Below are 50,646 nucleotides of genomic sequence, written 5' to 3' on the forward strand. Positions count from 1 at the left end.
ATCAAGGAGCAGCTCGAGGCGGCCGACCGGGCGGAGACCGGGCCCCAGCCGCCGCGGCCGGTGCTGATGGCGGTCTCGCGGAACGGGCTGCCCGCCGCGGAGGAGTTCGTCGACGAGCCGGTGCGCCGGCTCACCCGGGAGGAACTGCTCGAGCAGGCCGGCATCGACGCGGTCGCGCTCGCCGAGCTGGAGCAGTACGGCCTGGTCCGGCCCGGTCCCGCGGGCTTCTACGACTCGGACTCCGTCGAGGTGGCCAGGATGGCCAGGGCGCTGGGCGAGTACGGCATCGAGCCGCGGCACCTGCGTGCCTACCGCGCCTCCGCGGACCGCGAGGTGGGGCTGCTCGAGCAGGTCGTGGCGCCGATGTTCCACCAGCACGGCGAGGAGGCCCGGGGTCGGGCGGAGGAGGCCACGCGGGAGCTGGCCGCGCTCTCGGTCGGTCTGCACACCCTGCTCGTGAAGGCTGGGTTGCGCCGGATGTCCGGCCGGTGACGACAGAGTGTCGACGGGTCCGTTACGTGCTGTTTTCGCATCGTGACGTGGATCGCTATCGGATAACACAAGCATCGGAAGCAGAAGGCGGGTAGCGTCGAGGCCAGCGATGAGCGATCCTCGAAGCATGGGTGTCCTCATCGAGCGAGCGGAGGGAGGCGATCCCGATGAGCGAGATGCGCGTCGTGGGCGTGCGGGTGGAGTTGCCCGCAAACCAACCGATCTTGCTGCTGCGCGAGACGGATGGTGAGCGTTACCTCCCGATCTGGATCGGCTCGGTGGAGGCCACCGCGATCGCCCTGGAGCAACAGGGCGTCCGGCCGGCCCGGCCGTTGACCCACGATCTGCTCAAGGACGTGATCGGTGCGCTCGGGCGCGAGCTCGAGCAGGTCCGGATCACCGACCTGCGGGAGGGCACCTTCTTCGCGGAGCTCGTGTTCGACGGCGATGTCCGGGTCTCGGCCCGGCCCAGTGACTCGGTGGCGCTCGCCCTGCGCATCGGGGTGCCGATCCATGCCGAGGACTCGGTCCTGCAGGAGGCCGGGCTGATCATCCCGGACGAGCAGGAGGACGAGGTCGAGAAGTTCCGCGAGTTCCTCGACTCGGTCTCGCCCGAGGACTTCCGCGGCGCCGACACCTAGCCGCTCGCTCGGTGCCGCTCGCTCGGTGCCGCTCGCTCGGTCCGACCCGGGGCGCAGCCTCGACCTCACGTAGAGGTTTGGACCGGTTGCCCGCGCGTCGCGTTGACCGTCAACCCCGCCGGACCTACCGTCGAACCTGAGCGAATTGCGAGGGTGTCGTTCACTCGGACCCCTCGCGGTGACTCGCGGGTGGTTGGAGAGCGGAGGCAGGCGTGGTCGAGGAAGGTCCCGTCGAGGCTGTCACCGGTGAGCAGGGAGAGCTGTTCCCTGACGAGTCGGCGCCCGACGAGCTTGTCGGCTACCGCGGTCCGGCCGCGTGCCAGATCGCCGGTATCACGTATCGCCAGCTGGACTACTGGGCCCGAACCGGACTGGTTGCCCCGACCATCCGCAGCGCGCACGGTTCCGGCTCGCAACGGTTGTACTCGTTCAAGGACATCCTGGTGCTCAAGGTGGTCAAGCGGCTGCTGGACACCGGGGTCTCGCTGCAGAACATCCGCGTCGCCGTCGACCACCTGCGCCGTCGGGGCGTGCGCGACCTGGCCAGGATCACCCTGTTCAGCGACGGCACGACGGTCTATGAATGCACCTCACCCGAGGAGATCGTCGACCTGCTCCAGGGCGGGCAGGGCGTGTTCGGGATCGCGGTGTCGGGTGCGATGCAGGAGATCAACGGCACCATTCACGAGTTCCCCGCCGAGCGCGCCGACGGCGCCGTGGTCGAGCCGGTCGCCGAGGACGAGCTCACCGCGCGCCGCAAGGCGCGCAACGCCGGGTAAGCTCACGCGCGTAGTCGTAGATCCCACGCGGGAGAGTCCGAGCGGCCGGTGCGGGTCGGCTCGGCGCCGAAGGAGCAAATCCTCCCCGGAACCTCTCAGGCACCCGAACCGCGCGGGCGAGACGCCTCTGGAAAGCGGGTGGCCGGTCCGCCCCGCCGAAGGTGCAAGTCCACCACGCGTGGACGAAGCTCTCAGGCGCACGCCGTAGCGTGCGGGGACAGAGGGGGAGGCGGTCGGACGACGGTTCGGCCTGCCCACCTTCCTCCCGGAGGCGACGTTGACCCAAGCCCGCATCCCGCTCGCCGCCCTCGAGGACGGCACCCAGTTCGCCGACCGGCACATCGGTCCGCGTGCGGACGAGGTGGCCCGGATGCTCGACGTGATCGGTGTCGGCTCGCTGGAGGAGCTGGCCGACCAGGCGGTCCCCGCCTCGATCCGGGACTCCGGGCAGGACGACGGGGCCGACGACTCCGGGGAGACCGAGCTGCCGCCGGCCGTGCCGGAGCACGTCTCGCTGGCCGAGCTGCGTGAGCTCGCCGGCCGCAACGAGCTGCACACCCAGATGATCGGCCTGGGCTACTACGGCACGCTCACCCCCGCGGTGATCCGCCGCAACGTGCTGGAGAGCCCGGCCTGGTACACCGCGTACACGCCCTACCAGCCGGAGATCTCCCAGGGCCGGCTCGAGGCGTTGCTGAACTTCCAGACGATGGTGGCCGACCTGACCGGCATGGAGCTGGCCAACGCCTCCATGCTCGACGAGTCGACGGCCGCGGCCGAGGCGATGACGCTCCTGCGCCGCGCCGGCCGGGCCCCGTCGGCCCGTTTCCTGGTCGACGCCGACACCTTCCCCCAGACGATCGCCGTGATCGAGACCCGGGCCGAGCCGCTGGGTATCGAGGTGGAGGTCGTGGACCTCACCGCAGGCCTGCCCGAGGGCGACTTCTTCGGCCTGCTGCTGTCCCAGCCGGCGGCCTCCGGCGCGGTCCGGGACGACTCCGCCCTGGTCGAGGCCGCGCACGAGCGCGGGGCGCAGGTCGTCGTCGCGGCCGACATCCTCTCGCTGACCCTGCTCCGGCCGCCGGGGGAGATCGGCGCTGACGTGGTGGTCGGCAGCACCCAGCGCTTCGGCGTCCCGATGGGCTTCGGCGGCCCGCACGCCGGCTACCTCGCCGTGCGCAAGGGCCTGGAGCGGCAGCTGCCGGGGCGCCTGGTCGGGGTGAGCGTGGACGCCGACGGCAACCGCGCCTACCGGCTCGCGCTGCAGACCCGCGAGCAGCACATCCGCCGGGAGAAGGCCACCAGCAACATCTGCACGGCACAGGTGCTGCTCGCCATCGTGGCCTCGATGTACGCGGTGTACCACGGGCCCGAGGGGCTCCGCTCGATCGCGACCAGGACGCACCGGATGGCCGCGGTCCTGGCCGCCGGCCTGCGCGCAGGTGGGGTCGAGGTCGTGCACGACACCTTCTTCGACACGCTCACCCTGCGCCTCCCGGGTCGGGCCGCCGAGGTCGTGGCGAGCGCGCGGGACCGGGGCATCAACATCCGCCACGTCTCGGCGGACCTGGTGTCGGTCGCCTGCGACGAGACCACCACCCGGACCCACCTGAAGAAGCTGTGGGCGGCGTTCGGGGTGAGCGGCGCCGACGTCGACGCGCTGGACGCCGAGACCGCCGACGCCTACCCGGCGGAGCTGGCCCGGACCTCGGCCTACCTGACCCACCCGGTGTTCTCCACCCACCGTTCGGAGACCTCGCTGCTGCGGTACCTGCGCGCGCTCTCGGACAAGGACGTGGCGCTGGACCGGAGCATGATCCCGCTGGGCTCCTGCACGATGAAGCTGAACGCGACGGCGGAGATGGAGCCGATCACCTGGCCGGCCTTCGCCGAGCTGCACCCGTTCGCCCCCGCCTCGGACGCGGCCGGGTTGCTGCGCGTGGTGGCCGACCTGGAGGGCTGGCTGGCCCGGCTGACCGGCTACGACGCGGTGAGCCTGCAGCCCAACGCCGGCAGCCAGGGCGAGTTCGCCGGTCTGCTCGCGATCCGGGCCTACCACCGCAGCCGCGGCGAGAGCGCCCGCGACGTGTGCCTGATCCCGGCCAGCGCGCACGGCACGAACGCGGCCAGCGCCGCGATGGCCGGTATGCGCGTGGTCGTGGTCCGCTGCGACGACGAGGGGAACATCGACCTGGACCACCTGCGGTCCACCGTCGACCAGCACCGGGCCGACCTGGCCTGCATCATGATCACCTACCCCTCGACGCACGGCGTGTACGAGGACACCGTGCGCGAGGTGTGCGCCGCGGTGCACGACGCGGGCGGCCAGGTCTACGTGGACGGGGCGAACCTCAACGCGCTGATCGGCCTGGCCCGCTTCGGCAGGTTCGGCGCGGACGTCTCGCACCTCAACCTGCACAAGACGTTCTGCATCCCGCACGGCGGCGGCGGTCCCGGGGTCGGTCCGATCGGCGTGCGCGAGCACCTGGCGCCGTTCCTGCCCAACCACCCGCTGCAGCCGGCCGCCGGCCCGGCGACCGGGGTGGGCCCGATCAGCGCCGCACCGTGGGGGAGCGCCTCGATTCTGCCGATCTCCTGGGCCTACGTGCGGATGATGGGCTTCGAGGGCCTGCGCCGCGCGACGATGACCGCGGTGGCCGCCGCGAACTACGTCGCCGCCCGCCTCACCGGGCACTACCCGGTGCTCTACACCGGCGCGCACGGCCGGGTCGCGCACGAGTGCATTCTGGACCTGCGGGGCATCACGAAGGCCAGCGGCATCACGGTGGACGACGTGGCCAAGCGGCTGGCCGACTACGGCCTGCACGCGCCGACGATGTCGTTCCCGGTGGCCGGCACGCTGATGGTGGAGCCGACCGAGAGCGAGGACCTCGCCGAGCTCGACCGCTTCTGCGACGCCATGATCGCCATCCGGCGCGAGATCGAGCGGGTGGCGGCGGGGGACTGGCCGGCCGAGGACAACCCGCTGCGCAACGCCCCGCACACCGCCGAGTCGATCGCCGGCAAGTGGGACCACCCCTACAGCCGCGAGGAGGCCGCCTACCCGACCGGCTCCACCGGCCCGAAGCTGTGGCCGCCGGTCCGCCGCATCGACGGCGCCAAGGGCGACCGCAATCTGGTCTGCTCCTGCCCGCCGATCGAGGCCTACCAGTCCTGAACCCGGCCGGTGGCGACGACCGCCTCGGCCAGGAGCTCGTCGCACAAAGAGATCAACCGGGCCCGCAGCGGGGCCGCTCGGGCCGTGAACGCCGCCTGCCGGCGCGCGTACTCGGCCCGGCCCCGTGCGGTCTCGATCTCCACCGGCTCGTACCCGAGCGCGCTCAGGTCGTAGGGGCTCGCGCACATGTCCAGCACCCGGATGTCGTGCGCGAGCTCGAAGCAGTCGGCCACCAGGTCGGACGGGGCGAACGGGTCGAGCTTGTAGGCCCACTTGTAGAGGTCCATCCCGGCGTGCAGGCAGCCCGGCTGTTCCTGGGCGAGCTGGTCGGGGCGGGACAGCTGTACCTCGTTGAGCGGGCGTGCGGCGGGGGTGAAGAATCGGAACGCGTCGAAGTGGGTACAGCGCACCGGCAGCGACTCCACCACCCGGTCGGTCCCCGCCGCGCCCAGCCGCAGCGGCCACGACTCGTGCCGCATGGCCGAGGTGCGGTAGACCATGGCCCACTCGTGCAGTCCGAAGCACCCGAACCGCGGCGTCCGCTCGGCCGTCGCCGCGAGCAGCGAGCGCACGAACCGGACCGCCGCGCCGCGTGACTCGGGCAGCGGGCCCAGCGCGACTCCGCCGGACACCGTGCGGTAGGCGGGCCAGCGCAGGTACTCCCGTGCCGCCGGGCCGGTCAGCACCACGCCCGGGCCCGGGTGCCAGCGCAGCAGCCGGGAGGGCCGGTAGGAGTAGTAGGTGAACAGGAAGTCCAGCACCGGGTGCGCGACGCCGCCGGCCCGCCGTTCCCGGACCGGGTCGGTCCACGCCCGGACCCGGGCCTGGTGCGCGGCCCGCCGGGACTCCCACGAGGTCACGTGGACGGGTCCCGGTGCGTGCCGTCGCGGACGGTGCCGACGTACTCCTCGACCAGGTCCTCCAGTGCGACGATCCCGAGCACGGTCCGGTCCGCCGACACCGCCTTGGCGACGTGGCTGCGTGCCCGGCGCAGCGCCGCCAGGGCCTCGTCCAGCCGCGAGTCCGCCGGGACCTCCGGCAGCCCGCGCACCCGGTGGTAGGGGACCGGGGTGGCGGGGTCGGCGTCCGCCTGGTCCAGCACGTCCTTGACGTGCAGGTACCCGTTGAGCCGACCGTCGGGCATCCGTACCGGGTACCGGGAGAACCCGGTCCGGGCGACGGCGGCCTCGATGTCGCCGACCGTGGGCGGGTGTGGCACGGTCTCGACCCGCTCCAGCGGCACCAGCACCTCGGCGACGGTGCGCTCGGCCGAGGACAGCGTCTGGGTGAGCCGGCGGTGCTCGGCCTGGTCCAGCAGCCCTTCTCGGCGCGAGTCGGCGATGAGGTCGGCCAGCTCCTCGGGCGTGGTCGCGCTCTCGATCTCGTCCCTGGGCTGGACCTTCAACAGCCGCAGCACGCCGTTGGCGGCGAGGTTCAGCAGCGTGATCACCGGCCGGATCATCTTCACCCAGCCCACCAGTGCCGGGGTCAGCCAGACCGCGGTGCGCTCGGGCGCGGCGATTGCGATGTTCTTGGTGACCATCTCGCCGAGCACGATGTGCAGGATCGACACCACCACCAGCGCGACGGCGAACGCGATCGCGTGCAGCACCGCGGCCGGCAGACCCAGCGGGTGCAGCGCCAGCTCGAGGTAGTGCTCCACGGTCGGCTCGCCCAGCGCGCCGAGCCCGATCGTGCACAGGGTGATGCCGAGCTGTGCCCCGGCCATCATCAGCGAGGTGTGTTCGGCCGCGCGGATGACCGTCCGCGCCCGGTCCACCCCGCGCTCGGCCATCGCCTCCAGCCGGTCCCGGCGGGCGCTGACCAGTGCGAACTCCGCTCCCACGAAGAAGGCGTTGGCGGCGAGCAGGAAGACCGCGACCGTCAGGCCGACTCCGCCGGTCATGCCGACACCACCGCCTCGGGGATCCTGGCCACGCGCAGCTCGGCGACGCGGTGGCGGTCCATTCGCATCACGGTGATCCGCCAGCCGTCGACCTTCACCTCGTCGTTGACCTCGGGGATGCGGCCGAGCCGGGTGAGCACGAGGCCGGCGAGCGTCTCGTAGACGCCGGGCGGCATCCGGAACCCGGTGGCGTCGGCCAGCTCGTCGTCCCGCAGCAGCCCCGAGACCATCCAGCTGTCCCGGCCGAGCGGGCGGACCGGGTTGATCTCCCCCCGGTCGTGCTCATCGCGCACGTCGCCGACGATCTCCTCCACCAGGTCCTCGAGCGTCACCAGGCCCGCGGTGCCGCCGTACTCGTCGACGACCACCGCGAGCTGCAGGCCCGAGCTGCGCAGCCGGTCCAGCAGGGTATCGCCGTCGAGGCTCTCCGGCACTGTCTGCACCGGCCGCACCAGCGAGCTCACCCTGGTCGTGGCCCGGCGGGCGGCCGGCACGTTGAACGCCTGCTTGACGTGCACCACCCCGCGGACGTCGTCCAGGTCGCCGTCGTGCACCGGGAACCGGGAGAACCCGGTGCGCCGGGCCAGCTCGACCAGGTCGAGCACGGTGGCGTCGGTGGGCAGCGACTGCACCTGGACCCGCGGGGTCATCAGCTCCTCGGCGGTCCGCTCGCCGAACCGCAGCGACCGGTTCAGCAGGGTCGCCGTGCCCTTGTCGAGGGTGCCGTGCTCCGCGCTGCTGCGGACCAGCGAGCCCAGCTCCTGCGGCGAGCGCGCCGAGGCCAGCTCGTCGGCCGGCTCCACGCCCAGCCGGCGGACCAACCAGTTCGCCCAGGCGTTGAGCAACGCGATGAACCAGCGCAGGACCGAGGAGAACCGGATCTGGGCGCCGGCCACGGCGCGGGCGGTGGGCAGCGGGCGGGCGATCGCGAGGTTCTTCGGCACCAGCTCGCCGAACAGCATCGAGATCACGTTGGCCAGCAGCAGCGCGACGGCCAGCGAGATCGGCAGCGCCGCCGCCTCCGGCACCGACAGCGCCGAGAGCAGGGGCGCGATCCAGCCGGCGATGATCGGCTCGGCGATGTAGCCCATGACCAGCGTGGTGATCGTGATGCCCACCTGCGCGCCGGAGAGCTGGAACGACAGCGTCTGGTGCGCGTGGTCCACCTGCTTCGCGCGGGTGTCGCCGACCTGGCGCACGTGGCTCGCCACCTGGCTGCGCTCGAGCGCGGTCAGGGAGAACTCGGCCGCGACGAAGATCGCCGTTCCGAACGTCAGCGCGGCGACGGCGAGCACGCCGAGCACGTCGAGGAGGACACCGGTCATCGCGCACCGTCCGGGCACGTCGCCCACTGGCCGCCGGGCTCGCCGCCCGGCCCGGTACTACAGCCGCCCAAGAAGGGTCACTCCTCGCAGGTCAGGTCCGTCTCCGCTGCTGATGAGTCTAGATTCCGGCGCCGGTGGGCTCTCGGCCGAGCATGGCGACGAGGCGGGTCTGGGGGTCGGCGTCGTCGGCCACGGGCACCGGGTCGGCGAACATACCGCTGCCCTGCCAGGCCTGCGCCTGGGGCTCGACGAACCCGAGCAGGGCGGTGGCGAGCTCGTCACCTATCCCGGGGTCGCTGCCCAGCGCGCGAGCGAGGTCCCAGCCGTGCACGGCGAGGTCCACGGTCATCTGCCAGCAGTACTCCCGGGCGGCGGTGTCGCCGAAGCTCAGGCGCACCGTCCGGTCCAGCGCGCCGGGCTCGACCCAGGCGGCCCGGGCGGCGGCGGCCGCCGCCTCCCAGGTGCCGATCGGGTCGTCGTTGAGGATGTCGCCGTCGAACTTGTCCCCGACCTCCGCCATGGTCTTGCCGGCCAGCAGCTCGGGCACCCAGAGCTGCTCGCCGACGACGTGGTTCACCAGATCCTTGACTGTCCAGTCCGTGCACGGCGACGGGGAGTCCCAGTCGCTGATGCCGACCTTGTGCACTGCTCGGTCGAACACGTCCATGGCGCGGCCGTGGGCATCGAGAAGATCCATGTCTCCAGGATGCGCCTAGCTCCTCGGGCGCGCGCGGCGCACGGACGACTCGACCAGGTCCAGCACCGGCTCAAGGTCGTCGGCCGGCAGGCCCATTGCCAGGTGCGACACCAGGCCCTCGAGGACCAGCTCGAGGTAGGAGGTGAGCACCGTCACGTCGATGTCGTCGCGCAGGTTGCCGGCCTCGCGCTGGCGCAGCAGGCGTTGGCGGGTGGCGAGGGTGAGCCGTTCCGACCGTTCGGCCCAGCGCGCCCGGAACTCGGGGTCGGTGCGCAGCCGGCGGGACAGCTCCAGCCGGCTGCCGAGCCAGTCGGCGCCGTTCGGCGCGGCCAGCAGGTCGCGCATGACCTGCACCAGACCCTCGCGGGCCACGACGTCGGCCATCCGGTGCGCGTCGTCCTCGGCGAGCGCGAGGAACAGCGACTCCTTGTCCCGGAAGTGGTGGAAGATCGCCCCGCGGGACAGGCCAGTCGCCTCCTCCAGCCTGCGCACGGTGGCGCCCTCGTAGCCGTAGCGGGCGAAGCAGACCCGCGCGCCGTCCAGGATCTGGTGACGGCGCGCGTCGAGGTGGTCCTTGCTGACCCGTGGCATCCGGTGATCGTCCCAGCAGCGCCCGCACCCTGGCAATCCGTACGTACGTACTGTGATCCAGTCCGCGGCTGCCGTCCTCGTCGTCGGTGGTTGTCGGTGCGTTTGTGTAGCGTCGATTTTGACCTCGAGAGGAGGCACAGACATGAACGCTTTGTCCCAAACGTCCTGCAACCCGCGGATTGTCGAGTCCGCACGCCGGCGGCTGGGGGACCGTGTGGAGGCGGAGGCCTACGTCGCCTCGGTCTGCTTCAAGCACGGTCCGCCGCGGTTGGTCGGTGTCGAGCTGGAGTGGGTCGTCCACCATGAGGACGATCCGCGGCGGCCACTCGACAGGCACAGCCTGACCGCCGCACTGGGGCCCTACGCGCCCCGCACGTTGAACGAGGACAGTCCCGCACTCCCGCTTCCGGCCGGCTCGCCGTTGACGCTCGAACCCGGCGGCCAGGTCGAGATCTCCGCCCTTCCCCAAACCTCGCTCGGTCGGCTGTTCGACGTCGTCACCGCCGACCTGACCTTCCTCCGCGACCTGCTCGCCGCCGGTGGCCTCGTGCTCGGCGACCGGGCTGCCGACCGGCACCGTCCGCCCCGCAGGCTGCTGGACACCCCGCGCTACGCGGCCATGGAGCAGGTGTTCGAGCCGATCGGCCCACACGGGCTCACGATGATGTGCGCGACCGCCGGACTCCAGGTGTGCCTGGACGCGGGTGAGCCGGACGCGGCGGCCGACCGGTTCACCGCGGTCTGCGCGCTCGGCCCGGTGCTCGTGGCGGCCTTCGCCAACTCCCCGGGCGAGGGGTGGGCCTCCTCGCGCCTGCGCTCGGTGCTCGCCACCGACCCGCCGCGCTCGGCGCCGTCGCCGATCGTGGCCGACCCGGTGGGCCGCTGGGCGCGCCGGGTGGTCGACACCCCCGTGCTGTGCGTGCGGGGCCCGGGTGCGCGCTGGGCCACCCCGCGCGACATGACCTTCGCCGACTGGCTGGCCGGTGCCTGGCCCGAGCCACCGACCACCGACGACCTCGACTACCACCTGAGCACGATGTTCCCGCCCGTGCGGCCGCACGGCTACCTCGAGGTGCGCTACCTCGACGCGCAGCGCGGCGACTCCTGGTTGACCCCCGTCGCGCTGCTCACCGCGCTGCTGGCCAGCCCCGACACGGTCGACGCCGTGCTCGACGCCTGCCTGCCGGTCGGCGACCGCTGGCTCACCGCCGCCAGGCAGGGGCTGGCCGACCCCGACCTCGCCAGGGCGGCCGCGACGGTGTTCGACCTGGGCGCCCGCGCCCTGCCCCGGACGGGCCTCGGTCACGACCTGACCGCCTCCGTCCTCGCCGACCTCGACCGCGTACAGCGGAGGAGCACGCCATGACCACTGCGAACACGGAAACAGCCGGCATCGAGCAGCTGCGGACCAGGGTCGCCGAACAGCTGGAGCGGGCCAGGGCCCGCAGCATCGCGCTGACCGACGCGGTCGACGACGACGACCTGGTGCGTCAGCACTCGAAGCTGATGTCGCCGCTCGTGTGGGACCTCGCGCACGTCGGCAACCAGGAGGAGCTCTGGCTGGTGCGCGACGTCGGCGGCCGCGAGCCGGTGCGCTGCGACATCGACAACCTCTACGACGCGTTCCAGCACGCCCGCGCCGACCGCCCGGCGCTGCCGCTGCTCCCACCCGCCGAGGCCCGCCGGTACGTGCGCGAGGTCCGCGACAAGGTGCTCGACGTGCTGGAGCGCAGCCCGCTCGAGGGTCGGCGGCTGGAGGCCGGCGGGTTCGCCTTCGGCATGATCGTCCAGCACGAGCAGCAGCACGACGAGACGATGCTGGCCACCCACCAGCTGCGTGCGGGCGCACCCGTGCTGCACGCCCCGCCGCCACCACCGGGGCGGCCCCTGCCCGCGGCCGAGGTGCTGATCCCCGCCGCCTCGTTCGCCATGGGCACCTCGATCGACGCCTGGGCGCTGGACAACGAGCGCCCCGCCCACGAGGTGTTCGTCGACGCGTTCTTCATCGACACCGCGCCGGTCACCAACGCCGCCTACGCCGCGTTCATCGAGGCCGGCGGCTACGACGACCCGCGCTGGTGGTCCGAGCGCGGGTGGGCCTACCGCCAGCACGCCAACCTGTCCGCGCCGCGGTTCTGGCTGCGTGCGGCGGACGGGTGGCTGCGCAGGCGGTTCGGCGTGGTGGAGCCGATCCCCCCGGACGAGCCGGTGGTGCACGTCTGCTTCCACGAGGCACAGGCCTACGCCGCCTGGGCGGGGCGGCGGCTGCCGACCGAGCCGGAGTGGGAGAAGGCGGCCCGCTTCGACCCGGCCACCGGCCGCTCCCGGCGCTACCCGTGGGGCGACGAGGACCCCGGGCCCGAGCACGCGAACCTCGGTCAGCGGCACCTCTCGCCCGCGCCGGTCGGCGCCTACCCGGCCGGCGCCTCCCCGGCGGGGGTGCACCAGCTCGTCGGCGACGTCTGGGAGTGGCTGGACAGCGACTTCCACGGCTACCCGGGGTTCGAGCCGTTCCCCTACCGCGAGTACTCGGAGGCCTTCTTCGGCGGCGACTACAAGATGCTCCGCGGCGGCTCGTTCGGCACCGACCCGGTGGCCGGCCGGGCGACGTTCCGCAACTGGGACCACCCGATCCGCCGGCAGATCTTCGCCGGGTTCCGGTGTGCGCGCGACGCCTCGCCGGAGGAGCTCGCCTAGCGTGTGCCGACACCTCGCGTACCTGGGTCCACCGGTCCGGCTGTCCGAGCTGCTGCTGGCGCCCGAGCACTCGCTGCTGCGGCAGTCCTGGGCGCCGCGGGACATGCGCGGCGGGGGCACGGTCAACGCCGACGGCTTCGGCGTCGGCTGGTACACCGACGCCTCGCCCGAACCGGCGCTGATCCGCCGCGCCGTCCCGCTGTGGACCGACACCGCGCTGCCGAGGCTGGCCGCCGAGGTGTCCTCGCGAGCGGTGCTGGCCGCGGTCCGCTCGGCCACCGTCGGCATGCCGGTGGTGGAGACCGCGGCCGCACCGTTCGCCTCCGGCCGCTGGCTGTTCAGCCACAACGGGGTCGTGCGGGGGTGGCCGTCCTCGGTGGCCGGCCTGGCCGCCACGGTGCCGGTGGAGTCGCTGCTGACGATGGACGCGCCGACCGACGCCGCGCTGCTGTGGACGGTGCTGCGCCACCGCCTCGGCGCGGGGGACAAGCCGGCCGACGCGCTCACCTCGCTGGTGACCGACGTCGCCGCGGCCGCCCCGGGGTCCCGGCTGAACCTGCTGCTGACCGACGGCGAGGTCGTGGTCGGCACGGCGTGGACCCACTCCCTGTGGGTCCGTCCTCCCACGGCCACGACCGGCCTCGTCGTCGCCTCGGAACCGTTCGACGCCAACCCCCTCTGGCAGGAGATCCCTGACCGCCACCTGGTCGTCGCGACGTCGTCGACGGTGGACATCACCGAGATCGGAGCACGATGAGCGAGGTCGACCTGACCGTTCACCTGACCCCCGACGACGTCGTGCGCGCCCTGCGTTCGGACGTCCGGGCGGGCCTGACCGAGACGCCGAAGTCGTTACCTCCCAAGTGGTTCTACGACGCTCGGGGGAGCGAGCTGTTCGAGCGGATCACCCGGCTGCCCGAGTACTACCCGACCAGGGCCGAGAGCGAGATCCTCCAGGCGCGGGCGGCGGAGGTCGCCGGGGTGACCGGCGCGCGCACGCTGGTCGAGCTGGGTTCCGGCTCCTCGGAGAAGACGCGGTTCCTGCTCGACGCCCTGCGGGACGCGGGCACCCTGCGCGAGATCGTGGCCCTCGACGTGTCCGAGAGCGCTCTGCGGGCGGCCGCCGAGACGCTGGTCTCGGTCTACGACCCGGTCGACGTGCACGCCGTGGTGGGCGACTTCACCCAGCACCTGTCGCTGCTGCCCGGTGGCGCGCCCCGGCTGGTCGCCTTCCTGGGTGGCACGCTCGGCAACCTCGTTCCCGCCGACCGCGCCAAGTTCCTCGCCGCCGTACGCGAGACCGTCGACGACGGCGAGTGGCTGCTGCTGGGAACCGACCTGGTCAAGGACCCGGAGACGCTGGTCCGTGCCTACGACGACGCCGCGGGGGTGACCGCGGAGTTCAACCGCAACGTGTTGCAGGTGCTCAACCGTGAGCTCTCCGCCGACTTCGATCCGGCCGCCTTCGAGCACGTGGCCAGGTGGGACGACGAGGCGGAGTGGATCGAGATGCGGCTGCGGGCCACCCGGCCGATGCGGGTCCGGGTGCCGGTGATCGGTCTGACGGCGACCTTCGTCGAGGGGGAGGAGATGCGTACCGAGGTGTCGACCAAGTTCCGCCGGGAGCGCGTGGCCGTCGAGCTCGGCGACGCCGGGTTCGAGCCGGTGCGGTGGTGGACCGACAGCGCGTCCCGGTTCGGCGTCTCGCTGTCCCGGGCCACCTCGTGAGCAGCACCTACTTCCGGACCTGACCGGGCGCAGTAGCCGGTTGCGCCGTCCTACCGATATCGCGGACTATCACCTCGTGTGAGTCTTCGGTTCTGCGCCGTGATCACGCGACGCTCCGGGTAGGGAGAAGGGTTGTTCCGTGTCTGAGAGATCCACGCGGTCCGCGGGCCGTGTTGCCACACTGCTGTTGGCGCTGGTCACAGGGGTGACAGGGCTGATCGTCCCGGCCGCGCCGGCCGCCGCGGCGCCGGCCGGGCGGGCGCCGGCCCCCATTGCCTGGGGGCAGTGCGCGGCCGCCGACCTCACCGGCGTGCCCGAGGCCGAGCGGCCGCAGTTCAGCTGCGGTCACTACGCCGTTCCGCTCGACCACGACCGGCCGGGGCGGGGCACGATCAACATCGCGCTCATGCGCCGGGCGGCCAACAACCCGGACGCGAAGATCGGTTCGCTGTTCCTGAACCCCGGCGGGCCAGGTGGCCCCGGCTACACGATGCCCCGCTCGGGCCGCAACATCTTCGAGCCCGAGGTGCTCGACCGGTTCGACCTGATCGGCTTCGACCCGCGCGGGGTCGCCCGGAGCACGCCGCTGCGCTGCTTCGCGACCGAGGAGGACGCCGACGAGGTGTTCGGGCGAATGCACCCGCTGCCGGTCACCCCGGGGGAGGAGAGCACGACCCTCAAGGCCTACAAGGACTACGGCCGGTTCTGCGGCCGGTTCGCCGGTCCGCTGCTCGAGCACATGTCCACCAAGGACGTCGCCCGCGACCTCGACCTGCTGCGGGCCGCGGTCGGTGACCGGAAGCTGAGCTACGTCGGCTTCTCCTACGGCACCCTGCTCGGCGCCACCTACGTGAACATGTTCCCGAACAAGGCCCGGGCGATCATCCTGGACGGCAACGTCGACCCGACGCTGCGCCTGCGCGACGGCCTCGAGTACGACCGCCAGCGCACCGGCGGCTTCGAGCTGGCCCTCAACGCCTACCTCCAGCGCTGCGACGAGGACCCCGACTGCGCGTTCGGCCCGAACGCCCGCGCGAAGTTCACCCGGCTGCACGACCATCTCCGCGAGGCCGGCCCCGTCACCCTGCCGGACGGCACCGTGGTCACCGAGGCCGACGTGATCGGCTCGACCGCCAGCGTGCTCTACAACCCGGTCCAGTTCGGCCCGTTCGCCGAGGCGCTCCAGGAGGTCTACGAGGTCGCCTTCCCGTCGACGTCCGCGCGCCGCGCCGCACCCACCGTGGACGTGGCCGCCCTGTTCGCCGAGCCGAGGCGATCCGCCGACATCCACCCCGACGCCCCCTACGTCAGCGACGACTCGTACGCGGCGGTGAACTGCTCGGACAAGCCGTTCGACATCCGGCCGTCGGACGTGCCCCGGGTGGCCGACCGCTGGGAGCGCCAGATGCCCGACTTTGGTCGCTACCTGGCCTGGAACGACCCCGCCGTCTGCCCCGTGTGGCCGGTGCGCGACCCCGACCCGTACCGCGGCCCCTGGAACCGCCGCACCGAGACCCCGGTCCTGGTGTTCGGCAACTACTACGACCCCGCGACCCAGTACGAGTTCTCCAGGCGCATGTCCCGCCAGCTCGGAAACGCCCGCCTGGTCAGCGTGGACGCCTTCGGCCACTGCATCCTCGGCGACAGCTCCTGCACCGACCGCATAGCCGCCGACTACCTCGTGGACCTGGAGGTCCCCCGCCCGGGCACCGTCTGCCAGCCCGACGTCCAACCGTTCCCGACCCCGGTGGAGTCCCGGAACTGACCGAGCTGGAGAACGTGACCAGCTGCCGGCCGGCTTTCACTGCCGGCCGGCAGCTGGTCGCCGCCGGGTGTGCGATTCCTCAGGTGCAACGAGGGATGTTCTTCGGGCAATCCGCCACGCGGGAGAGGTGAGTGCTCGTATCGTCGGAGGCGGGCAGCGAGCGGGTTCTTCTTCCCGGAGGGGCGGCGATGAGTGATCCCCTGGCCGACGCCGTGCGGATGGTCGACGACTGGGAGCGGGACGCCAACGAGAAGGCGGCCCGCTTCCAGACGATGGCGGAGCGGGTCGAGCAGATCACGATCACCGAGTCGGTGGCCGACGGAGCGGTCAGCGTGACCGTCGGCCACAACGGCATCCCGACGGATGTCGCGATGACCGACGGGGTGCGGCAGATGGCGCCGCACGACATCGCGGCGAACGTGATGGCCGCGATGCGTAAGGCGCAGTCCCGGTACCCGGAGAGGCTGGCCGAGATCGTGACCGAGACCGTGGGCGAGGACGACCCGGCGGCGCGGCACATCGTGGCCACCGCCGAGCGGAACTTCCCCGCGCCCCCGCCCGATGACGAGCCGCCGCCCGCCGCCGAGCGCCTGAGCTTCACCGACTCCGACGAGGACGAGCCGCTACCCCCACCCCGCCCGGCCCGGCCCGGCGACAACGACCGAGACGACGGCGACGACTTCGGCGACGACACGATCTACGGCAGGTGACACCCGTTGACCACCGACGGTTTCGAGGTCCTGACCGGCGAGCTGGACGCCCACGCCGGGCAGGTCGACGCGCTCACCGACCGCCTCCGCGGCGCGGTCGACGCGGCCGACACGGTGACCATGAACAACGACGCCTACGGCGTGGTCTGCCAGCCGTTCGCGATGATGCTCCAGCCGTTCGAGGAGCTCGGCGTACGCACGTTGCGCCAGGCCGCCGACACCCTCGCCGACACCGCCGGCAGCGTGCGCGACACGGCACGCTCCTACACCGGCACCGACTCCGCCGAGGCGACGGTGTTCACCCAGACCGAGCAGCGGCTTTAGAACGCGTCGTCACGCGTGTTTCCGCACCACGCCCGGCGCTTCCGACCGCCGAGGAAACGCGTCGCGATCCCGGGGGACTCACCGGCTGACCGAGACGCCTGAACTCAGGGAGGCACGAGCACGAGGCGCCGCGTCGGCTCTAGACCGGGACGACCGCCTGGATCTCCTCCACAACGCTGGGCGGGAACCACACCGCCAAATTCAGAGCCTCCGCCATCCGTCGCAACACGGCCCGCGCCAGGTCGGCACGGTCACCCTCCACGAGCGACAGCGCCGTCCGGACCAGGTGGCCCGGCGGGGGAAGGTCGTCCTCGTCGCCATGGCGGACGAGGTCGGCCAGCAGAGCGTCGACGGTGCTCAGCGCCTCGGCCTCCCGCCCGAGCCGTAGCAGCGCGACCGCCCGGATCTCCGCCAGCCGCGACACCCGCCAGCGCAGGTCCCCGCTGAGGAAGAACCCCTCGTCCACCCTCGACGCGAACCGCAGCGCCTCCTCGTCCTGCCCGGCCAGCACGGCCGCGTCAGCGAGGTGCATGAGGATCCAGTCCGGCCGCTCCACCACGGACAGGACCCGCTTGCCCTCCTCGATCGCCTGGGGGAGCCGCTCCGGAGCCTGCTGGGCGAGCATCGCCAGCGCCACAGCCCTCGCCTCGGGGTCCTCGTCCCCGGGCAACGCGGCGAGCGCCCTGTCGAGCAGGGCGGCCCGCTGTTCGCCGAACGCCAGCCCGGCGCTCTCGTTGATCAGCTCTCGCGGCGAGTTCACCGGCGTTCCCTACATGTTGTGGTCGATACCTCGTGCCCTGGCCTCGTAGCGCTTCGCGATGCGCAGCAGGGCCTCGCGCACCTCCGGCAACAGGTCCCGGTTCCGGGCCTCCTCCCGCAGGCCGCGTGCGGCGGCACGATATCCCGCACCGTGCTGCCCCGTGCTCGTGGCGCCTTCCTCGGTGCGCGCGGCGTTGCGGTGCTCCCGGGCGGCCGCGCTGGCGTACGCGTCCGGGCTCACCCAGTGCTCGTCGTGGGACGGGTCGATGCCGACCCGCCTGCCGTCCGGCCTGATCTCGCCGCACCGGCACGGCCCCCGCCTGGCCTGGCTCGCCGCCAAGCCGAGGGGATCGGACCAGGTGAGCGGGTTGGGCACGTAGGCGTCCGGGTTCGGCGCCGGCAGCAGGCCGAGCGGGTCGCCGCTGTAGTACCGGCCGACCTCGGCGTCGTAGTACCGGTGGTGGTTGTAGTCGAGCCCGGTCTCCTGGTCGTGGTACTGACCGGGGAAGCGCAACGGCGTGTAGGCGCGCTGCCGGAGGCCTTCGAGCGCCTGGCCCCACACGGTCGTCTGCCGGCGCCAGACCAGTTCTCCGGCGTCGTCGACGAGCTCGGTCGGGGTACCCACGAGATCGGTGACGATCGAGTAGAACCGCTCGTCGACCCAGCGCTGTGGCGCGTCCCGGGCGATCACCCGCTCGGTCTGGGTGAGCACGGCGCCGGTCCGGGGGTGGTGGACCCAGGTGGTGGCCCGCCCCCCGCTGTGCGCCTGCTCCACCAGGTGCTCACCTGCCCAGGTGAAGTCGGTGCGCTCGGCGGCCCGGCCGTCGGGCGCCAGGCGTTGCTTCGCGATGCGCCTGCCCAGCGCGTCGTACCGGTAGCGCCAGCTCGTGCCGTCCGGGGTCACCACCCCGACAAGGCGATCCTCGACGTCCCAGCTGTAGCGCCAGATGTCGGGTTTGGTCGACAGCCGTTTCCGCTGCCGCATGACCACGCGGCCCTGCGCGTCGTACTGGTAGCGCACGTTTCCGGCGCGCACCAGCCGGGACCCGGCGTACTCGCGCGGCCCCTGCGCCTCGGCCGTCCCGCCCTGCCAGGCCGCCGCGGCGATCTCGCCGACCCGGTCGTAGGCGTACCGCTCGTTGCCCGTGGGACCGTCCACCGCGGTGATCCGGCCCACCGGGTCCAGCTCGAACCGGCGCGTGCCGTCGAGCTGGTCCTGGATGGCGATCAGGTCACCGTCCACCCGGTACCGGTAGGCGCGGCGCTGGACGACCCGGGCGGCCGGTCCGCCTGCCACGGCCTGGGACACCAGGCGGTCGCAGACGTCCCACGCCTGGGTGAGGGCCGTGCCGGTGTTCATCGACCGCTCCACCTCGCGCCCCCGCGCGTCGTGGCCGAACGACATGACCCGTCCCGCGGTCCGCAGGGTCGCCGGCCGTGCCTCGGCGTCGAACGACCACGTCATCGTCGAGCCGGTCGGGGTCACCCGGGAGACCCGCCGGCCGAGCAGGTCGTAGGCCGAGCGCACGGTCCTGCCGTTCACGGTCTCGGCGACGACCCGGCCCAGCCGGTCCCGCTCGAACACGACGGTCGCGTCCGCGTTGCGCGCGGCCGTGATCCGCCCGAGCGGGTCGAACTCGTAGCTGGCGATGGTGGCCCCCTCGGACCGCCGCTCGACGATGTTGCCGAGCACGTCGCGAACGAGCTCGATCCGCGTGCCCGCCCCGTTGACCGTCGCGATCACCTCGCCCGCGGCGTTGAGCTCGTAGCGCCTCGTCCGGCCGCCGAAGTCGGTTTCCTCGACCAGCCGGCCGACCGCGTCGTAGCCGTAGCGCCAGACCTCGCCGCGGGCGTTGGTGACCGCGACCAGGTTCATCTCGGTGTCGTAGGCGAAGTCCAGTCGCGAGCCGTCCGGTCCGACCTCCGAGCGGGGGAAGTCGAAGTGCGTCGTCTCGATCGTCGTGACGTTGCCCAGGACGTCGACGTGCCGCACCAGGCTGCTCTCGCCGTCGTAGAACCACCGCTCGGTCGCGCCGTCGGCCTGCGTGTGCGACATCATCAGGCCCTCGACCGTCCAGGTGAACCGCTCGGTCGCGTCGGTCGCGCCGGTGATCTCGACGACCCGACCGAACTGGTCCCGCCGGTAGCGGGTGATGGCGCCCACGGCATCGGTGACGGCCACGATGAGGCCGGCCGCGTCGTGCTCCAGCCGCTGGATGCCGCCCTCAGCGTCGGTGATGGTGACTGGCCGGCCGCGGTCGTCGATCTGGTAGACCGTCGTCGCGCCGAGCGGATCGGTGGCCTGTACGAGGTTTCCGCGCGTGTCGTAGGTCTGCAGCCACACCGCGCCGTCGGGGTCGACGATCCGGACGGGCAGCCCCAGCTCGTTGTACTCGGCGGTCGCGTGGCTCCCGTCGGGGCGGACGATCCGAACGAGGTTCCCCGCCGCGTCGCGCTCGTAGCGCGTCGTGCGGCCCAGCGGGTCGGTCTGGGAGGCCAGCCGGTCGTAGCGGTCCCACTCGCGCCGGGTCTCCTCGCCGCCCGGGCCGACCTCCCGCACGACCTGCAACAGGTCGTTGAAGTAGTAGGTCCGCGCGGTGCCGCGGGAGTCGGTGAAGACCGTCGAGCCGGTGTCGTAGACCCAGGAGCAGGCCATGGCGCCGCCCGAACCGTTGGTCCGGACACACCGGCCCCACTGGTCGTACTCGTACTCGTACCACTCGCCGTTGCGGTCCTCCCACCGGACGATCCGGCCCGAGTCGTCGTAGGTGAACCGGTGTGCCTTGTCCGAGGAGTTGACCACCTCGACCAGCCGCCGGCGCTCGTCGTACCGGTAGCGCATGAGCGTGACCGGTTGCGCGCCCCGCAGCCACAGCCGCCGCACCAGCATGTCCTCGGTGTCCACGCCGATGTCGTATCCGCCGGAGTGCCGGATCCCGGTGACCGCGCCCTGGTCGTCGTAGGAGAACGTGATCTCGTTGCCGTTGCGGTCGGCCAGCCGGGTGAGGGGGAGCAACTCGCCCGGTCCGGCGAAGGACAGGGTCCGCCCGCGTTCGGGCTGCTCGACCGTGTAGCCCTCCGGGGTCCGGCGCAGCGCCCAGCGCGCCCCGAACTCGGCGAACACCGCGGTGCCGTCCGCGGGCGGCACCGGGTAAACCAGCCGCGCCCCGTCCGCGTCGGCGAAGTACACGCCCTGGTCGTCCACCTCGATCCGCTGGTCGAGGGTGGAGGACCAGGAACGACCGAAGAACCGGCCGACGCGGTAGGAGGAGTAGTGGGTCCGCTGCAGGAGCAGCGGGAGCGTGCCCTTCAGGTCGACGTCGAACTGTTCCAGGTACATCTGGCCGGTGGCCAGGTCGATCGGCTCACCCGAGCCGGGGGTGCACTCGGTGTCGCGGGCGTCGGTCTTGGGGTTGCCGGCGTTGTCCCGCATTCCCGGGCTGTCCCCGCCGCCGGGCTTACCGCCGCCTGGCCGGCCACCGGCCGCCCCGCTCGGGGTCGTGCCGCCCGCTGCGTCGGCGTCCGACGTGGACGACGGGCTGGTGCCGTCCGAGCCGCGGGTCGTGGGAGCGTCGGGGGAGGAGCCGCCGCGCGCGGCGGAGGGGCTGGTGCCGCCGGGTGCGTCGGCCTTCCTCAGCTTCGCGAGCTTGGCGATGATCTCGTCCAGCTTGTCGAGGATCTTCCGGATGCGGGGGCCGACGTTCCCGATGGTCTTGACCAGCTTGCGCACGACGTCGGCGACCTTGGCCACGGTCTTGGAGATCGCGGCGGTGGCCTGGGCCACGATCACCGGCGTGGCCAGGCCGAGCGTGGCGGCCGCCTCCAGCGCCCAGGCGATCAGCCGCCCCACCAGGTCGGCCACGAGGTCCCGGATGAACTCGCGGACGAACGCCACGACCTCACCCATGATCATCACACCGGCGGAGATCCCGTCGGCGAGCACGCCCGCCCCGGCCAGGGCGTCCGCGCTCTCGGTGGCGTGGGTCCGGTAGGCCTCGCCGGCCTGCCCGCTCCACCCCGCCGTGCCCGACCGCGCCTCGCGCAGGTAGTCCTGGGACACCGCGGCGACCTCGGCGGCGACGTTGGCCCAGGTCTGCGAGAACGACTGGATCACCGGCGGGTCCCCGGCGAACCAGTCCAGCGCCTCCTTCAGCGGCCGGACGTGCTCGATGAGCCAGGAGACCCCGTAGGAGGCAAGCGTGCCAAGGGGGTCGATCACCAGCGAGAGCACTTCCAGGCCGACGCCGACCGCCGACAGGCCGGCCTCCACCCAGTCCCCGTCGCTCACCCCCTGCGCGAGGCCCTGCGCGGACTCGGCGATCCCGATCCCGGTGACGGCCGTCGTCGTGTCCTGTGACTGCGCGACGAGCGGATTTCCCTCGGACATCGCCATTCCCCCTGCCGACGTCGCCTCGTCCCCGGCGGGGCGACATGTCCTCCAGCTCACACGGTAGAACCGTTGGACGGGGGAAGCGACCCTCTCGTTCCGCACCGACGACCAGCGGTGGGAACAGCGAACGGGCGGCCGGCGAGATCGCCGACCGCCCGTTTCCTACGTGCGAGCTACCGCTGGATCATCTTGCGCAGGACGTACTGCATGATGCCGCCGTTGCGGTAGTAGTCCGCCTCACCCGGGGTGTCGATGCGGACCACCGCGTCGAACTCGACCGTCGAGCCGTCCTCGCGGGTGGCGGTCACCGCGACCGTGCGCGGGGTGTCGCCGTCGTAGAGGGCGGTGATGCCGGAGATGTCGAAGGTCTCCGTGCCGTTCAGGCCCAGCGACGACGCGGTCTCCCCGGCCGGGAACTGCAGGGGCAGCACGCCCATCCCGATCAGGTTCGAGCGGTGGATGCGCTCGAACGACTCCGCCACCACCGCGCGCACCCCGAGCAGCGACGTGCCCTTCGCCGCCCAGTCGCGGGAGGAGCCGGAGCCGTACTCCTTGCCGGCCAGGACGACCAGGGGCACGCCCTCCTCCGCGTAGTGCACGGCCGCGTCGTAGATCGTCGTCTGCTCGCCGCCGGACAGGAAGTCGCGGGTGAAGCCGCCCTGGACGCCGTCGAGCAGGAGGTTGCGCAGGCGGATGTTGGCGAACGTGCCCCGGATCATCACCTCGTGGTTGCCGCGCCGCGAGCCGTAGGAGTTGAAGTCCTTGCGCTCCACGCCGTGCTCGGTGAGGTAGCGGCCGGCCGGCGAGTCCTGCTTGATCGCGCCGGCGGGGGAGATGTGGTCGGTCGTGACCGAGTCGCCCAGCAGCGCGAGCACCCGGGCGCCGGCGATGTCCTCCACCGGGCTGGGCTCCGCGGCCATGCCCTCGAAGTACGGGGGCTTGCGCACGTAGGTGGACGACGCGTCCCACTCGAACGTGTTGCCGGTGGGCGTCGGCAGCGACCGCCAGCGGTCGTCGCCGGCGAAGACGTCGGCGTAGTCGGTGGTGAACATCTCCGAGGAGATCGCCGAGGCCACCACGTCCTGGATCTCCTGCGGGCTGGGCCAGATGTCGGACAGGTACACCGGCTCGCCGTCGGTGCCCGTGCCCAGCGGCTCGGTCGTGATGTCCTTGTCCATCGAGCCGGCCAGCGCGTAGGCGACCACCAGCGGCGGGGACGCCAGGTAGTTCATCTTGATGTCCGGGTTGATCCGGCCCTCGAAGTTGCGGTTGCCCGACAGCACCGACACCACCGCGAGGTCGGCGTCGTTCACCGCCGCCGAGATCTCCTCCTGCAGCGGGCCGGAGTTGCCGATGCAGGTCGTGCAGCCGTAGCCGACCAGGTGGAAGCCCAGCTTCTCCAGGTACGGCAGCAGACCGGCGCGCTCGTAGTAGTCCATGACCACCTTCGAGCCGGGCGCGAGCGTGGTCTTCACCCAGGGCTTGCGGGAGAGCCCCTTCTCCACGGCCTTCTTCGCCAGCAGCGCGGCGCCGATCATCACCGAGGGGTTGGACGTGTTGGTGCACGAGGTGATCGCCGCGATCGCGACCGCGCCGTGGTCGAGCTCGAACGACGCGCCGTCGACGGTCACCCTGGTCGGGTTGCTCGGCCGGTCGCCGGCGCCCTCGGCGGCGGACAGGGCGTGCGCCGGCGCGCCGGCACCGTTGTCCTTGGTGTCGTGGCTCGGTGCGTCGCTCGCCGGGAACGACTCGGCGGCGGCCTCGTCGACGGGGGAGTCCGCCCCGAACGGCTTCTCCTGCTGCGGCACGCCGGCCTTACGGTCCTCGCCGCCGGTCACGCCGTGGCCGACGTAGTCGGCGAGCGAACCGCGGAACGCCGGCTTGGCATCGGTCAGCGCGATCCGGTCCTGCGGGCGCTTCGGGCCGGCGATCGACGGGACGACGGTGCCCAGGTCGAGCGAGAGCGTCTCCGAGTACGCCGGCTCCGACTCGGGGTCGTGCCACAGGCCCTGCTCCTTGGCATACGCCTCGACCAGCGCCACCTGCTCGGCCGAGCGGCCGGTGAACCGCAGGTACTCGACGGTCTCCCCGTCGATCGGGAAGATCGCACAGGTCGAGCCGAACTCGGGGCTCATGTTGCCGATCGTGGCGCGGTTGGCCAGCGGCACCGCGGACACGCCCACGCCGTAGAACTCGACGAACTTGCCGACCACGCCGTGCTGGCGGAGCATCTCGGTGATCGTCAGAACCAGGTCGGTCGCCGTCGCGCCGGGCGGCAGCTCGCCGTCCAGCTTGAACCCGACGACGCGGGGGATGAGCATCGACACCGGCTGGCCGAGCATGGCCGCCTCGGCCTCGATCCCGCCGACGCCCCAGCCGAGCACGCCGAGCCCGTTGACCATGGTCGTGTGTGAGTCGGTGCCGACGAGGGTGTCCGGGTAGGCCTGGCCGCCCCTGGTCATCACCACGCGGGCGAGGTGCTCGATGTTCACCTGGTGCACGATGCCGGTGCCCGGCGGCACCACCTTGAACTCGTCGAACGCCGACTGGCCCCAGCGCAGGAACTGGTAGCGCTCCTTGTTGCGCTCGTACTCGAGGTCGACGTTGCGCTCGAAGGCGTCCGGGCGGCCGAAGACGTCCGCGATCACCGAGTGGTCGATCACGAGCTCGGCCGGCGCCAGCGGGTTGACCTTGGCCGGGTCACCGCCGAGCTCGGTCACCGCCTCGCGCATCGTGGCGAGGTCGACCACGCACGGCACGCCGGTGAAGTCCTGCATGACGACGCGGCCGGGGGTGAACTGGATCTCGGTGGACGGCTCGGCCGACGGGTCCCACCCGGCGAGCGCGCGAACGTGGTCGGCGGTGATGTTGGCGCCGTCCTCGGTGCGGAGCAGGTTCTCCAGCAGGATCTTCAGGCTGTAGGGGAGGCGTTCGGAACCGGTGACGGCGTCAAGCCGGAACACCTCGTGCCTGGTGTCACCGACGGAAAGCGACTGGCGGGCGCCGAAGCTGTCCCTGCTCGTGGGTGCTGTCACATCCAACTCCATCCGACCTGTGGTGTGTGGTGTTCGGGAACGACCTGTCTCGACGCAAACAGTACGCTTGTCCTGTATTCGACGCCAAGGAGGGTCGTCCTCATGCTGCACCACGTCCAGATCGCCGCCCCGGCCGGCAGCGAAGATCGTCTACGCGCGTTCTACACCGGTGTGCTCGGGTGGGCCGAGCTGTCGAAACCGCCCCTGCTGGCCCCTCGCGGCGGATGTTGGTTCCGCGTGCCGGGCCGCGGCGGTCCGGACGCCGAGCTGCACGTCGGCGTGGAGGAGGACTTCCGGCCGGCGCGCAAGGCACATCCCGCCTTCGTCGTCGACGTGGACGCCACCGCCGCAGCGGTGGAGCGGGCCGGCCACCCCGTCCGCTGGGCCGACCCGGCCGAGATCCCCGGCCGCCGGCGCTTCCACACCGACGACCCCTGCGGCAACCGGCTGGAGTTCCTCGAGGGCTGAGTCGTCAGGAGCCCGGCGGGACCTGCCCGAACGCGATCTCGTTCCCCTCGGGGTCGACGTAGGTGATCTTCCGTACGCCGTTCCCGTAGGTCTCCCGGTTCTCCGGCTCCACCCCGCGTTCGGCCACCCCGGCCACCCGGCTGTCGAGGTCGTCGACCATCAGCGTGAGCAGGGCGTGGCCGGCGTGCTCCGGGCGCCGGACCACGTAGACCAGGCAGTGCTCGGCGAGCGCCCAGACCGCTTCGGTGTCGTGCGGGAAGAAGGCCGGCGGGGTGCCGAACAGCCGTTCGTACCACTCCAGCGCCGCCGCGAAGTCGTCCACCGCGACGCCCGCGAACAGGTCGAGGGTCATGGCGCAGGGTAGCGCCGAGGCCCGCACACGACTGTGGCCCGGCTCCCTGCGGGGGAGCCGGGCCACGGTGGTGCCTGACGGTCTAGCCGGTCACCGACCCTGGGTGACCAGCGCGATGACGTCCTCCGGGGTCAGGTCGCTCATCGCGGACAGGCCCAGCTCGGTGTAGGTCCGCAGCGGGCTGACGTACCACTTGCCGTCGAACTCGGTCACGACGACGCCGGTGTTCTTCAGCATCCCGGTCGCGAGGTGGGTCAGCGCCTGCTGCATCTCCGGGCTCATGCCGGTGCCGCCGATCTCCTTGCCCACGTCCTCCGCGCAGAGCGGCTGGTTCTCACCCTGGACCTCGGCCACGTAGCAGTCGCCGTCACGGCGGATCTTGACGGTCTCGCCCTCCACGGTGACCTCGAGCTCGGCGAGCATGACCTTCTTGCCGCCGCTCTCCGCGTCGGTGACCTCGGTCTCCAGGGTGGAGATCTCCACTCCCGCGGCCGGGGTCGTCCCGCCCATCTCCTCCAGCAGCGCCGGGCCCGCGTCGTGCAGTGCGCCCATCTCGTCCGGCGGGAGCAGCTCGATGACCCGCTCGACGTCGGAGTTGATCGAGGCCTGCACAAACTCCTTGACCGCGCCCTCGGCGTCGTCGGTGCCGTTGTTCGGGATCGACGTCGACGGCCACTTCTTGCCGGCGCTGGTCAGCGCGTAGTCGGCGACCGTGTAGAAGAGGCTCGGGTACCACTCGCCGTCGACGTTGACCGTGGCGATCCGGATCGGCTGGCCGGTCTCCTTGACGATGTCGGCGACGTCGACCTGCTCGTTGGTCGACTCGTTCACGGCCACGCCCTCGGGGAACGCCGCGTCCAGGAACTCCTGGGTGAAGGGCATCTCCCTGAGGTCGGCCCGCACGCCCACGGTGCCGCCGATGAGCTTGGTGATGGTCAGGTGGTCGTTGACCTTCTCCGCGCCCTTCTCGTCGTACTTGAGGTTCTTCGCCTCGATCGACGCACCGTGCAGCTTGTTCGGGTCGGCGTCGTCCTTGTAGACGTTCAGCTCCTTGAGCCGCTGGGTCGACCTGGCGTTGAACTCGACCATCAGCGCGGACTCGGCGGGGGTCAGGCTCTCCAGCACGCCGAGCACGTCACCCTGGCTCAGGCTGTTGACCAGGTTGGTCGCCGCCTCGGTCGGGTTCGCCTGCCCGGCCTGGTCGTCGCCGCCCCGGTTCAGGAAGAAGACGGTGCCCGCGACGCCGAGCGCGATGACCAGCACCGTGGCGATCGCCGCGATGACCGGGCCCTTGCGCTTGCGGGGTGCCTGCGGGCCGCCAGGCCCGTAGCCCGGCTGGCCGTAGGCCTGGTAGGCCGGCTGTACCGGCTGCGGGCCGGTCGGGTGGCCCGGCTGAGGCTGGTAACCAGCCTGCTGCGGGTAGTCCCCCTGCTGGTAACCGCCCTGCTGTGGGTAACCCTGCTGGGGGTAACCCTGTTGGGGGTAACCCTGCTGGGGCTGGGCGGGGAACGGCCCGCTGCCCGGCTGGTTCGGATCGTTCGGCTGCCACGGGCCGCCTGAACCTGGATAGCTCACGGTTCCCCTCCTGCGTTCCCGGTCACACCCCTTGTGTCGACCGGCGAAGACGTCCAAGCACCGGTTACGACGCGCGAGACCGTGGTGCTGGTTCCGCAGATTATCGCCCGGAGCGCAGGGATCGTTGCGCCACCCGCAGCCCGCCACGCCGTAACTTTCCGTATCTCCCCCAGTGCTCGTTCGGCTGAATGTGGTGGAAGAGGACCCTGTTTCTCCTGTGACAACTGGTACCAAAGAAAACGCAGTACACAGTGGCGGCGAGAGCGGTGGGTCGTGGGCGCAGGCCTGGTGAGCGGTCGGGGACGGCGGTGGGTGGCCACCGTCGCGGCGGTGCTGCTCGTGCTGGCCCTGGGCGCGGAGCAGGCCGGCGCCGTGCCGCCGCCCCCGCCCAACCCGAGCGACGACGAGCTCGGCACCACCCGGGCCGCCGCCAACGCGCGGGCGGCCAGGGTCGGGCGGTTGACCAACCAGGTGGCCCAGGCCGAGGCCCGCCTGATCGCGCTGCAGGCCGACGTCGAGCTCAAGATGGAGGAGGCCAACAAGGCGTTGGTCGACCTGCGGGCCGCGCAGGACGAGGCGGCCAGAGCCAGGGCCGAGGCCACCGCGGCGAGGACGGCGGCGGACGGCGCCTCCGCCGAGATCGACGACGCACGCGAGGCACTCGACGAGTTCGCGGCGAGCAGCTACAAGCAGGGCAGCACGGTCGGCTCGCTGTCGGCCTACCTCGGCGCCACCTCGCCGCGTGACCTGCTCGACCGCGCCCAGCTGCTCAACATCGTCGGCGACAGCCAGCTCGACGCCCTCGACGACCTCGAGGTGGCGCGCACGGACAAGGCCAACAAGGACTCGGCGGCACGCGCCGCGCTCGCGCTGGCCGCCGACCGGGAGGCGGCGGCCGGGCGGGCCAAGGTGGCCGCCGACGCCGCGACGGCCACCGCCCGGCGCGCCCAGCGGGACCAGGTCGCCCAGACCAGGGTGATCCAGGCGCAGAAGACCCGCGCCGAACGGGAGCTCGCGGCCGCTCGCGCCCAGGTCAGCGGCCTGGAGAGCCAGCGGCAGCGCTACCGGGACTGGCTCGCCGCCAAGCAGCGCGAGGACGCGGCCAACGCCGCGAGCGCCGCCTCCGGTGGAGGTGGCGGCGGCTCGGCCGCCGTCTCGGTGCGCGGCGGGGTGCGCACGGTGATCTCCCGCGCGCTGTCCCAGCTCGGCGTGCAGTACGCCTGGGGCGGCGGCAACGCCTTCGGCCCCACCCGCGGGATCCGGGACGGCGGTGTCGCGGACCTCTACGGCGACTACGCGAAGGTCGGCTTCGACTGCTCCGGCCTGATGATCTACGCCTTCGCCGGCGCCGGCTTCCACCTCCCGCACTACAGCGGCTACCAGGCGCAGGCGGGGCCGCGGTACCCGCTGAGCCAGCGCCGCCCCGGCGACATGCTGTTCTGGGCGACCGGCGGGCGCATCCACCATGTGGCGCTCTACCTCGGCGACGGCCAGATGGTCGAGGCCCCGTACTCCGGTTCGCGGGTCAGGGTCGCCCCCGTCCGCTACGGCGGCATCGTCCCCTACGTGACCCGCCTGCTCTGAGGGCCGCTCCCGAACGGGTGAGCCGGAGCATGTGGACGGTCGGCGCCGGGGCGAGCTTCACATCCGTCACACCGATTGTCGGGTTGCCTTGACTCGTGGGAGAAGTGACGCTTCACGAGGAGGTTGGTCTGTGACCGAGCCGGCGGAGTCGGTGAACGGGAACGAGCCCAGTACGCCCGCACGCGACGCCCAGCTGCTCGAGCGCACCGTGTTCGAGGTCAAGCGGGTCATCGTCGGCCAGGACCGGCTCGTCGAGCGGATGCTGGTCGGCCTGCTCTCCAGGGGGCACCTGCTCCTGGAGGGCGTGCCCGGCGTGGCCAAGACCCTCGCCGTCGAGACCTTCGCCAGGGTCGTCGGCGGGTCGTTCACCCGCGTGCAGTTCACCCCCGACCTCGTCCCCGCCGACATCCTCGGCACCCGGATCTACCGGCAGGGCAGCGAGAAGTTCGACGTCGAGCTGGGGCCGGTGGTGGCCAACTTCGTCCTCGCCGACGAGATCAACCGGGCCCCGGCCAAGGTCCAGTCGGCCATGCTCGAGGTGATGGCCGAGCGCCACGTCTCGATCGGCGGCCAGACCTTCCCGATGCCCGACCCGTTCCTCGTGCTGGCCACCCAGAACCCCATCGAGAACGAGGGCGTCTACCCGCTGCCCGAGGCGCAGCGCGACCGCTTCCTGTTCAAGATCGTCGTCGACTACCCGACGGCGGAGGAGGAGCGGGAGATCGTCTACCGGATGGGTGTGGCCCCTCCCGTGCCCCAGCAGGTGCTCACTCCGGCGGAGCTGGTCCGCCTCCAGGACGTCGCCTCCCGGGTCTTCGTCCACCACGCGCTCGTCGACTACACCGTGCGGGTGGTGCTCGCCACCCGCACGCCGCTGGAGCACGGGCTGGGCGACGTCGCGGGTTGGGTCGCCTACGGCGCCTCGCCGCGGGCGAGCCTGGGCATCGTGGCCTCCGCCCGTGCCCTCGCGCTGATCCGCGGCCGCGACTACGTGCTGCCCCAGGACGTGGTGGACGTGGTCCCCGACGTGCTGCGCCACCGCCTCGTGCTCTCCTACGACGCGCTCGCCGACGGCGTGCCGCTCGACCACATCGTCTCCCGCGTGTTGCAGACCGTGCCGCTGCCGCAGGTCACCGCCCGGCCCCAGTCGGGTGGTGTGCAGCCGCCGCCGGTCGGAGTGGCCGGCATGTCGTGAGGGACAAGCAGCAGGGCACAGCCGAGCGCCCTGGCTGGGCGCCGCCGATCATGCAGGGCGACCGGATGGAGCACGGCCTGCGGCTGCTCGAGCTCGACGTGCGCCGCCGGCTGGACGGGCTGCTCCAGGGCAACCACCTCGGTCTGGTACCCGGCCCCGGCACCGAGCCCGGCGAGGCCAGGACCTACCAGCCCGGCGACGACGTGCGCCGGATGGACTGGGCGGTGACCGCGCGGACGACCGTGCCGCACATCCGCGAGACCGTCGCCGACCGCGAGCTGGAGACCTGGGTCGTCGTCGACCTGTCCGGCAGCCTGTTCTTCGGCACCGCCGCCTGCGAGAAGCGGGACCTCGCGATCGCGGCGACCGCCGCCGTCGCCCACCTCACCGGGGGCGGCGGGAACCGGATCGGCGCGATCATCGCCACCGGGGAGCGGACGGTCCGGGTCCCGGCCCGGGGCGGGCTCGCCCATGCCCGCGGCCTGGTCCGCAAGATCGCCGAGACCCCCCGCGCGCCCGAGGGGGTGCGGGGCGACCTGGCCGACGCCATCGAGCAGCTGCGCCGCCCGCCGCGCCGGCGGGGGCTGGCCGTGGTGGTCTCGGACTTCCTCGGCGACCTCGCCTGGCAGCGGCCGCTGCGCGCGTTGTCGGCCCGGCACGACCTGATCGCCGTCGAGGTGCTCGACCCCCGCGACGTCGATCTCCCCGACATCGGCACGGTGGTCCTGGCCGATCCCGAGTCCGGGCGCCAGCGGGAGGTGCACGCCTCGCCGCTGCTGCGCCGGGAGTTCGCCGCGGCGGCCGCCGAGCACCGGGCCAAGGTCGCGGCGGCGGTGCGCCGGAGCGGGGGAGGGCACCTGGTCCTGCGTACCGACTCCGACTGGATCGCCGACACGGTCCGGTTCGTCGTCGCCAGGAAGCGTCGATGGTCCGGGGGAGGGGTGGCCTGATGTTCGACCTGACCTTTCACGACTTCGCCGCACCGTGGTGGTTCCTGCTGCTGGTCGTCGTCGCGGCGATCGTGGCCGGCTACGTGGTCGTGCAGCGGATGCGCCACCGGCGCACGATGCGCTTCACCAACCTGGAGCTGCTGGAGCGGGTGGTGCCCAAGCGGCAGGGCTGGATCCGGCACGTCCCGGCGGTCGTACTGGTGATCGCGTTGATGCTGCTGACGACGGCGATGGCCGGGCCGACCGCCGAGCAGCGGGTGCCCCGCAACCGGGCCACGGTGATGCTGGTCATCGACGTGTCGCTGTCGATGGAGGCGACCGACGTCAAGCCGACCCGGCTGCGGGCGGCCCAGGACGCCGCCAAGGACTTCGTCACCGGCCTCACCCCCGGGATCAACCTCGGCCTGATCGCGTTCGCCGGTACCGCGACCGTGCTGGTCTCGCCGACGACCGACCGCGACAGCGTGGCGAACGCGATCAACAACCTTCGTCTGGCCGAGTCCACCGCGACCGGTGAGGCGATCTTCGCCGCATTGCAGGCCATCGACGGGTTCGCCCAGGTGATCAGCGGGGTGGAGGGCGCGCCGCCGGCCCGGATCGTGCTGATGACCGATGGCAAGCAGACGATCCCGACCGACGACGGCAACGCCCCGCGCGGGGCGTTCACGGCGGCCAGGGCGGCCGCCGAGGCCGAGGTCCCGGTGTCCACGATCTCGTTCGGCACCGAGAACGGCCAGGTGACCATCGACGGCAAGACCCAGCCGGTGCCGGTCGACGACGCCTCCATGCGGGAGATCGCGCGGCTGTCCGGGGGCGAGTTCTACCGGGCGGCCACCGCCGACCAGCTGCACAGGGTGTACGACACGCTCGGTGAGCAGATCGGGTATGAAACCAAAGACGCCGACGCAAGCAGACCCTGGCTGATGCTCGGGACGCTGGCAGCGCTGGCGGCCGCCGGGAGCGCCCTGCTGATCGGCCAACGCCTCCCCTGAGGGTCCCCCGACTGCCTGTCGTCCGCATACGTCCTGGTCCCGCCGCTGTGAGAGCTGGACGCAACCTAAACGACCCCACCAGCGCGCCAACGGATAATCTTGCGTTCGCAAGTATCGGCCGTATGAGGAGTTGGGTGTGGGACGTTCAGTGCTGGTGACGGGGGGTAACCGGGGGATCGGGCTCTCGATCGCCCAGGCCTTCGCCGCACAAGGAGACCAGGTCGCGGTGACCTACCGCGGCAAGCCGCCGCCGGAGGGGCTGTTCGGCGTGCGCTGCGACGTGACCGACGTCGGTCAGATCGACGCCGCGTTCAAGGAGGTGGAGGAGCACCAGGGCGCGGTGGAGGTCCTGGTCGCCAATGCCGGTATCACAGACGACACGCTGCTCATGAGGATGACCGAGGAGCAGTTCACGAGCGTCGTGGACACGAACCTGACGGGCTCCTACCGGGTCGCGAAGCGTGCCTGCCGGGGGATGCTCAAGGCGCGGTGGGGCCGGATGATCTTCATCTCGTCCATCGTCGGCCACACCGGCGGTCCGGGGCAGATCAACTACGCGGCCAGCAAGGCCGGGCTGATCGGCGTCGCCCGCTCGATCGTGCGCGAGATGGGCAACCGCAACATCACGGCGAACGTCGTGGCTCCCGGCTTCGTGAGCACCGACATGACCGACGCCGTCTCCGACGAGCGGCGCGAGGTCATCCTCAACCAGGTCCCGGCCGGCCGCTACGGCCGCACCGAGGAGATCGCCGCCGCGGTCACCTTCCTCGCCTCCGACCTGGCCGGCTACATCACCGGAGCGGTGCTGCCGGTGGACGGCGGGTTGGGGATGGGTCACTGAGCGAACCTGACAGGATGGGCGGCGCATCGCCAGGCACACAGGAGGGACGCACGTGACCGGTCTGCTCGAGGGCAAACGCCTGCTCATCACCGGGGTGATCACCGACGCCTCCATCGCGTTCCACGCGGCGAAGGTCGCCCAGGAACAGGGGGCGACCGTCGTGCTCACCGGCTTCGGCCGGCTGAGCCTGGTGGAGCGCATCGCCAACCGGCTGCCCCAGCCCGCTCCGGTCATCGAGCTGGACGTGCAGAACAACGAGCAGCTCGACTCGCTCGCCGACCGCGTCCGCGAGCACGTCGACGGCCTCGACGGCGTGCTGCACGCGATCGGGTTCGCCCCGCAGAGCTGCCTCGGCGCGCCGTTCCTCGACGCGCCCCGCGAGGACGTCTCGGTGGCGGTCGAGGTGTCGGCTTACTCGTTCAAGTCGCTAACGGTGGCCGCGCTGCCGCTGCTCTCCTCCGGTGCCTCGGTCGTCGGCATGGACTTCGACGCCCGGGTGGCCTGGCCGGCCTACAACTGGATGGGAGTGGCGAAGGCGGCGCTGGAGTCGGTGAACCGGTACCTCGCGCGGGAGCTCGGCCCGCGGGGGATCCGGGTGAACCTGGTCTCGGCCGGACCGGTCAAGACGATGGCCGCCAAGTCCATCCCCGGCTTCGGTGAGCTGGAGGGCGGCTGGGACGAGCGCGCTCCGCTGGGCTGGAACGCCGAGGACGCCACGCCGGTCGCCAGGTCGATCTGTGCCGTGCTGTCCGACTGGCTGCCCGCCACGACCGGATCCATGATCATGGTCGACGGCGGCGTACACGCGTTGGGGCTCTAGTGGACGCCCTGCTCTGGTTGTCCTTCGGCGGGCCGGAGAGCCCCGAGGACGTACGTCCGTTCCTGGAGAACGTGACCCGCGGCCGGGGTGTCCCGCCCGAACGGCTGGACGAGGTCGAGCACCACTACCAGTCCTTCGGCGGGGTGTCGCCGATCAACCGCCTCAACCGGGCGGCCATCCAGGCCACCGAGGACGCGCTGGGGCGGCAGGGCATCGACCTGCCGGTGTACTTCGGCAACCGCAACTGGCACCCGATGGTCGAGGACACGCTGGCGCAGATGGCGGCCGACGGGGTGCGCCGGGCGCTGGTGTTTCCCACCAGCGCCTACGGCGGCTACTCGGCCTGCCGGCAGTACGACGAGGACATCGAGCGCGCGCGGGCGGCTGTCGGCGACGGGGCGCCGGACCTGGTGAAGCTGCGGCATTTCTTCGACCACCCGTTGTTCGTCGGCGCGTTCGCCGACGCGGTGCGCGCCGCCGCGCGCGACCTCGCGGACTACCGGCTGGTGTTCACCGCCCACTCGGTGCCGGTCTCGGCCGATCTCGCCTCCGGGCCGCCCGCGGAGGGCGGGGGGCGCTACTCCGGCCAGGTTGCCGAGGCGTCCCGGCTGGTCGCCGAGTCGGTGGGGGTGCGGGAGTACGACGTGGTCTGGCAGTCCCGGTCGGGCCCGCCCCAGGTGCCCTGGCTCGAGCCGGACATCGTCGACCACCTCGACATCCTCGCCGGCAAGGGTGTGCCGGCCGTCGTGGTGTGCCCGGTGGGCTTCGTCAGCGACCACCTCGAGGTGGTCTGGGACCTGGACACCGAGGCCGCCGAGCGGGCGGCGAAGCTGGGCATGGGCTTCGCCCGGGCCGCCTGCCCCAGCGGCGACCCGCGGTTCGCCGACCTGGTCGTCGAGCTGGTCTCCGAGCACCTGTCCGGCGTGCCGGCCCGCAGGCTCTCCGACTTCCCCGCCGCCGGCTGCACCGTCAACGGCGCCCCCTGCGCCACCCTCTGCTGCGAACCGGCCCGTCAGCGCCCCAGGTAGGCCTCGCCGCGCGGGGACAGCCGGTACCCGACCTCGAGGCTCAGCGTCAGGCCGAGGTTCTTGAGCTTGCGGACGTCGGCCTTGAACGGCAGGGTCTCGCGGCCGAGCTCCTCGGCGAGGTCGGCCGCGCGCACGGCCGGGCGGCGCGCGACGATCTCCAGGGTCTGCCGGGTCCAGGGCGCGGCGGCGGCCCGGTCCAGCCGGTCCAGCCGCCGGGTGATCTCCTCGACCTCGGCCACGGACAGGTCGGCGGCCGAGGCCAGCTCCTCGCGCGGGTCGGGCTGGTCACAGGGATGCAGGCGCAGCAGGTAGACCGGGTCCTCGGCCGACCCGTGCAGGTCCGCGACGGCCTCCGCCACCGACGGGTACCCGGCGGCCCGAGCGTCGGCGAGGGTGATCTCGGCCGGTGCCACCACCTCGACCGAGTCGACCACGATCCGCCCGGCAGAGGTCCGGTAGACGTTGCCCGCGCTGACCTGCCGGCGGCGCCACCGCCGGAACATCACGGTGATCGGGCCGTCGCGGATGCCCTGCCGCACCCGCTTCTCGATCAGCACGGTGGCTCGGACACGTCTGGCTCGGACCCGTCTGGCTCAGACGCGCCCGGCGTGGTCGGCGAGTGCGCGAACCGCGTCCGCCACGGCGGCGCACCTGGCCGTCCGCACGGCGTGGAACAGCGGGCGCAGTGCCTCGGCCCGCTTGTGCGCGGCCGAGGCGGACAGCGCGCCGCCCGGCTCGTCCTCCATCGCCAGCTCCAGGATCGCCGCGACCTCTGCGGCGCGCTGCAACACCCGCAGTGCCCGCTGCGGCATCCCGGCCGGCCAGCTGCTCTTGGTCCGCTCGGCGATCCTGGCCTGCAGTTCCTCGCGCACGCCGGCCCGCTTCTTGGCCACGCCGAGCTCGATCAGGATGCCGGCGGCGACCCGCATGGCGCCGGTCAGCTCGTGCTCGGCCTCGCCGAGCGGCACGGTCACCGGCGGGATGGGCTGCGGCACCTCGAACACGGTCCAGCGCAGGATCCCGCTGTCGGTCCGCCCGACGTGCTCGGGCACGATGCCGAGCCCGTCGAACACGACGGCCTCGCCCGCTTTCAGCGCCTCGGTGCCGAACTGGCTCGGCCCGCCGAGGCCGCGCACGTCACCGGGAACCGGCATCACGAGCTGCGCACCGTTGACGCCGGCCCGTCGCAGTGCCGCCAGCAGGGTGGCGTGGCCGGTGCCGGCCTCGCCGCGTTCGGGAATCTCGAGCGAGGTCGCCAGCCGCTCGTCCGCGGCGACCACCTCGTGCGCCTCGGCCCAGTCCCGCAGGGCGTCGAGCACATCGTCGGCGGCAGCGGCGCCGCTCAACCACGCCGAGGACCACACCGCCATTGTCGCGCTGGGGGATGACACGGGCAGAAGATTACGCGACCACGGACGCCACCCGCTCTCCGGTGGGGTGATCTACCTCCGGTTCTCCGGCCCCAGCTGACGGCCGAGCAGCTCCCGGAACCGGTCCAGCTCGGCGGCCTCGCCGAAGGCGCGCAGCGGCACCGGGAACAGCGCGCTCGACCCGCCGGTGCGCAGCACGAAGCAGCGGCGGGTCTCCAGCCACCCGGACAGCGTCGCCCAGCGCAGGTCGCTGAAGGCCGTCCCGTCGACGGTCATCATCCGCAGCGATTGCTCGTCGGCGGTCGCGGTGACGGTCGCCGAGGCGACCGGGTTGCGGTGGAACGAGGAGTACACCCCGAGCAGCGGCATCGCCGCGATGACCGCCGCGCAGATCAGGCCGAAGATCGCGGGCACCGGCTCGCCGAGCACCAGCAGCACGACCCCGAACGCGGCGAGCACCACCGCGAACCACGGCGACCAGCGGTACAGCGGGGTCACCGCGCGCAGCGCGTCGCTCCAGTCCGCCGCCCGCGGGTCCCACCGCAGCTCGAGCCGCTCCTCGACCATCCCCACCCCGCTCCTCGTCCCCACCAGTCGCCGCGTGCCGACCCTACGGCCCTGGAGCCGCTCCACGTCGACCGCCGGTCAGATCTTGCGTAGCGTCGAGAAGGTGACAGGACCTGAGAACCTCCCGCGGACGGCGGGGGAGCTGCGCGCGGCCGGCCACGTCCCGCGCGGCGTCAAGACCGAGATACGCGAGAACCTGCTCGCGGCGCTGCGCGAGGGGCGCAACCCGTGGCCCGGCATCGTCGGCTTCGACCGGACCGTGCTGCCCCAGCTGGAGCGGGCGTTGCTGGCCGGGCACGACGTGGTGCTGCTGGGCGAGCGGGGCCAGGGCAAGACCAGGCTGCTGCGCACGATCACCGGCCTGCTGGACGAGTGGACCCCGGTCATCGAGGGCGCCGAGCTGGGCGAGCACCCGCTGGACCCGATCACCCCCGAGTCCCGCCGCCGGGCCGCGGAGCTGGGCGAGGACCTGCCGGTGGCCTGGCGGCACCGCTCCGAGCGGTACGCGGAGAAGCTGGCGACCCCGGACACCTCCGTCGGCGACCTGATCGGCGACGTCGACCCGGTGAAGGTGGCGCAGGGCCGCACGCTGGGCGACCCGGAGACGATCCACTTCGGACTCGTCCCCCGGGCGCACCGGGGCATTGTCGCGGTCAACGAACTGCCCGACCTGGCCGAGCGGATCCAGGTGGCGCTGCTGAACGTGATGGAGGAGCGGGACATCCAGGTCCGCGGCTACACGCTGCGCCTGCCGCTGGACGTGCTGCTGGTGGCCACGTCCAACCCCGAGGACTACACCAACCGCGGGCGGATCATCACCCCGCTCAAGGACCGGTTCGGCGCCGAGGTGGTCACCCACTACCCGCTCACGGTGGCCGCCGAGGTCGACGTGATCAAGCAGGAGGCCGAGCTGCTCGCCGAGGTGGGCGAGCCGCTGCTGGAGGTCATCGCCCGGTTCGTCCGCAACCTGCGCGAGTCCTCGGCGATCGACCAGCGCTCCGGGGTGTCCGCGCGCTTCGCCGTGGCCGCCGCGGAGACGGTGTCGGCGGCCGCGCTGCGGCGTTCCGCCCTGATCGGCGAGGAGCCGGCGATCGCGCGGCCGATCGACCTGGAGGCCGTGCCCTCGGTGCTGCGCGGCAAGCTGGAGTTCGAGTCCGGCGAGGAGGGCCGGGAGATCGAGCACCTGGTGCACCTGCTGCGCCGGGCGGTGGCCGAGACCGCCAAGGACAAGTTCGCCGGCCTGGACCTGCGCCCGCTGGTGGACGCGGTCGTGGACGGCCACCTGGTGGCCACCGGCGAGCGGGTGCCGGGCAGCGAGGTGCTCGCCGCGCTGCCGGAGCTGCCGGTGCTGCACGAGGTCGCCGCGCGGCTCGACGTCACGCCGACCGACCCGCCCGGGCGGATCGCGGCGGCCGTGGAGCTGGCCCTGGAGTCGCTCTACCTGCGGCGGCGGCTGGCCAAGGACTCCAGCGAGGGCCCCGACGGGACCACGGTGTACGGCCCGTGAGCAGGTTCAGCTACGGCCCGTGGCACGACGGGCCGGATCCGCTCGCTCCGCCGGTCGACCTGCGCGAGGCCCTCGACGCGATCGGCCGGGACGTGATGGACGGCCGTTCGCCCCGGTCGGCTCTGGAGGAGCTGCTGCGCCGCGGCACGGCCAACACCTCCGGCCTCGACGAGCTCAGCCGCAGGCTGTGGCAGCGCCGGTCGCAGCTCCAGCGCCGCCACAACCTGGACGGCACGCTGCAACGGGTGCGGGAGCTGCTGGACGAGGCGCTGCGGGCGGAGAAGGCGGAGCTGTTCCCCGACCCCGACGACGACGCCCGGTTCCGCGAGGCGCAGCTCGACGCGCTGCCCTCGGGGACCGCGGCGGCCGTCCGCGAGCTGGCCGAGTACGACTGGCGGTCCGAGCAGGCCCGCGAGTCCTACCGGCAGATCCAGGACCTGCTCGGCCAGGAGCTGATGGAGTCGCGGTTCCAGGGCATGAAGGACGCCCTGCAGAACATGCGGCCCGAGGACACCGAGCGGATCCGCGCGATGATGGCGGACCTGAACGACCTGCTGCTCTCGCACCTGCGCGGCGAGGACACCAGCGCGAAGTTCGCCCAGTTCATGCGCAGGCACGGCGACTTCTTCCCGGAGAACCCGCGCAACACCGAGGAGCTGGTCGACGCGCTGGCCCAGCGCGCGGCGGCGGCCCAGCGGATGATGAACTCGATGTCGGAGCGGCAGCGGGCGGAGCTGGCCGAGCTGATGGGCAACGCCTTCGGCGACCCGAAGCTGGTCGAGCAGATCGCCTCGCTGGACGCGAACCTGCGCGCGCTGCGGCCGGGGGAGGACTGGACCGGCTCGGCCCGCTTCCGCGGCAACCAGCCGATGGGTCTGGGCGAGGGTGCGCAGGCCATGGCGGACCTCGCCGAGATCGACGCACTGGCCGAGCAGCTCGCCCAGTCCTACCCGGGCGCGCGGCTGGAGGACATCGACCTCGAGGCGCTGGAGCGCCAGCTGGACGAGGACGCCTCGGTCGACGCGCGTCGTCTGTCCGAACTGGAACGTGAGCTGCGCGAGCAGGGCCTGCTCGAACGGGCGCCGGACGGCTCGCTGCGCCTCTCGCCCAAGGCCCTGCGCCGCCTCGGCCAGACCGCGCTCAAGGACGTGGTCAACGCCGCCCGCCGCCAGGGCCGCCGCGACTCCCGGGTGACCGGTGCCGCCGGCGAGCCGACCGGCGCGACCCGCCCCTGGCAGTTCGGCGACACCGAGCCGTGGGACGTGCCGCGGACGGTCCGCAACGCCGTCCTGCGCGGCGCCGCGACCGGCCCGGTGTCCCTCGACGTGGTGGACGTGGAGGTCACCGAGACCGAGCAGCGCGCCAGGGCCGCGGTGGCGCTGTGCGTGGACACATCGTGGTCGATGGTGCAGGACGGCCGCTGGGTGCCGATGAAGCGCACGGCGCTGGCCCTGCACCAGCTGGTCAGCACCCGCTTCCGCACCGACGCGCTCCAGCTGGTCACCTTCGGCCGCCATGCGAAGACCGTGGAGCTGGGCGAGCTGGTGGGGCTGGAGGGTGTGTGGGAGCAGGGCACGAACCTGCACCACGCCCTGCTGCTGGCCGGCCGCCACCTACGCCGCCACCCCGACGCCCACCCGGTGGTGCTCGTGGTCACCGACGGCGAGCCCACCGCCCACCTGGAACGCGACGGCGAGGCACGGTTCAGCTACCCGCCCCAGCCGGCGACGCTGCGCAAGACGGTGGCCGAGGTGGACGCCCTGGCAAAGCTGGGCGCGTCGGTCTCGGTGTTCATGCTCGGCGAGGACCCGAAACTGGAGGAGTTCGTCAAGCTGATCGCCCGCCGCAGCGGCGGCCGCGTCGTCAACCCCGACCTCGACGGCCTCGGCGCCGCCGTGGTCGGCGACTACCTGCACCGGCGCCAGAGTCGCTGAGGCGTCGCGGGGAACTCGGTTGCCGGTGTGGTGGGCCGTTCCTACGGTATGGCCATGATCCAGGTTCGACGGCTGACGCCGGACGAGTGGCGGCTGTGGCGGGAGATCCGCCTGGCCGCGCTCGCCGACGCGCCATACGCCTACGGCTCCACACTGGAACACGAGCAGGCGTTCGACGAGTCGGTGTGGCGGGAACGCCTGTCCGCCGCGGGGTCCATGACGGCTGTCGCGCTCGACGGGACCGAGCCGGCCGGTGCCATGGCCGTGTTCACCCCGGCGGGCGCGGCGGTGCCCATGCTCGTCGCGGCGTGGGTGCACCCGGCGCATCGCGGCCGCGGGGTGGGCGACGCGTTGGTGAGCGATGTGCTCGCCTGGGTGCGGGAGACCGGCCGGGACCGGATCGAGCTGCGGGTCGCGGACGGCAACGAGCCGGCCCGCCGCCTGTTCACCCGGCACGGTTTCGTCCCCACCGGCGACCGCGAGCGGCTGGAGAGCGACCCGAGCGTGCTCACCGAGCGCCTCGCCTGGACCGCGGAAACCGACGGTGAGCCGCGGACGAGGGAGAGCGAGGTCGAGCGGGTGCCCCGGAGCTGACCGGGGCACCCGCCGAAACACCTAGGACGTGATGTCCTTGGTCCGGAACCGCCGGGCGGCCAGCAGCCCGAACACCGCCCCGTACATCACCGCCGAGAACGCGCCGGCGGCCATGTTGGACCAGTCGATGTCGGTCGAGATCAGGTCGGACCAGGCGATGGCGTAGTGGGTGGGCAGGTAGTTGCGCAGCCCCTCCAACGCGGTGATCTGGTCCAGGATCTGCGACAGGATCATCACCAGCACCGTCCCGCCGACGGCCCCGAGCGGCGCGTCCGTCGACACCGTGAGGAACAGCGCCACCCCGGCCACCCAGATCAGGTGGATCGCCAGGTAGATCACGGTGAACAGCAGCGCCAGCATCGCCTGGTCGAACGAGATGGCGTCGCCGGTGGGGCTCACCGCCTCGCCCGCGCCGTAGAAGATCACGCCCACCAGCAGCGCCATCGCCGGCAGCAGGATGATCGCCAGCAGCGACAGCAGTGCCGACGCCACAGCCTTCTGGCGCATCAGCCGGTGGCGGGGGATCGGCATCGCCAACAGGTACTTCAGGCTCGACCAGGACGCCTCGCTGGCGATCGTGTCGCCGAAGAACAGCGCCACCACCATCGGCAGTGCGAAGCTGGTCACCGCGAACAGCACGAACACCACGAAGTTCGACCCGCTCGCCGTCGCCAGGTCCACGAACCCGCCCGACCGCTGCCCGTCGCCGTCGCTGCCGAACTCGAACGCCACCCACAGGATCCACGGCAGCAGCAGCAGGAACCCGAACACGAACTGCACCCGCCGGCGCCGCAGCTGGCGCGTCAGCTCCACCCGCAGCCCCAGCGTCCGCCGCGCCTTGTACCCGACGACCGACCCGTCCGGGGCGACCTCGCTGTGCTCGTGCGCCGCCACCTCGGTGAGCTGATCCAGCGCCGCCGGATCGGTATGTACGGTGCTCACGCCATCGTCCGAGCCGCTCATGACCGGGACTCCTCTCCGACGAGCTGTAGGAAGGCGTCCTCGAGCCGCCGGCGTGGGCCGGCCTGCTCGACGGCCACCCCGGCCCGGACCAGGGTCGCCAGCGCCTCGGCGCGGGGCATGCCGTTGAGGTCCGCGTGCACCAGCGGGCCCTCCACGACCACGCCCTCGACACCCTCCGCGTCACGCAGCACCTCGGCGGCGTCGGTGGGACGGTCGACCCGGAACGTCGCCTCGCTGGCGCCGCCGACGATCGCCTCCACCGGACCCGAAGCCACGAGCCGGCCCTGGTGCATCACCACCACGTGGTCACAGGTCTGCTCGACCTCGGCCAGCAGGTGCGAGGACACCAGCACGGTGCGCCCGGCCGCCGCGTAGCGCCGCAGCACCTCGCGCATCTGGTGGATCTGAGGCGGGTCCAGCCCGTTGGTCGGCTCGTCGAGGACGAGCAGGTCCGGCAGTCCGAGCATGGCCTGCGCGATCGCGAGCCGCTGGCGCATTCCCTGGCTGTAGGTCTTCACCCGCCGGTCGACGGCTCCGCCGAGACCGGCGATCTCCAACGCCTCGGTGAAGTGCGCCCGGTCGGCCGGACGTCCGGTCGCCGCCCAGTACAGCTCCAGGTTCGCTCGCCCGGACAGGTGCGGCAGGAACCCGGCGCCCTCGACGAACGAGCCGATCCGAGACAGCACCGGCGCGCCGGAGTGCACCCGGTGGCCGAACACCCGCATCGAGCCGCCGGTCGGCGTGATCAGGCCCATCAGCATGCGCAGGGTCGTGGTCTTGCCGGCGCCGTTCGGGCCGAGCAGCCCGAGCACCTGTCCCGGCTCGACCCGGAAGGAGAGGTCGTCGACGGCCTTCACGCCGCCCGGGTAGGACTTCGACAGGTTCTCGATCACCAGCGGCACGTCGTCCAGCGCCGGGTCGTGGTCGTCGGCCCGGCGGCGGCGCAGCGCGCCCCAGATCGCGGCCAGCACGCACACGCCGAGCACGATCGCGATCCCGACCAGCGGGCCGCTCGGGAGGCCGCCGCCGGAACGGGTGCCCGCGACGACCGGCACCGCCAGCGCCCCGTCCTCCACCAGCGAGACCCGGTAGGCCGCGGCCTCGGTGGGGGTGGCGTAGGCCTGGTCGGTCGTGCTGACCACCAGCTCCACCCGACGGTCGGTCTCGATCGGACGCACGATCGCCGGCAGCGTCACCGTGACCTCGACCGGACTTCCGTCGGCCGGGAGCGTCGGGACGCGCAGCGGCGAGACCGCCGAGCCGGGCAGCAGCCGCGACCCGTCCTGGCCGACGTCGTAGAGCTTCGCGAACAGCACCGCGCCGTCGGGAGCCGGCACGCCGGGCAGCGAGGACACCCGCAGCCGCACGGTGGCGGCCCCGGCGATCAGCAGCTGGTTGGTCAGCGGCCGGCTGGAGAACCGTGCCGCCTGCCCCGGGAGGTCGATCGCCACCCGCCCGGCGAGCCGGGAGGAGCTGCCGATGATCGAGCCCAGCCCGGGCAGGCTGCTCACCGAGGCGGGGTTGCCGCCGGGCGGGTTGATGATGGTCTGCTCCGGCCCGTAGACCCGGACCTGGCGCCGCTCGGTGTCGGTCCCATTCTCAAGACCGGGATAGGTGTCGGTCGCGACCGTGCGCACCGAGGGCGCGCCCTGCACCCGCAGCGCCCCCTGCACGTCGTACTGGAAGCCGGTGCCCGGGTCCTCCCCGCGGCCGCGCAGGTGGAAGTCGAACCAGTCGGCCATCGCGCCGCGCAGTTCGGGGCCGGGGCGGCCGCCGTCGTGCCCGCCGGTGTACCAGACGACCTTGACCTTGCCGCCGGCCTCGGCGATCTGCCGGGCCGTGGCGTCGGACTGGTCCAGGCCGAACAGCGTGTCCTGCTCGCCCTGGACGAGCATGGTCGGCGCGGTGATCCGGTCGGCGACCGAGACCGGCGAGACCGACCGCAGCAGCTGGACGGTCGCCTCGCTGGCCCGTCCGGTCGTGGCCACCTCGTTGTACGCGGCGCAGAAGTCCTGGCGGAACCGGCCGCACGGGTCGCCGGAGGCGGTTCCGCCAGGTGCCGCGCCGCCACCGGTGTCGGGCCCTCCGGCCGGCGGCTCGGTCGGCGTGCCGCCGGCGTTGGTGGGCGCGTCGGCGTCGTCGTCCTCGCTGCCGGCCTCGACGGCGTCGGTGCTCGGGTCGGCCAGGCCTGCCCCGCCCACACCGGCGGCGAAGAAGATGCCGGCCCAGGAGCGTTTGAACACCCCTTCCGGGGCGTAGGCGTTGGCAGCCGGGGTCGAGGCCGTCGCACCGGTCGTCGCCGAGTTCGGCAGCAGGGCCTGGCTCAGGTCGTTGTAGGTGATCGTCGGGACGAGCGCGTCCACCCGGTCGTCGGTGCCGGCGAGCAGCAGCGAGAGCGCGCCGCCGTAGGAGCCGCCGGTGACGCCGACCTTCGGGTCGTCCTCGTCGTCGGTGACCACCTCGGGCCGCTCGGCCAGCCAGCTGACCAGCTCGCTCGCGTCGGCGACCTCGGCGTCGAGCGAGTTCAGCGCGATCTGCCCGGAGCTGGCGCCGAAGCCGCGCGCCGAGTAGGCGAGCACGACGAACCCGCGGCCGGCGAGCTCGCGGGCGTCGCCGTCCACGCTGGCCTTGCTGCCGCCGAACCCGTGGGCGACGATGATCGCCGGCGCGGGGGTCTCCTCGGGCAGGTAGAGCGTCGTGTCGAGTCGGATGCCGGGGGCGGCGCCGTCGAGGGTCTGTTCCCTCGTGCGCACCTCGGCTGGGTCGTCACCGCTGGACAGCCAGACCACGCCGCCAGCGGCGGCGACGGCGACGGCTAGTCCGACCAGGAGCCATCGCTGGAGCGGTCGAGAGATTCGGGGCACGTCAGAAACCGTATGCGAGCGTTCCTGAGAGTAGCTGAGAGCCCGCCCGATCGGCCCCATTCGTCCGGTTGCTCCCGAATGTGAGCTAGGACAACATCGCTGGGCTGGTGTGTCGGGAGCCGGCACGCGACAATAAGGAAGTTGTGGAGGGGAGTATTCCTTCGCGTCGACGTCGTCAACACGGATCGTGGGTTGTGGGTCCCGGCGCCGGCGGTCAGCCCTGTGCTGGCGGGAGAGACCTCCGGTCGTAGTGCCGTTGGACCGGAGGGTCAGTATATGAACGTGCCCGTATGGATCTGGCTCGCCACAGTGGCGGGACTCATCGTGTTGCTCGCCATCGACCTCGTGGTCGTCGACCGCAAACCCCACGAGGTGACGGTCGGCGAGGCCGCGCGGTGGGTCACCTTCTACATCGCCTGTGCGGTGCTGTTCGGCATCGGTATCTGGATCTTCAGCGGTGGGACGTTCGCGGGCGAGTACTTCGCGGGCTACATCACCGAGTACTCACTCTCGGTGGACAACCTGTTCATCTTCCTGGTGATCATGTCGGCGTTCTCGGTGCCGGTGATCCACCAGCACAAGGTCCTGCTCGTGGGCATCGTGCTCGCGCTGGTGCTGCGCGGCATCTTCATCGCCGTCGGTGCGGCCGCCATCTCCCAGTTCAGCTGGGTGTTCTACGTGTTCGGCGCGTTCCTCGTCTACACCGCGGTCAAGCTCTCCAAGTCGAACCTGGGCAAGGAGGGCGAGGAGGACTACGAGGAGAACCGGGTCACCAAGTGGGCCCGCAAGCTCTTCCCGGTCACCGACGAGTACCACGACGGCAAGACCTTCACGAGGATCAACGGCAAGCGCTTCGCGACCCCGATGTTCATCGTGATGATCGCGATCGGTTCGGCCGACCTGATGTTCGCCGTGGACTCGATCCCGGCGATCTTCGGGCTGACCAAGGAGCCGTTCCTGGTCTTCGCGGCCAACGCGTTCGCCCTTATGGGCCTGCGGCAGCTGTACTTCCTGCTCGGTGGCCTGCTCCGGCGCCTGGTGTACCTGTCGATCGGGCTGGCGGTCATCCTCGGCTTCATCGGTGTGAAGATGATCCTGGAGGCCCTGCACACCAACGCGCTGCCGTTCATCAACGGCGGCCAGCCGCTGAACGTGCCGACGGTGGGCATCGAGCTGTCCCTCTCGGTGATCATCGGCGTGCTGGTGATCACCGCGGTGGCGAGCCTGCTGAAGACCCGCAAGGACGGCCGCCGCGAGACGGTCGCCACCGGCGGTGCCCCGGCACCCCACGGCACCCCGACCACCCTGGGTGCTCCGGCCGACCCCGAGGCCAACCCCGCTGCCGACGAGCCGCGGGAGCCGGCCGAGCGGCGGCAGTAGCTACAGCAGTAGCTACAGCAGCGTGTAGTTGAGGGACTCGCAGACCCGGGCCAGCGGCAGGTCCAGGCCCGGGTAGTCCAGCGGGAGCAGGATGTCCGGCCGCTCGGGCAGTGCGGAGGCGGCCGGCGGGTCCCAGAGGCACACGGCCGGGTCGCCCGCGTCCATCGAGGAGCGGTACCAGAGCCCGTCCAGGTCGGGGAAGGCCGCGCGGATGGCGCGGGCCCAGGCCTGGGTGACGTCCTTGGGACCGGAGCTGATCTCCTGTGAGGCTCCGGCCCTGGTCGGCCAGAGCCCGGTCAGGTCGAGCAGCCGCAGCGTCCGCCGGGGCTGGAAGACGACCAGGTGCGGGCGACGCGTGCTCCGGTCGACGACCGAGGTCTGCTGGAACACCTCGGCGACGCTGGTCCGGACGGTGAGCCCGAAGTACAGCACGCCCTGACCGGCGCTCTTCCCACCCCCGGGGGGCTGCGGGTCGAACCGGGCGTGGGGGAGCGGGCCGGTGGTCCGGAAGGTGTTCCACCGCTGCTGGTGCCGCCCGCCGGCCGCGAACACCCGCACCAGCCGGGTCCCCGAGTGCACCGCGACGATGTCCTCGTCGGGCCGCAGCAGTTCCCGGAGCACATCCACCCCCGGCGGCTGAGGAAGCCGAGACATCCGTCAGCTTCCCCCTCACCCCACGTCGGCGCCGATGTGCGCGCCCAGGGTAGCCACCCCCTCACGGCCCATGACATCTCCCCACCGGAGCATGAAGCGGCCGGCGTACGAATTCGTACGCCGGCCCCCGGACATCCGCTCGTTTATCCCTCTTCCGACGTCGACCGCGCCGTCGGCGGGGTCGGCTTCCCCGCTGCCGCCGACGCCTTCGCGGCCGGGGCGGGAGGAATCCCACCGAGAGCCAGGCGGATACCGCGACGAATGCGAGAATGCTGCGCATTGCCCGTCCTCATCTCCTCGACGACGTCCGGTCGGACCCCATTACGATTTCGTGGCGAGGGATGGGGAACCAGGAAACGGAGCGGCAGCTGACCGGCAATATGGGCCGTGGTTCGGCTGGTTCGGGGGCGCGGTGTGTTCGGGGAGACGGTGCGGGCCTGTCGTCGTCGGCTGGGCCTGACCCAGGAGGAGGTCGCGGCCAGGACGGGTGTGAGCGTGCGGACGGTCCGCGGCATCGAGACCGGGCGGATCGAGCGCCCGCGCGCGGGGACGGTGCGCCTGCTCGCCGACGTCTTCGACCTCGGTGCCGCCGAGCGGGACAGCTTCCTCGGCCTGGCGCTCGAGGACCGGGGCGCTCCCGGGGGAGAGCGCCGGCGCCCGGCGCCCGCGCAGCTGCCCGCGGACATCCCGGACTTCACCGGCCGCGCGGAGAACCTGCGCCTGCTGACCGAACGGCTGGCCACGGCTCCGGGAGCCGCGGCGGTGATCACCGGCACGGCCGGCATCGGCAAGACCGCGCTCGCGGTGCACTGGGCCCACCAGGTCCGCGACCGGTTCCCGGACGGCCAGCTCTATGCCGACCTGCGCGGCTACGACCCGGACCAGCCGGTCGCCGCGACCGACGTGCTGGCGCGGTTCCTCACGGCCCTGGGACTCGCCGGTCCGGAGGTCCCGCTCGACGCTGACGAGCGCGCCGCGCGCTACCGCACGGAGGTCGCCGACCGGCGGATGCTGGTCGTGCTGGACAACGCGTCCACGGTCGACCAGGTCCGCCCGCTGCTGCCCGGCACACCCTCCTGCGCGGTCGTGGTCACCAGCCGGGACAGCCTGGGCGGCCTCGTCGTCGTCCACGGCGCGCGTCGGCTCGACCTGGACCTGCTGCCCGAGCCGGACGCGGTCACCCTGCTGCGCCGGCTGGTCGGCCCCGCGGTCGACGCCGAACCCGACGCCGCCGCCGAGCTCGTCCACCAGTGCGCGCGGCTGCCGCTCGCCCTGCGGATCGCCGCGGAGCTCGTCGCCGCGCGCTCCGGGGCGTCCCTGCGCGCGCTGGTCGCGGAGCTGGCCGACCAGCAGCGCCGCCTGACGCTGCTTGACGCCGGGGACGACCAGCGGGCTGCGGTGCGCTCGGTGTTCTCCTGGTCGATCCGCCACCTCCCCACCGACGCGGCGGAGACCTTCCGGTTGCTGGGCCTGCATCCCGGTCCCGACGTCGACGTGCACGCCGTGGCCGCCCTGACCGACGCCGGCCTCGACCGGGCACACGGCACGCTCGCCCTACTCGCCCGGGCGCACCTCGTCCACCTGGTCCGTCCCGGTCGGTACGGCATGCACGACCTGCTCCGGGCCTACGCCCTCGAGCTGGCCTCGGCCGGTGTCGCCGCCGAGGACCGGCGTGCCGCGGTGGAGCGGCTGCTCGACTACTACCTCTCCACCGCGGGTGCCGCGATGAGCTCGCTCTACCCCGCCGAGGCACACCGGCGGCCCCCCGTTCCGGCCGCCCGCACCCCCGCCCCGCCCGTGGCCGAACCCGATGCCGCCCGCGCCTGGCTGGACGCCGAACGCCCCTGTCTGACGGCCGTCGTCGCCCACGCCGCGACCCACGGCTGGGCCGAGCGCAGCGTCCGGCTCTCGATGACCCTGTTCCGCTACGCCGCCGGCGGCCACCCCCTGTTCGGCCTGGCGATCCACCGCCACGCCCGGGCGGCCGCGCACGCCACCGACGACCTGAGCGGTGAGGCCGAGACGGTGAACAGCCTTGGCGGCACCCACATCCAGCTGGGGCTCTACGGGCTCGCCGCCGAGTACTTCGCCGAGGCCGGCGAGCTGTTCCGCCGGGCGGGCAACCGGGTCGGCGAGGCCAGGACGCTGACCAACCTGGGCCACGTCGAGGAGCGGCTGGGCCGCTACGAGGCGGCCCTGCGCCACCTCGAGCAGGCGCTGGCGTTGTTCCGCGAGGTGGGGGACCGGGCCGGGGAGACCCGGACGCTGGGCGGCGTGGGCAACGTCGAACAGCGACTCCGCCGCGACGGTCCGGCCGACCGGCACCTCCGGCAGGCCCTCGCCCTGGCCTGCGGGACGGCCGACCGGGGGAGCGAGGCAAGCATCCTGCACATCCTCGGGGCCATGGCGACGCGGCTCGGGCGCCACGACGAGGCGGGCGAGCACCTGTGCCGGGCCCTCGCCCTGTACCGGCGGCTCGGTGACCGAGCCGGGGAAGGCTGGACGCTCGACTGCCAGGGCACCCTGCACACCCGTCGGGGCGACCCGGACGTCGCCGCCGAGCACCACCGGGAGGCCCTGGCGCTGTTCCGCGAGACCGGCGAGCGGGACGGCGAGGCGTGGGCCCGGAACGGCCTCGGGGAGGCCGACCACCTGGCCGGCCGCCACCGGGAGGCCCTCACCCACCACACCGCCGCGCTCGACATCGCCGTCGACATCGGGGTGCGTGACCAGCAGGCCCGCGCCCACACCGGCCTCGGCCACGCCCACCGGGCGCTGGACGAGCAGGCCGACGCGCGCCGGCACCACGATCGCGCCGTGGCCCTCCTCGGCGACCTCGGCGTCCCGGAGGTGGACGGGCTGGGGCGTTCGCCGGCCTGACCGGGAGACCGGCCGCCGGGCACCGGGTCTGCGCGTCGGCTGGCTCACCGCGACTGACCCCGCGCTGCGCTGGGCGAGCAGGTCGACCTGTGCCGGCGTTCACGGCCGTGCCGCGACGCGGACGAAATCGGGCGCCTCCAGCCTGACCGCGCGGAAGGATGGTGGGCATGGAGCTGGTCGCCCTGCTGCCCGCGTTCGTCCTCGCGGTCGTCCTGATCTCGGCGTCGCCCGGCCCGGCGATGGCGCTGATCCTGCGCCGTGCCGCCGTTCGAGGGTTCGCGGGCGCCAGGCCGACGGTGCTGGGGCTGGAGGTCGGCCTGTACCTGTGGGCGTTGTTCGCTGCGGCCGGGCTGGCGGCGCTGGTCGCCGCGTCCGGGGTCGCGTTCCTCGTACTGCGCGTCGTCGGCGCGGGGTTCCTGCTGTACCTGGGGCTACGAGCGTGGCGGTCGGCCTGGCGCGGCTCCCGGAACCCCGTCGAGCCGCCGACCGGCCCCACGCGGGGTTCCGCGCGGGCGTTCGGTGAGGGGGTGATGGTCATGCTCGCGAACCCGAAGGCCGCCGCGTTCATGATCGCGTTCTACCCGCAGTTCGTGCCGGGTGGCTGGCCACTGTTCGCCACGACCGCGCTGCTGGCCCTGCTCCAGGTGGCGATCGAGATCGTCCTGTACCTGACCTTGGCCGCCCTGGTCGGTCGGGCGAGCGGCTGGTTCCGCCGCTCCGCCGTGCGCCGCCGGCTCGACGCGGTCAGCGGCACAGTTCTCGTGGCCCTCGGGCTCCGGCTGGCCGTGGACGGCCGGTGAGTCGCCCGGCCGTCGACCGAACCGGACTGCTTCTCGCGAGCCGGGCATCGGCGACCGCATCCTCAACGAGCGCCTGCAGGATTTCATGGAGCTGGGGCTGGTCAGGCGCACGGTCCGCGACGGCCCACTGGTAACGGTCCGGCAGACCCGCGACGGCGTTTAGCCGGGTGCGGAGGGCGGTCACGGTGGCGCGGGTGGTGGTCGCGGTTGCTGGTAGGGAGGCAGGGCTTGCATTCCTCGACCAGACCGACGCCCCTGTTCGACGGGCTCAGAGCGTGTTTGAGATCTTCATGGTGTGGTGAACTGGCGTG

Annotated in this window: 41 protein-coding genes and 1 riboswitch (1 of these 42 only partly in view); of the genes, 25 read left to right on the top strand and 16 right to left on the bottom strand. The window is 72.5% G+C overall.

Annotation, left to right across the window (positions count from 1 at the left end; all coding sequences use genetic code 11):
• The 4 genes from ftsR to gcvP form a co-directional block, all read left to right on the top strand.
• Window positions 1–492, top strand: the 3' portion of a protein-coding gene (gene ftsR, locus BU204_RS23745; protein ID WP_075127942.1) for a transcriptional regulator FtsR. 246 nt of this gene lie to the left of the window's left edge; only the last 492 of its 738 coding nucleotides appear in the window; the start codon falls outside the window, past its left edge; it ends in the stop codon at window positions 490–492.
• 167 nt (window positions 493–659) lie between these two features.
• Complete coding sequence (locus BU204_RS23750) at window positions 660–1,133, top strand: bifunctional nuclease family protein (RefSeq protein ID WP_075127943.1); 474 nt, start codon at window positions 660–662, stop codon at window positions 1,131–1,133.
• Between the two features lie 212 nt (window positions 1,134–1,345).
• Window positions 1,346–1,912, top strand: a complete 567-nt coding sequence (locus BU204_RS23755; protein ID WP_075127944.1) for a MerR family transcriptional regulator — start codon at window positions 1,346–1,348, stop codon at window positions 1,910–1,912.
• A gap of 18 nt (window positions 1,913–1,930) precedes the next feature.
• Window positions 1,931–2,033: riboswitch (glycine riboswitch) on the top strand.
• A gap of 156 nt (window positions 2,034–2,189) precedes the next feature.
• Window positions 2,190–5,090 carry an aminomethyl-transferring glycine dehydrogenase gene (gcvP, locus tag BU204_RS23760; protein WP_075127945.1) on the top strand — a complete coding sequence of 967 codons (2,901 nt, stop codon included), beginning with the start codon at window positions 2,190–2,192 and terminating at the stop codon, window positions 5,088–5,090.
• On the opposite strand, the gene BU204_RS23765 is transcribed toward gcvP, so the two are convergent.
• The 5 genes from BU204_RS23765 to BU204_RS23785 all read right to left on the bottom strand — a co-directional run bounded on the left by BU204_RS23765 (window position 5,078) and on the right by BU204_RS23785 (window position 9,609).
• Window positions 5,078–5,950: a 3-methyladenine DNA glycosylase gene (locus BU204_RS23765; RefSeq protein WP_075127946.1), complete on the bottom strand. Its 873-nt coding sequence runs from the start codon at window positions 5,948–5,950 to the stop codon at window positions 5,078–5,080. The genes gcvP and BU204_RS23765 overlap by 13 nt on opposite strands.
• Window positions 5,947–6,996, bottom strand: coding sequence for a hemolysin family protein (locus BU204_RS23770; protein ID WP_075127947.1), 1,050 nt, complete (start codon window positions 6,994–6,996; stop codon window positions 5,947–5,949). The genes BU204_RS23765 and BU204_RS23770 overlap by 4 nt, the downstream gene beginning before the upstream one ends.
• A complete protein-coding gene (locus tag BU204_RS23775; RefSeq protein WP_075127948.1) occupies window positions 6,993–8,321 on the bottom strand; it encodes a hemolysin family protein in 1,329 nt (442 codons plus the stop codon). The genes BU204_RS23770 and BU204_RS23775 overlap by 4 nt, the downstream gene beginning before the upstream one ends.
• Window positions 8,322–8,439: 118 nt before the next feature.
• Window positions 8,440–9,018 (bottom strand): TIGR03086 family metal-binding protein, encoded by a 579-nt coding sequence (locus BU204_RS23780; RefSeq protein ID WP_075127949.1) that lies wholly within the window; start codon window positions 9,016–9,018, stop codon window positions 8,440–8,442.
• Between the two features lie 15 nt (window positions 9,019–9,033).
• Complete coding sequence (locus BU204_RS23785; RefSeq protein WP_075127950.1) at window positions 9,034–9,609, bottom strand: TetR/AcrR family transcriptional regulator; 576 nt, start codon at window positions 9,607–9,609, stop codon at window positions 9,034–9,036.
• A gap of 142 nt (window positions 9,610–9,751) precedes the next feature.
• On the opposite strand from BU204_RS23785, the gene BU204_RS23790 reads away from it, so the two are divergent.
• From BU204_RS23790 to BU204_RS23820, 7 genes are all read left to right on the top strand, one after another.
• The gene (locus BU204_RS23790; protein WP_083661573.1) at window positions 9,752–10,975 is read left to right on the top strand and encodes a glutamate-cysteine ligase family protein; all 1,224 of its coding nucleotides are present in this window, start codon (window positions 9,752–9,754) and stop codon (window positions 10,973–10,975) included.
• Window positions 10,972–12,306 carry an ergothioneine biosynthesis protein EgtB gene (gene egtB / locus BU204_RS23795; protein ID WP_075127951.1) on the top strand — a complete coding sequence of 445 codons (1,335 nt, stop codon included), beginning with the start codon at window positions 10,972–10,974 and terminating at the stop codon, window positions 12,304–12,306. The genes BU204_RS23790 and egtB overlap by 4 nt, the downstream gene beginning before the upstream one ends.
• A gap of 1 nt (window position 12,307) precedes the next feature.
• A complete protein-coding gene (egtC, locus tag BU204_RS23800; protein WP_075127952.1) occupies window positions 12,308–13,063 on the top strand; it encodes an ergothioneine biosynthesis protein EgtC in 756 nt (251 codons plus the stop codon).
• Window positions 13,060–14,034: an L-histidine N(alpha)-methyltransferase gene (gene egtD / locus BU204_RS23805; RefSeq protein WP_075127953.1), complete on the top strand. Its 975-nt coding sequence runs from the start codon at window positions 13,060–13,062 to the stop codon at window positions 14,032–14,034. Before egtC ends, egtD begins: the two co-directional genes overlap by 4 nt.
• Before the next feature lie 205 nt (window positions 14,035–14,239).
• Window positions 14,240–15,799, top strand: a complete 1,560-nt coding sequence (locus tag BU204_RS23810; protein WP_233160537.1) for an alpha/beta hydrolase — start codon at window positions 14,240–14,242, stop codon at window positions 15,797–15,799.
• A 188-nt stretch (window positions 15,800–15,987) separates the two neighbouring features.
• Window positions 15,988–16,509 (top strand): YbaB/EbfC family nucleoid-associated protein, encoded by a 522-nt coding sequence (locus BU204_RS23815; RefSeq protein WP_075127955.1) that lies wholly within the window; start codon window positions 15,988–15,990, stop codon window positions 16,507–16,509.
• 6 nt (window positions 16,510–16,515) lie between these two features.
• Window positions 16,516–16,833, top strand: a complete 318-nt coding sequence (locus tag BU204_RS23820; protein WP_075127956.1) for a type VII secretion target — start codon at window positions 16,516–16,518, stop codon at window positions 16,831–16,833.
• Window positions 16,834–16,972: 139 nt separating this feature from the next.
• Here BU204_RS23820 and BU204_RS23825 read toward each other — a convergent pair whose 3' ends face one another.
• From BU204_RS23825 to BU204_RS23835, 3 genes are all read right to left on the bottom strand, one after another.
• The gene (locus BU204_RS23825) at window positions 16,973–17,593 is read right to left on the bottom strand and encodes a hypothetical protein (protein WP_075127957.1); all 621 of its coding nucleotides are present in this window, start codon (window positions 17,591–17,593) and stop codon (window positions 16,973–16,975) included.
• 9 nt (window positions 17,594–17,602) lie between these two features.
• Window positions 17,603–21,979, bottom strand: a complete 4,377-nt coding sequence (locus tag BU204_RS23830) for a DUF6531 domain-containing protein (RefSeq protein WP_143229678.1) — start codon at window positions 21,977–21,979, stop codon at window positions 17,603–17,605.
• A 176-nt stretch (window positions 21,980–22,155) separates the two neighbouring features.
• Window positions 22,156–25,029 carry an aconitate hydratase gene (locus tag BU204_RS23835; protein ID WP_075127959.1) on the bottom strand — a complete coding sequence of 958 codons (2,874 nt, stop codon included), beginning with the start codon at window positions 25,027–25,029 and terminating at the stop codon, window positions 22,156–22,158.
• A gap of 90 nt (window positions 25,030–25,119) precedes the next feature.
• On the opposite strand from BU204_RS23835, the gene BU204_RS23840 reads away from it, so the two are divergent.
• Entirely contained in the window at window positions 25,120–25,485 is a 366-nt protein-coding gene (locus BU204_RS23840) for a VOC family protein (RefSeq protein WP_075127960.1), read from the top strand.
• 4 nt (window positions 25,486–25,489) lie between these two features.
• Here the strand turns inward: BU204_RS23840 and BU204_RS23845 are convergent, their stop codons facing one another.
• Complete coding sequence (locus BU204_RS23845) at window positions 25,490–25,837, bottom strand: VOC family protein (protein ID WP_075127961.1); 348 nt, start codon at window positions 25,835–25,837, stop codon at window positions 25,490–25,492.
• Window positions 25,838–25,927: 90 nt separating this feature from the next.
• Entirely contained in the window at window positions 25,928–27,412 is a 1,485-nt protein-coding gene (locus tag BU204_RS23850) for a flagellar basal body-associated FliL family protein (RefSeq protein WP_075127962.1), read from the bottom strand.
• Window positions 27,413–27,700: 288 nt separating this feature from the next.
• On the opposite strand from BU204_RS23850, the gene BU204_RS23855 reads away from it, so the two are divergent.
• The 7 genes from BU204_RS23855 (at window position 27,701) to BU204_RS23885 (ending at window position 34,822) form a co-directional block, all read left to right on the top strand.
• Window positions 27,701–28,996, top strand: coding sequence for an NlpC/P60 family protein (locus BU204_RS23855; RefSeq protein WP_233160543.1), 1,296 nt, complete (start codon window positions 27,701–27,703; stop codon window positions 28,994–28,996).
• Window positions 28,997–29,126: 130 nt separating this feature from the next.
• On the top strand, window positions 29,127–30,191 hold the full coding sequence (locus tag BU204_RS23860; RefSeq protein WP_075127964.1) for an AAA family ATPase: 1,065 nt from the start codon (window positions 29,127–29,129) through the stop codon (window positions 30,189–30,191).
• Window positions 30,192–30,241: 50 nt separating this feature from the next.
• On the top strand, window positions 30,242–31,141 hold the full coding sequence (locus tag BU204_RS23865) for a DUF58 domain-containing protein (RefSeq protein WP_075127994.1): 900 nt from the start codon (window positions 30,242–30,244) through the stop codon (window positions 31,139–31,141).
• A complete protein-coding gene (locus BU204_RS23870) occupies window positions 31,141–32,133 on the top strand; it encodes a VWA domain-containing protein (protein ID WP_408608042.1) in 993 nt (330 codons plus the stop codon). The genes BU204_RS23865 and BU204_RS23870 overlap by 1 nt, the downstream gene beginning before the upstream one ends.
• A 136-nt stretch (window positions 32,134–32,269) precedes the next feature.
• Window positions 32,270–32,974 (top strand): beta-ketoacyl-ACP reductase, encoded by a 705-nt coding sequence (fabG, locus tag BU204_RS23875; RefSeq protein ID WP_075127965.1) that lies wholly within the window; start codon window positions 32,270–32,272, stop codon window positions 32,972–32,974.
• A 52-nt stretch (window positions 32,975–33,026) separates the two neighbouring features.
• Window positions 33,027–33,794 (top strand): enoyl-ACP reductase FabI, encoded by a 768-nt coding sequence (gene fabI / locus BU204_RS23880; RefSeq protein ID WP_075127966.1) that lies wholly within the window; start codon window positions 33,027–33,029, stop codon window positions 33,792–33,794.
• On the top strand, window positions 33,794–34,822 hold the full coding sequence (locus tag BU204_RS23885; protein ID WP_075127967.1) for a ferrochelatase: 1,029 nt from the start codon (window positions 33,794–33,796) through the stop codon (window positions 34,820–34,822). Before fabI ends, BU204_RS23885 begins: the two co-directional genes overlap by 1 nt.
• On the opposite strand, the gene BU204_RS23890 is transcribed toward BU204_RS23885, so the two are convergent.
• The 3 genes from BU204_RS23890 to BU204_RS23900 are packed head-to-tail and all read right to left on the bottom strand — an operon-like array spanning window position 34,807 to window position 36,759.
• A complete protein-coding gene (locus tag BU204_RS23890) occupies window positions 34,807–35,379 on the bottom strand; it encodes an ASCH domain-containing protein (RefSeq protein WP_075127968.1) in 573 nt (190 codons plus the stop codon). The genes BU204_RS23885 and BU204_RS23890 overlap by 16 nt on opposite strands.
• A gap of 36 nt (window positions 35,380–35,415) precedes the next feature.
• Window positions 35,416–36,213 carry a hypothetical protein gene (locus tag BU204_RS23895; protein WP_143229680.1) on the bottom strand — a complete coding sequence of 266 codons (798 nt, stop codon included), beginning with the start codon at window positions 36,211–36,213 and terminating at the stop codon, window positions 35,416–35,418.
• A 51-nt stretch (window positions 36,214–36,264) separates the two neighbouring features.
• Complete coding sequence (locus tag BU204_RS23900) at window positions 36,265–36,759, bottom strand: YcxB family protein (protein ID WP_075127970.1); 495 nt, start codon at window positions 36,757–36,759, stop codon at window positions 36,265–36,267.
• Between the two features lie 103 nt (window positions 36,760–36,862).
• On the opposite strand from BU204_RS23900, the gene BU204_RS23905 reads away from it, so the two are divergent.
• The 3 genes from BU204_RS23905 to BU204_RS23915 are packed head-to-tail and all read left to right on the top strand — an operon-like array spanning window position 36,863 to window position 40,794.
• Complete coding sequence (locus BU204_RS23905) at window positions 36,863–38,266, top strand: sigma 54-interacting transcriptional regulator (RefSeq protein ID WP_075127971.1); 1,404 nt, start codon at window positions 36,863–36,865, stop codon at window positions 38,264–38,266.
• Window positions 38,263–40,200, top strand: coding sequence for a vWA domain-containing protein (locus BU204_RS23910; protein WP_075127972.1), 1,938 nt, complete (start codon window positions 38,263–38,265; stop codon window positions 40,198–40,200). The genes BU204_RS23905 and BU204_RS23910 overlap by 4 nt, the downstream gene beginning before the upstream one ends.
• Window positions 40,201–40,254: 54 nt before the next feature.
• Window positions 40,255–40,794, top strand: coding sequence for a GNAT family N-acetyltransferase (locus BU204_RS23915; protein WP_158073504.1), 540 nt, complete (start codon window positions 40,255–40,257; stop codon window positions 40,792–40,794).
• Window positions 40,795–40,815: 21 nt separating this feature from the next.
• Here the strand turns inward: BU204_RS23915 and BU204_RS23920 are convergent, their stop codons facing one another.
• Together BU204_RS23920 and BU204_RS23925 are read right to left on the bottom strand one after the other, a co-directional pair.
• Window positions 40,816–41,757 (bottom strand): ABC transporter permease, encoded by a 942-nt coding sequence (locus BU204_RS23920; protein ID WP_075127974.1) that lies wholly within the window; start codon window positions 41,755–41,757, stop codon window positions 40,816–40,818.
• Window positions 41,754–44,681 carry an alpha/beta fold hydrolase gene (locus BU204_RS23925; protein WP_075127975.1) on the bottom strand — a complete coding sequence of 976 codons (2,928 nt, stop codon included), beginning with the start codon at window positions 44,679–44,681 and terminating at the stop codon, window positions 41,754–41,756. The genes BU204_RS23920 and BU204_RS23925 overlap by 4 nt, the downstream gene beginning before the upstream one ends.
• 216 nt (window positions 44,682–44,897) lie before the next feature.
• Between BU204_RS23925 and BU204_RS23930 the strand changes: the two genes are divergently transcribed.
• Window positions 44,898–46,001: a TerC family protein gene (locus tag BU204_RS23930; protein ID WP_075127976.1), complete on the top strand. Its 1,104-nt coding sequence runs from the start codon at window positions 44,898–44,900 to the stop codon at window positions 45,999–46,001.
• Window positions 46,002–46,013: 12 nt separating this feature from the next.
• Here BU204_RS23930 and BU204_RS23935 read toward each other — a convergent pair whose 3' ends face one another.
• Window positions 46,014–46,655 (bottom strand): RES family NAD+ phosphorylase, encoded by a 642-nt coding sequence (locus BU204_RS23935; RefSeq protein ID WP_075127977.1) that lies wholly within the window; start codon window positions 46,653–46,655, stop codon window positions 46,014–46,016.
• Between the two features lie 387 nt (window positions 46,656–47,042).
• Here BU204_RS23935 and BU204_RS23940 point away from each other — a divergent pair, with 387 nt between their 5' ends.
• Together BU204_RS23940 and BU204_RS23945 are read left to right on the top strand one after the other, a co-directional pair.
• On the top strand, window positions 47,043–49,535 hold the full coding sequence (locus tag BU204_RS23940; protein ID WP_075127978.1) for an ATP-binding protein: 2,493 nt from the start codon (window positions 47,043–47,045) through the stop codon (window positions 49,533–49,535).
• Between the two features lie 167 nt (window positions 49,536–49,702).
• On the top strand, window positions 49,703–50,335 hold the full coding sequence (locus tag BU204_RS23945) for a LysE family translocator (RefSeq protein ID WP_075127979.1): 633 nt from the start codon (window positions 49,703–49,705) through the stop codon (window positions 50,333–50,335).
• Window positions 50,336–50,646: the final 311 nt, after the last annotated feature.

The sequence above is a fragment of the Actinophytocola xanthii genome (assembly GCF_001921205.1).
GTDB lineage: Bacteria > Actinomycetota > Actinomycetes > Mycobacteriales > Pseudonocardiaceae > Actinophytocola > Actinophytocola xanthii.

Coding starts and splice junctions, on each gene's coding strand:
- BU204_RS23750 (WP_075127943.1), top strand. CDS start 660: ATGAGCGAGATGCGCGTCGTGGGCGTGCGGGTGGAGTTGCCCGCAAAC.
- BU204_RS23770 (WP_075127947.1), bottom strand. CDS start 6,996: ATGACCGGCGGAGTCGGCCTGACGGTCGCGGTCTTCCTGCTCGCCGCC.
- BU204_RS23775 (WP_075127948.1), bottom strand. CDS start 8,321: ATGACCGGTGTCCTCCTCGACGTGCTCGGCGTGCTCGCCGTCGCCGCG.
- BU204_RS23780 (WP_075127949.1), bottom strand. CDS start 9,018: ATGGATCTTCTCGATGCCCACGGCCGCGCCATGGACGTGTTCGACCGA.
- BU204_RS23785 (WP_075127950.1), bottom strand. CDS start 9,609: ATGCCACGGGTCAGCAAGGACCACCTCGACGCGCGCCGTCACCAGATC.
- BU204_RS23790 (WP_083661573.1), top strand. CDS start 9,752: ATGAACGCTTTGTCCCAAACGTCCTGCAACCCGCGGATTGTCGAGTCC.
- egtB (WP_075127951.1), top strand. CDS start 10,972: ATGACCACTGCGAACACGGAAACAGCCGGCATCGAGCAGCTGCGGACC.
- egtD (WP_075127953.1), top strand. CDS start 13,060: ATGAGCGAGGTCGACCTGACCGTTCACCTGACCCCCGACGACGTCGTG.
- BU204_RS23815 (WP_075127955.1), top strand. CDS start 15,988: ATGAGTGATCCCCTGGCCGACGCCGTGCGGATGGTCGACGACTGGGAG.
- BU204_RS23830 (WP_143229678.1), bottom strand. CDS start 21,979: ATGTCCGAGGGAAATCCGCTCGTCGCGCAGTCACAGGACACGACGACG.
- BU204_RS23835 (WP_075127959.1), bottom strand. CDS start 25,029: ATGGAGTTGGATGTGACAGCACCCACGAGCAGGGACAGCTTCGGCGCC.
- BU204_RS23840 (WP_075127960.1), top strand. CDS start 25,120: ATGCTGCACCACGTCCAGATCGCCGCCCCGGCCGGCAGCGAAGATCGT.
- BU204_RS23845 (WP_075127961.1), bottom strand. CDS start 25,837: ATGACCCTCGACCTGTTCGCGGGCGTCGCGGTGGACGACTTCGCGGCG.
- BU204_RS23865 (WP_075127994.1), top strand. CDS start 30,242: ATGCAGGGCGACCGGATGGAGCACGGCCTGCGGCTGCTCGAGCTCGAC.
- BU204_RS23870 (WP_408608042.1), top strand. CDS start 31,141: ATGTTCGACCTGACCTTTCACGACTTCGCCGCACCGTGGTGGTTCCTG.
- BU204_RS23900 (WP_075127970.1), bottom strand. CDS start 36,759: ATGGTCGAGGAGCGGCTCGAGCTGCGGTGGGACCCGCGGGCGGCGGAC.
- BU204_RS23915 (WP_158073504.1), top strand. CDS start 40,255: ATGATCCAGGTTCGACGGCTGACGCCGGACGAGTGGCGGCTGTGGCGG.
- BU204_RS23920 (WP_075127974.1), bottom strand. CDS start 41,757: ATGAGCGGCTCGGACGATGGCGTGAGCACCGTACATACCGATCCGGCG.
- BU204_RS23925 (WP_075127975.1), bottom strand. CDS start 44,681: ATGGGGCCGATCGGGCGGGCTCTCAGCTACTCTCAGGAACGCTCGCAT.
- BU204_RS23930 (WP_075127976.1), top strand. CDS start 44,898: ATGAACGTGCCCGTATGGATCTGGCTCGCCACAGTGGCGGGACTCATC.
- BU204_RS23935 (WP_075127977.1), bottom strand. CDS start 46,655: ATGTCTCGGCTTCCTCAGCCGCCGGGGGTGGATGTGCTCCGGGAACTG.
- BU204_RS23945 (WP_075127979.1), top strand. CDS start 49,703: ATGGAGCTGGTCGCCCTGCTGCCCGCGTTCGTCCTCGCGGTCGTCCTG.